We start from the raw sequence: 57,671 nt of genomic DNA on the forward strand, positions 1-57,671 counted from the left end.
TTCAACAACTTAAGAATCCACAAAAATATACTTTGTTTTCATCATTCCCTTCTAAAACCTTTAAAAAGGAGGCGATAGACTTATTTATAGACTCAAGAAGTTTTGATAGTGCTGAGTTGAGAGGAGCAAATATTTTAATTCCTATCGCAAAGCATTTTAATGACGATGACTTTAACCAAATATTTGAAGGGGCTTTAAGTAACACAGGCTCATATGGTCATAATCAGATCCTTTATGCTGGAGATATAGGTTCATTTTTTGCAAACTTATATCAAGAATCAAAAAACTGTGAAGTTGATTATAAAAGTCTTTGGAAAGGGTTTAAAGACAAATTAGAAGCTAAAGGTGTCGATTATCCACCTTTAGATGAATTACTTATTGTCGACCAAATAATTGAAAAAGAGGTAGTACAAGAAGAAGTTACAACACCTGCGCTCTAAATACATAACAAGCGTTTCAACAGGACAAATAACCGTTGCTTTTGCTCCTGCGTCGCTATTATAACCAACTATTATTTGCCCGTTAAACGGGCGTTATATGCCTGAGTAATTAGGTTGTACGTTATATTAATAATTTTTTATTTAAAACAATAAACCTTCAATAAGGAAGTTCAATGAGTCGCTGGATCGAACAGTTTGAAAATCACCCTTTTCAAACCACTTGGAAAGAAATCATTAAAGTAACCGAAAATGTTGATGTTGATGATAGTACTGTTGTTACCAGCGTTGAGGATGTAGCCAGACTTAAAAAGGTGATAACTTATTTAAATGGATTGTTAGATGCGTGCGATCCTGAATTGATACCACAATCAACATGGCAAAACTTTCATACTCAAACCACCCCTTGCTTGCAGCAAATTACTACCTATCAAAGCAATAGAAATATTGCTCATATAACGCAAGCCAATGCTCATTTAGATAACTTATTAACATACCTAAGACCGTATCAGGTTGTTGTAGGGAAAGCTGCTAAATCTGCAAGTGCATCGTTTATTACTTATACAAAAACCATAAATTCTAATCTTACTTCTTTTCAAGACCAAGCTAGATCAATTTTGATAGAAATTGGTGAGTATAAAGATAAAGCTTTAAGTGATGCTGAAGAATCAAGCTTGTCGAGTGTGCGAATTAAAGAATTAGCGGCGGGTTACTTTGATGATACAGAGGAAGAAAGTTTAAGCTCAAAAATTAATAGATTTGAAACGCAACTTGAGGAAAACTATGAAAAGATCAAGAGTTATAAAGTTGAATTGATTGATGGTGACTCTGGTAATGAGTCTATCGCATCAGAAATAAAAAGTGCACTTAAGATTGCCGAAATTGACTCTGAAACCATAAAGAGTCTAATGAATGACGTAAAAACAAAACTTTCTGATTTTAAAGGTTATTATACTGATGTGTTTGGCTTGAAAAATGATGAGGGTGAATTTGAAGGCGGACTTAAAGATGAAATAACTGCTAGAGAAAAACATCTTGAAGAATTTAAAAAGCAACAAGAAATCAAATATAAAACTCTTAATGATGAAATTGAAAGTCTCTTACCCGGTGCGACAAGTGCTGGTTTAGCTTCTGCATACCATGAATTAAAAGAATCATTTGATACACCAATTAAAAATTATTCAAAATTGTTTTATGGATCCATTACAGCCTTGATGCTGGTTTCGTTTATATCCATAACTCAAGAATTAGGATTATTTTTTATTAAGTTTGTGGATGTATCGGATTTTAGTAAATTAACTTCAAATATATTATTTAAGCTACCTATTATTATTCCTATATTATGGCTTACTTTGTTTGTATCAAAAAGGCGTAGTGAAGCATTAAGGCTTCAACAGGAATACGCGCATAAGGAAGCTTTAGCAAAATCATATCAAAGTTTCAAAATACAAATTGAAGCTTTAGAGCAGGCCGACCCTGAATTAATGAAAAAACTATTAAACTCTACCATCGATGCAGTTTCTAAAAATGCTTCTGATACTCTTGATAAAAATCATGGAGATAAAACGCCTGTTCATGAAGGCGTTGATGGTTTAATTAGCTCTATAGAAAAAATTAAAAAAGTATTTCTATAGATCTTAAATAAGTGGCTTGGAGTAACTATAAGGGTTTTCAAGTCGGACAAAAAACAGTTGGCTGTTTCACTCCGTTCACAATTTTAGCCAACTGCAATTTTCGGCTTAAAACGGTGTTATCGATACAAAAGCTAATCCAAATCAACGTTACAGATTAAAAGCTAATGTCCGTTGTGTGGTAAGAGTGATCCTTAGCGTGTGATCAATAACCAACTACAAACAGCTCACCGCTAATGACTTCTTGGTGCGCATTGAAGACATTAGAGTTAAGTTTTTTGCCATATATTTTCTAATGAATTATTGGTGTCTTATTGCTGAGAATTCACAGTAACATCCAAACTCTAACAAAAATAAAATATTTGTAGTTTCTAAATATTTGAAACTATGGGATATTAATGTGAATTAAATAAAGGTTATGGGGCGGACATTACTGGAAAGTCTCCATAATAATTGTTAGAAATTTATTGGAATTGGGAACATGAAGTAAAGTATGCAGAGATCTTTTATTGAAAAATATGCTGATAACCGACGATTAAAAAGAATGCTAAAAGATCTCCCCGAATCATCAACCCTGAAATACAAAAATGTTAAGGATTTCGTTGATACCTATAGGGTACTTTTTACAAGAACTAGCAAAATTTGTCATAAGTTGATTAGTAGTATGGAGCTTAAAGAGTTATATTCGCCTTCAATGCTTATACCTGCAACATTAACCCTACATTATTTATTTGAACGAGTAGTAGTTACACCTTTCCATGTAATAAATACTTTTACTCGAGATCCAATGTATGCGCATTCAGATATAGCTGCACTAAATCGAGGGCTTTTTGAATCAGCTGTAAACGCATGCTTTTTAGTTTCTAAAGATAATGACTTGAGATTTAAGAAATTTTTCGCTACGTCTTTAAAACAAGAGCATCACATTCAAAAGTCTATGGATAAATGGATTGATTCAGAGAACCCTAAGATTAAAATGACTTCTAATAAACAACGTAATATCAAAAACGCTACAAATAATAAAGTCGTTGAAGAGTTAAAGGATCTTATAGGTGATGTTGGCCAATTCCCTAATATTTGGGAACGATGTGAAGCGTTAGGAGAGGATTGGATGTTTGACTATGATAGTAAGTATCGTGGGTTATCAGCTTGGCAACATGGAGATGTCAGTCGTGTTTTTATAACACATAGTATGAAGCAATTAGATTCATCTGAAGCTGAACGGCCTGTATTTGAATCGATGGCGCAATGCTCTTGGGCATGGGATATTATGTTTAAATACGCTTTTACTATACAAAAAGTATGTAATCTTCCGGAAATAAGTGAAGAGCTTGCATATTTAAATCACATAGGTTATCAAGCTATGAAAAAAAATCTGAGTTCAGCGGTTAATAAATTTCAAGGTTCTGTTGAAGAAAGTGCCTAATCGGGTAGCCAGAGGTATCTAGCCTCCAGCCCCACACCACCCTATATGCGGCTCCGCACATGGCGTTATCGATATAAAATCTAATCCAAATCACCGCTACTGATTAAATGCTAATGTCAGCAAAGTGGTACTTACCGCCCTTAGCATCTGATGTTAAAAAATCAGTAAATTTCAAATGAAGTAGCCCTTTTGCTAAGGGTAACTTTGTGCGCATTAGAGACATTAACTAAATGTTATTTGTCATACTTTTTCTAATGTTTAAGTGCTAATAACATGAACGAAGGCAAAAGCCTCTATTTCATGTTTTCATTTAATTAGTCAATAGTCTAATAAGTTGATTCTTTTGTCTTTATCTATATTCTATGTAACCATATTATTATGAAAGAGCGCAAAGCCAATATTTAAACAAGGGTTTTTACCTTACAATATGCGGTTAGGCTTTAATGGAGAGTTCCGTGGACGTTGAGTTAAATTGGAGAGCTATTTCTGCCGTTATCACCACAATTGCAGTGATTGTTGCGTTAATTCCTTTATATCAAAGTGGGCTCAGAAATAAGGCAAAAGCTAAAAACCTTAGAATCAGGATTGCTGCTAAAATATTTTCGTTAAAACCGACCTTAGTTTCTATTTGTGAAGGTAAAGATTACAAATTTAATCCTCTTGTTATTTTCACACCCACTAAATTAGATGAGTTTCTATCTGACTTAACAGGGCTAATGAAAGAAGCTGAGGTTTTAGAGCCAGATGAACAAGATTTACTTTCTAGTTATTATATTAATGTTGAACTAATGATCCCCTTAATTAAAGGAGAGCAGCTTGAAAAAAAAGGTGCCGAAAGTATTCAAATGATAGCGGATAGGCTCACGAATACTATGGAAGATTATGGTCTCTTGCATAGTGAACCGCATCAGCCTTGGAAATAAAGCCTAACAAATAAGAATAGGTGTCAGCGCAATCACTGTAGTTGTATTCCAATAAATTATTTTAGAGGCATAAATGATCGACCCAACAGAGTGGATATGTAATAAAGAAAGCACTTATTCTAATTTAAGCCCAGATGAGAAAAAAGCTATCGGTGAATTTTTCCTAATATGGAGCTACTTTGAATCGGAAGTTTTGAGCTGTAATGGGAATAGAACTAGCTTTACAAGTTTAGCTAGCGCTTTACTAGATTCTGAAAAAATATCAGATATAGGGTTGGATGAACTTGTTGTCTATTTTCAGAACCGATATGTCTCTGGTGGTGTATTCAATGATAAGTATGATGCTTTAGAACTCGAAAAAAGTCGAAACCCACCTGAAGTAGATGAAATGTTATTAAATGGAACTAGCCAGCAGGTAACAAAGTTAATTGGCTGTTTATTCATTGTTTATCGCTTTAGAAATAACCTATTTCATGGTCCTAAATGGCGTTATAAGCTTTCCGAACAAGAAAGTAACATGAGTAAAGCTTGCCAGTTTATGATTAAAATTATAGATAATACATAACAAGTGACTATGGTTAGTTATCGATACAAAATCTAATCCAAATCAACGCTACTTGTTAAAAGCTAATGTCAGCAATGTGGTAAAAGTGACCACAACTTAGATTGCTATATAGTTAATAGGCTTAGTAGTGATTTTATGAGCTAGGCCAAAAACTAATAAGAGAACATTAAATGAATCGCTACATAAAAAACATCATTGCCATAGTAATCTTATCTCTTATTTCAACCGCTACTTATGCCGCAACCAATAAGGTTGTTAGCTTTAGTACAGCTAAGAAAAAGATGTATTCTAAAGTGTTCAATAATACAGGTGATACGCTATATTGTGGTTGTAATTGGTCAGCTAGAAAGACAGATTTAAATAGTTGTGGCCTACAAAGTTTCTTCCCTAAAAAACAAAGAAAACGTGCTCTTAGAACAGAAGCAGAACATATTATCCCTGCATCTTGGATGCTTAAAGTTAACAACAAAACAAGGCAATGTGCCATTGATTCTAAAGCAGTAAAAGACAGTGCGCGTAAATATTGTCAAAAGCATGATTTAGATTATAAACAAGCCCATAACGATTTAGTAAATTTGTACCCTGCTGTGGGTCAAGTCAATGCTGACCGTTCTAATAAGCCATTTGTCGATGTTGCTAAGAACAAAGTTAAGACCTACGGAAAATGTGATATTGAAATAGGTTCAAGAGGAATTGTGCCACCTTCCGATAAGAAAGGTGATATTGCTAGAGTCGCTTTTTATATGACAGAAGCCTACGGAGTTACTTATTCACAAAGGCAGCTTCAGTTGTTCAAGCAATGGGATAGACAAGATCCCATTTCAGCACAAGAAAGGGCACATAACAGGCGTGTTGTTAAAGTTCAGGGCTTTGGATTAAAGCAATAAACTTATACGGGCGAGTAAACGTCCCCCTACCTTCTAAAGATAATAGGATGTAAAACAGAGAATAGAACAACAAGAAAGCTTAGTTTTTGAAATTACATTCTTTGTCCTGACCAAACTACTCGTCCAATAATTTCCATATCTGTTCCATCTAGGTTTGCTTTATTGATTTCCCAAGATTCGTAGATTTTATTGTCTGATTTCACTTTGATAATTCCGTTAGGCAACATTTGTAAGCGTTTAACGAGTAAGTTTTGCTCGTGTCGCATTACATAAATCCCATCACTTAAGCCATTAAAATGCTTATTCACCATTATCATGGCACCGTTCTTTAATGTCGGGTACATACTGTCACCATCTACTAACATCAAAAACACATCATTGGCGTTTACACCAATTTCTTTATTTAACCACTCTGGCTCGAAGCTAATTAAGTTAGCTTGCTCTTCTACTTCTATCAACGCCCCTACTCCTGCCGAAGCTGATATTTCATAAAAAGGAAGGCTAATACGAGTATCAATATTTACGTTTGAATCGGTTTGGATTGAAAGTTCTGCCTTTCGGAATGCACTGGCAGGAATTTTTTTCCGACCTCTCCATGTTCTTATTGTGGTTGGAGAAACCCCTAGCGCTTCAGATAACTCACTAATCCTACTCGTTTTAGTTGTTTTAAATAAATCATCTAATTGTTTATCAAAATCATCCACACTATTTTCCTTTAAAATAAAGTTGCAAAACGCTCCATTATGAAATAGTATCTTTATGGAGCGATACGGAGCGGTTAGAGTCTATTGCAGTCGCTTTGAATTGCTTTAACCCTAAATGATTACATAGGTGATATATGAATACAAATTTCGCACTTCTAGCTCGCTTTGAATCTCCAGTAATAGAACTGAAAGACGTTTGCCAGGAGTTCTTCGGTATTACCGTAAAAACGGCTAAGCAAAAAATTAAAGGCCAAGATTTCCCTGTACCTACTTTCAGCTTAATCAAATCTGAGCGCTCTCCTGTATTTATAAAAGTAGAAGATTTAGCGAATTATATCGACAAACAATATCAAATTGCCTCGAAAGAATGGCAACAAGTGCATACGGCTTAATGTTATGCGCATTGAAATTTACTACGAGAGCGACCCCATCATGGGCGTAAATGTCACTTACGACTTTAACGGAAAACGTCATTATGATTTTTTCAGTTCTCTGTATCTATTCAATGTGTGGGCTTCATCTGAATTTTATAATTCTGAATTAATTGAAATTACTAACAGCAATTATCCGCAGTTAGCGCAGCAAGGGAAACTCTAATGAAAGTTAGCAATAAAAAAGATGTTTATACCCAAACTGCTGAGGCTTTAATGGCTCACGAAAAATCTGATGCTATCAAAATAGATCACTTAGCTTTTGCTTTTCCTATTACTGCACTTCGTCATTGTCGTACAGCCGGGGCTGCTAATTTACAAATGGACTTAGTCACCGGTTATAAGAAATCATTTTTTACTAACAAGGACGTTCCCCAAATAACGCGTATTAAACGCTATGGTATTTACCCAAAGCCACCTGTAATCAAATCTAGTCGGGCTTTAGGTATTGCTGAATATGAAGCGCATAAAGATAAAGTCGCTGAATTAATGACTGACTTTTACGAAAGAACATTAAAAGTTTGGGTAAATAGCGTATTAGGTTTTGAAATGTCACCTATGCGTGGTCGTGGTTTACATGGCTATAAAGACTCAATGACCTTACGTTCTAATGGCGTAGAAGTTGGCTTCATTGGCCTAGGTGGTCAACGCGATACCATTTACTTTCAAATTTCGGGTACTGGCTGTAAGTCATTATTCAGCCATATAACGCCATTCGTTATGCATCACTGGCTATCCAAAGTATTTACCGTCACCAAGTTAAGTCGTGTCGATTTAGCCTTTGATGATTATGACGAAAACTTTGATTGCGACTATGCCGAAAAAGCTTACAAGGACGGTTGGTTTAGAACCTCCAATAGAGGGCAGTCGCCAACCATTAACCCTAATAACAAATACACCTACGATAGCGACTTGAACAAAGTTTTCACGCAAGAAATGGTTTGTGTCGGCTCTCGTACCTCGCTTATTTATTGGCGCATATATAACAAGAAATTAGAGCAAGGCATTAAACAAGATAACTTTTCTTGGTATCGCTCTGAGGCTGAATTAAAGAAATGGTCTGTTGATTGTTTACTTAACTTAGCCGCTACGTTTGCTGGCCTATGCCCTTTCGCTGCCTCTGTTGATTTAGACAAAGGCGTAAGAACTAGGTCAATGAGTAAAGTAAAAGAGGTTTGTCTTGATGTAGCTTCTCGCGTTCGTCACGTTCGCCGCTCTGCTGGTAAAGCCTTGGGCGATATCTTAGAAATATTTCAAGGCGATATTGCACACACAATGGGTTTAATTTTACCCGAAGAAACAGGCGGTAAACTCGGAATACCGCCAACCTATCAACAATTAATCAACAAAGTTATAGAGGTTTAACATGTCGAATAAAATCATTTTATGTGGTCTGCAAATTACCAGTTTTCCTGAAAGTAAAAACCCTGATGCTGAATCAGCATTATTACTAATGCTTTATCCCTTGGAAAACGTAAACGCGCCAAAATTCAAACGTAAAGCGGTAGGCCAATCAACTGAAACGCCCTTTGGTAAACAGTCGTTATGCATTAACGCTAAATACGCTCACCTACTTATTGATACTGGTGCCTTTGTTTCAAACAAAGAGTATGACCTTGTCGTGGGTTTCAACACGGACACTTTTGAAAATGAGATTTCAAAAATCACACCGGTTGACCCTGCTGTTAAAAAGCATTTTGACGAATGTTTGAGTAGTAAATAATTATGTCAGTTTGCGTATTTATACATAGCTCTGGAACTTTAAAAGTATCTGCGGAAACTGACTGTACAGAATTTGTTTTATTGAATCAGGTTGAATTTCAAAATTTACAATCTGGCTCATTACAACAAATGAATGAAACTCTGCACTTACTTTTTGCGTTTGATGCAGAGTTATTTGGAGTCGTTGAGGGGGCTATGATTTTTGCTTTCTTAACATCACATTTCGGTGGACGTGTTGTTCGCTGGTTAGGTAAATCTTAAAGGATAAAAACATGAAAAAATTTTTAAAGCATAATAAAACTCGTTTAGCTGTTGCGGCTACTGCTGCTCTTGGCTCTGTTGCTGCTCAAGCTGCTGACCACACGGCTTTGATTACTACTGCTGCAACTGAAGGTAACGGTAACGTAACTGCGGTAATTTCTGCTGTTATCGGTATTGCGATTCTTAGCTTTGGTATTGGCGCAATGATTTCTTGGTTCAAGAAATAAGTGGTCACAACAATCTTACTCGCTTGTTGCTTTTACTATTGCATGGTTGAGGGCTTTACAAGCGGAATCAGGACTTCTTAGAAGTCCTTTTTTTTCACTAAAATTTGAGTTTTATTATGCTTCGTTTTTTAGTTTTAATTTTTTTGTTTTTTAGTTTTGAATCTTTTTCTGCTTATTATACCGTTACTTCATCAACTGATGGAGAGGTTCCCGTTGGTGTTACTTGTATTGCTTCTAGGCAAAATAATCCTCCTTGCACTGATTTATTGCCGCCTGAATATTTGGGAAAACTTCTTATAAATACGGGGAGAGGTGGCGGTGGCACTACTGTTTCGTTGATAGGCTATTATCTACGCCCTGACTGCGGAAACTGTTCATCTGTTGCTTATTATATATATTTTGATGCAATACTTTCTTGTACTTCTGCCGAACAATGTGAGCCCATAGCTGAAAAGCAATGCACTCAATTATCACAAACAATGATTAATTTTAATTATGTTTCTCCTGATGTTTTTACTTATGAATGTTTAGAAGAGATTACCCAATCCCAAGAGTGTGAGAATACAGTTATTCAACAATGTATTTCTAATGGTGGTTTTGCTTCTTCTGATTTTACTGATGATGGTCAGGGCTTAACTCAATGCTCTGGTATTTGTGGCGATGGTTCAATAGCTGGTGCTGAACCTGAACCTGATTGTTCTGTTTATCCTTTTTGTGATGCTTCTATTCCACCAAGCGATTTAGATTTTGGCTCTGGTGGCTCTGGCTCTAATGTAGCCCCACCGAGTACAACAACTGCCGACACTGAACATGAAATAGATTATGAGGCTGACGGCTCTATGGTTGACCCAACCGCGCCATTTTCAGCAATTCAAGGTGACAAGCTTATTAATGAGGTTGTTAAAAGTCGTAATGATAATACAACTAATTTATTAGCGACTACTCAAGCAACTAATCAAACCATCGTCGAAAAATCTGACGATATTCAACAAACTATTTCTAATTCTGCGAATGGCATTATTGATGCCGTTAATAATATTTTGCCTTTTCATGATGGCAACATTGTTCAGGGAATGGAGCAATTTAGCGTTAAAATTGATAATTTAGCTGATATTTTTGGCAATTTAAAAGAAGATTTTGGAGAGTTAAAAAATGATTTAGATACTGATTTAGGTAGTGATTACGTTCACACCACGTTAAATGCTGATTTTTCTGGTTTTGATGTTTTGTTTAGTGCTGATTCTGGCATTAAATTAGAAGAACTAGTAAAGGACTTACAGCTTGTCATTAAAACTGAAAGCTTTGATTTTCAAGCCTCATTAAACGAGTTGGTTTCTATCGGTTCGCCCTCTGTTGGTGAATATGAACAAAAGTCTCTTGATTTAGGTGGTTGGGGTACTTTTGATATATCCCTTTCACGATTCACAACGCTTTTCGGCGGCTTGGGTAACATCATTTATTTTCTTGCTGCCATGACAGCAATGACCATTGTTTTAGGTGGTATTAGATTATGAGAATTTTAATTTTTTTATTATGTATGAGTGTTTCTTTTAGCGCTTTAGCAGGAGATTCCAGCGCAGGTTTTTTCGGTTTTTTTGGGGCTGTTGAGGTGTTTTTTTCTGATGTTATGGAATTTATAACGGTTGTTATCCCTACCAAAATCACTGAGTTTATTTTCTGGTTTAAGCTTTATATGGCCTACCTTAAATTTTATTTTATTCTTGAAGCTTTACGTTTTTCTCATGAACTGGCTTTGACCTTTGTTCAACAACTTAACATCAGTGAAGTTATCAATGTTGCTATTTCTAACCTCCCTAATGACTTACAAAAAGCCGCTAGTGATATGCGTGTTTTTGATTCTTTAAGCCTAATTGTTGAGGCGCTTATTACTCGCTTTGTTTATTCGGTGGTGACTCACTAATGATTAAATTCTTTTATTTATCTGCTCGCTTATTTGGTTTGATTGTTTTGTCGTTTCTTGTTTTATTTTATATGCAAAGGGGTTAATTGTGGCTACTAAAGTTTTTCATGGTGCTCCAGGCTCTTACAAATCATCAATGGCCATGTGGTTTGAGATTGTTCCGGCGCTCCGTTCTGGTCGTGTCGTTGTCACCAATCTACAAGGTATTAAGAATTTAGAAGATATACAGCGGGAATTGAAAGAGGTTTTTCCGAGTACCGCTAGGCTATTACGAATCAGCATAGGTAATGATAAAGGGTTGGCCTTGATGCGTAACTTTTTTCACTGGTTACCTATTGGCGCTATGATTTTCCTTGATGAAATCCAAGATATTTACCCTAATGATAAATCGTTTAAAGCTGCTGATTATGATTATAAAGGCGAGGGTCTTTTTGATGAACTTTTGCCGCCTGAATTTAAAGAGATTTATCATACTGAGCAAAGAAAGATAAAGTCGAATGTAGATATCGAAGAGTATTTAGATGATATAGGCGAGAGCCTTTTCGATGAACGGGATTATTTAAGATACCCAAGAACATTACGCGAATGCTTTATGAGGCATAGACATTATAACTGGGATATTTTAATCGCTACGCCTGACATTAAGGAAATCGCTGCCTTTATTCGTTCTGTTTGTGAAGTTGCTTATCATCACTCCTCTAAAGATGCGATCCCAATTCCATACTATAAGCGACGGCCGCGCATTTGTGAGCACTCGCCAAAAACTAACGGTACGTCTGTCGGTAAAAACGACATCATTACATTTAAAAAGGTTCCTCTCGATGTTTTCAAACTTTATAAGTCCACAGCAACAGGAAAATCTACTAAGTCGGGCGCTGGTCAGTCGCCTATTACTCCTACTATTGTTGTTGGCTTCGCCTGTATTGTTGCCTATCTGGTGTTTATGGTTTTCTTTTTCTTCGGCGATGAAAGCGCTCAAACTTCTGAATCGTTGGCGAGTGATTTACCTAATGCGATATTACAAGATACGCAAATTAAAGCGCTTTTTAATCAAAATGATAAGGTTCCCGCTAAAGGTTCTCAGCAAGGTTCTCAGCAGATTAATAATTTTAGTTTTCGTAATGCTAGCGTTTCGGTTGTTACTGCGCCTAATAATTTTGTAGCGCTGCCATTTAATGCTCAAAAGATGTATGTGAATGCGGTTAATACCGTTTATCTCAACAAGTTCAAAGTCACTAGGGATTATGTCTTTACTGTTTATATAGATGGTGAAGAGCTTAATGTAGGCTCTGAATCACTTATTGCTATGGGCTATAGGATTTTTTATAAGTCTGATTGTCTGCTTGAATTAAGGTCAAATAAGCATAGTAATTATATTTATTGTGAGCCAAGCAGACCGAATAAAGCTTTTAATGAAAGGGCTAATTCAAGTGCGGTAAAAATGAAGTTGATTTAAGGTTTATTGATTACTCAGGGGGTAAGGTGATTGCGGTTTTGGGTAGGGTTAGGATGGGTTCAGGCATTCTCCCAAAACATCAGGCTCATTGTTAAAGTACATTTCTGCCAAGCACGTTATTCAGATTACGTTTTTTTACGCTTTAGTACCAAAGTCGTTTAACCTGGCGAAACCGGTAGCAACATTTTGGTACCAATTCATTCGCCTGGAACACTTGCCAGGAGAAGTTTTTGGTACTAATCAGTTAAAATATCGAGGGCTTGTTGTAATCCTTTTTGCTGTTGCTTAATATTTTTAATCTCTTCTAGTATATCTTCTAGCCTTTCCAGCTTCTTTTTAGTTTTCCTTAAATCGTTAACGACTGAAACATGATTAACGATAGCTTTCTTTGCTGCTCCAGCTGCGGTTGCTTCACTGTAGTGTTGCTTGAGTTCGTCAACGAACTCGACGAACTCAGGTTCTGATTCATTAATTTTTATTAGCATTAGTTTTCTTCTCCACATGGGCAAGTCCAAGTTTCACTACTGTAGTTAGATACTGGATTATAAAAAGCTTCTACATGATGCAGTGTTTCGCTGTCGCAGCTGTCGCAGTGGCATAGCTCTCTGGTTTCATTAATCATTGGTTAATTCCTTTTATACGACCTGTTTTAATATTTCTAACAATTGATGGTACTAAGTTACGGTTTTCACAGCATATTGTAGCCATAAGTTTTAAATCATCTGCACAATAATCAGGTATCCAAAGAGTGATTTTCTTTAAGCCTTTGTCGCGCATTGTTTGCTCATACATAGCATTTCGTGAAGTCATGTTTTAGCCCTCGTCACTGGTGACGGTGGCGTTAAGAAACTTTTCAGCCACTTCAAAAGTTCCTGTTCTTGTTCCATCACATGGCAGCTCTAGCTCTTGGGTATTCGTATTTAGCTTGAACGTCTTAGCTCCCCAAATATGTTTGATTAGACACAACACTTTGCTGTTCGTTAAGTTGGTTATAGCAAATTCGTTTTTTTCTAAGTTAGACCATGATAGTAAAAGCATTCTGTTAGTTCCTTGATAGCTTCAATTTAATGTGTACCCGTTTCGTAGAAACATAGGGGTGCGCGCTTAATTTGATGCTAATCAAACAGAGTGAGAGAATAATTTTGTCAATGAAAATCAAGGAGTGTCTGAGGTTATTTTCGTCTCTTTGAAAATGTTCTTAGAAACCTTTATTTTACTTTACTAAATTAGGCTTGAAGCTCTTTGGAACCTTCTTTTGAACTTTTGTTTGTTTTTGTTTGTTCGTTTTTTTTATTGGTTTTGGTAGCGAACGACGAGGACGAGGGCGAAGCCTGAGCAACGAGGAAGAGTGGAGAGCGGAAAACCCCCGTCATGTATTACGGGGGTAGATTCCACCAAACAATGCGGCTTTAGCTCAATACCCTTGTTTTTTATCTATATAATACTTATCCCACTCACTAATGTGAGGGATAAGTCTTCAGGGGAACCTATATAACTATTCATTGTCAAAGCTTACAGTGATTTGTATATTAAATTTGTCTTCATGTAGTTAATACACAAAATAGCCGTTTAATATAGGAGCTCATATTTGACCTGAAATTGTTTAAAATTAGGTAAATAACGGTACTAATTAAATACATTATCCATAAGCAACTTTTACTATATATGTTACACTTAATGTTACATTAAATGTTACGCATCTTGTGTAAGGTGTGTTACCTTTTAACTGCTTTAGTTTTGCATTCAAATAACCTACTAGGAATATAATGAAATTTAACAATTCACCACATCTTTTTACCCAAACCAAACTTGTGTTTGATAAAGATTTTGCGACATTGTCAGAAGAGTTATACAACTTGTTGCATGTTGATTTTTCTCAAATAAATTTTGGCCAATTAATTGAAAATGATGAAACCTCACATACAATAAATATAGGTTTATCTGGAGGACATACAACTCAATCTTTAAAACGTGTTGGCTACCGGAATGACAATATAGATTTTATTGTTGTTTTTGGTCGAAATATGATTGAAATAAATACCACAAATTACATTGATAAATCGACATTTAAAAATGATGTAGACCAAATATTAAGTATTTTTCGGAAGCATAAATTTATTGATGCTATGAATCTCACAGAGGTAACAGTGTCAAATGTTAATTTGTTTATGGCATGTTCTGGATTAAAAGTTAAAGATATGTTTGATGAACATGTAGTTCTCCCCTTCTCGCAATTAACTTCAAAAGAAGATGAGTGTGCGAGATATGGCCGACATAATTACGTTCAAGTCATAGACAAAGGAATCGTTAAACTAAATATTGATATAGAGCAGCATAGTGTAGATATACATAATGTTTATAAGAATGGAGGTTCGTGTAAGCTTATTCCTGATTCCTTAGGTGAGAATAATGCAGACTTCACTCTTAATATAGATATCAAGAAATATCTCGAAATTTCAGACAGTGATGATAGTTATGTAATTCTTACTTCTTCTGCTTCTATGATCATGAGTTCACCATTCGGAAGCTTGGAGGGAACGGATTTCACAACAAATGTAGAAAAACTAGGTGGCTATAGTAGAGGCGTATTTGAAGAGTTTAGGTCTATTGAAAAAACCAACCAAGTATGGAAATAAGGAGGTCAAATGAACAGTTATAATTTAGGCAACTTAACTAATGAATTTCCAATTTATTCGCTTGATAATATAGTAAATATTCGGCGCCCTTCAATTGAGGTTCATATTAAGAATATTAACAATCATGTAGTTTACATTCTTAATGAAACAGATAAGTGTTTATCAATAAAAAGTGAACTTAATACTTTTAAAATTCTTGATCTTGTTATCAGAGCAAAGTCAGTATTAGGGATGGGGAAAATAGATGTATCAAAACATTTGAAAATTTCTCGTCAGACGCTTGAACGCCATATATTAGGTAGAACCATTGACGCTAAAATAATTCCAAAGTATGAATTTTTAAATGATATTATCAATACATTAGAATCTCAATTTGGCACTAAAATTTCAGACTATAGTGGTAATATTATAGTTGATGGCACAACCTTTCGTGAATATTTCAAATCAGGTGCAACCGACCTTATTGATAAAGCGAAAAAACTTTTAGCTAAAACTGAAAATGCCAGTGTTGCGCCCTACCAGACTCCAAATAGAAATCGAACAATTGGAGTTGGTAAGCAAGGATGATGAATAGCAAGGAGTTAAGACAAGGCGATATATTAAAATTCATAAGCGCTCCAAATAAGGATGAAATTCAGATAATAAAAGATGGACGACTTGGGGCTTTTAGCCAAAGCCCTTTTGACATCGAAAATTGTCTGCTTGTTTTATCTCAAGATTGCACTATCTCAGGTAATGGAAAGCATGTTGAACTTATTCAAATAAAACCTAAAGATCAGTCACAATATAATATAGAGCAGGGCTTATCCACTGGTAAGGATTATAATAGACTGATTTTTACAGATTCAAACGGTAATATTTGGCTTGGGGAACCGCATCTTATTACAGCTATCAAGCATGATAGATATAATAAAACTTTAATAGATTCTTTAGAAAAGCATTCTAAACTTACCAATAACAGTATGACAACTGTGCTGAACTGGCGTATTGGCTATTATAACAGAGAGCCTTTTCCACATAACTTTAACTCTTGGTTTAGTACTGTACTTGTGGAAGGTGATTTTATATCAAGATTAACCGATCTCCATGAGGTGATTAGAGATATACATATCTGGGTATCCCCCGAAAAAGAAGAATATGCAAAAAAATACCATGTAGCTATTACAGCCGTAACTTATGCTCAAGAGCTTCATGATAGTCCTGCCAGTAAGTTAATGGATGAACTGATAAAAAGCTTAGCAGATAAATATTGTTCTGAATTGGTTATGTTAGCTATAGAACAAGAGGTAATTGATATTGAACTACCTCAAAATGTTACTGTACTTCCTGTCACACCAAGTGATGAATTCACTTTTGCGAATGCTGATGTAATGCGCAGGTTTAATCTTAATTATATTTGCAATAAAGCAATTCTTGAATAGTCATACGTAGAAGTGTTCAAATTAGCTATATCGATAGACAATTATCAAAAGTGCAAAACTTTTTGATTACTCATACTTACTCTAATTATCAATTTCATCTTTATTAAATGATCCCTACAGACTCCCTGATATTACTCTAAGAATCTAATTTAAATTTATCATGCAACTTATGAGGGAATAGCTGAGTATACACTTGCCATAATATATTCAAATTTCTATGGCCTGTCACCTGCGCGACCTCTTCAATGCTATAACCTTTCTCAAAGAGCCTAGATGCGCCCTCTCGTCTTAAGTCATGGTATCTTAGGTCAGTTATACCTAAATCATTCCTAACACGCTGAAAACCTGCTGTGACAGACCTAGAATTATAAGGAAATATTCTATCATCCGTTTCTGACTGCTTTTTCACTAAGTCATATGAACCGGCAAGCAATGGCACGATCATATGGTTACCTTCTTTTTTCCTTGGGTCTTTCCTGTCTCGTACAATTACTGTTTTATGTGCATGGTTTAAGTCTTTCCATTCGATTTTACAAACTTCTCCTATTCTCATGCAGGTAAGTATTGAAAAGTTAAGAATATCAACAAATGGAATATTACTTCCTTGCTTGTTCTGTCTTTCAGTTAATGCGGCTGTTAACTTTTCCAGTTCATCTTCTGTAGGTCTACGTGTTCGTTTTTGGCTTTTACCGACTAACTTCATTTCAATTAGTACAGGTACAGCATCTTCAAAGATTTTCCAGTTGGTCGTTACATCAAAAACAGGCATCGCTATTTTCATTACACTGCGTAAATATGCAATATCATGATAAATAGTTGCTCCTCCAGCCCCTGCTGCTCTTCGCATTTTACAATGAGCTATTAAATCACTGCTTTTAAGCTGGTTGGATAGTACATCTGCTATTGGACAATCTCTTAGCATTTTCACCACGTACTGCTTAGTTCTGCCAGTAGCCGCCCACAAATCAGCATCATTAAAGTACAGATCTAATAGTTCGCCAATTGTAATTATTTTGTCTTGTTTAATTATGCTATTTAGCTCGGCTTTTTCTTTTTGTATTTTGCCCCATGTTTTAGCTAATTCTTTTTTACTGAAAGTTCGTGTTTCTCTATGTATAATTACACCATTCTTTTTTACGCGTACAGTGCAACGAAAACTAGCGTCTCCATTTGCTCTTATGCGTTTATCAATTGTTACTGATGCCATTGTATTATCCTTAATCGTCCTACTAAAAATGGAACACTATTGGAACACCGTATATGGAAACTCAACGAAAGTACAGGCGATACAAGGCTATTCGGAGTATAACTTAATGACCACAAACAAGGCCTCAAAGCCAGTAAACACAAGCTCTACAATCAATCACAGGCTAAGCGTTGCGCCCATGCTAGATTGGACCGATAAACATTGTCGTTACTTTTATCGACTAATGTCACAACACACTGTGCTTTACACAGAAATGATAACTACTGGCGCTATTTTACACGGTAAAGGTAATTATTTAACCTATAACGATGCGGAACACCCTTTAGTATTACAACTTGGTGGCAGTGATGTTAAAGCAATGACTGAATGCGCAAAAATCGCCGAACAATATGGCTATGATGAAATTAATATCAATGTCGGTTGTCCATCAGATAGAGTACAAAACGGTCGCTTCGGTGCATGTTTAATGGCTGAGCCATCTTTAGTTGCCGAGTGTGTTGATCAAATGCAAGCAGCGACTAATATCCCCGTTACCGTAAAATCACGTATAGGTATTGATGATCTAGACTCTTACGAATTTTTGCATACCTTTATCGAGCAGGTGGCACAAGCCGGTTGCCAACATTTCATAATCCATGCAAGGAAAGCTTGGTTAACGGGGTTAAGCCCTAAACAGAACCGTGATGTTCCCCCGCTAGACTATAAACGGGTCTACCAGTTGAAGAGTGATTTTGATGCCTTAGAAATATCCATTAACGGTGGTATCAAGTCTTTCTCTGAGGCTAATGAACATCTTCAACATATTGATGGAGTGATGATAGGCCGTGAGATATATAACAGCCCCTATATGCTAGTCGATGCTGATAGTGATATATACCAATCAAATGAAGGTAAATTATCAAGAACAGAAGTTATTGAGTTAATGGTTCCCTATATCAATAATACGGTTAAGGATGGTGGTAGGGCTTGGCACATATTGCGCCACATGCTTGGCCTTTGTAATGGTTTAACCGGGGCGCGTAAATTTAGGCAGCACTTGAGTGAATGTGCCGGTAAAGATGGGGCAGACGGGCAAGTGCTTCTTGATGCATTTTCTAAGGTGACCTTGTCTGAATAAGGTCCTGATTATCTCAATTTCGGGAATTGATGTCCCGTTATTGAGAGCCTGTGCTTTATAACGTATGTGAATTAAACCATTCTAGAACAAATTTAACTATAAAATAGTAGTTATGACCAAACCATTACCTATCTAAAAAATACATCTTAACCTTATAGCCCTGATTAAAATAAATAATCAATAAATTCATATAGATATAAAATATTAGCGATCATGGCACAACCTTTGTAACACTTATGGCAACTTAGTAATAACTACTAACACTTTCGCACAAAAATTCGTACGAATATTATACGCAAAAGATTACAAGGAATAAAGGAATAACAATGTTAGATTTAAACACTTTATTTATATTAACAATGATCCCTGGCTCTGCCATGCTTCTCACTTCAATGATTGTCGGTGTTTTTGAATCAAAGCACTAAGCCCCTAAATTCAACGTTAGTTTTGACCCGCTAAGTTTTATGTTGCGTTTTTTATGCAAGAAATATGAACTGACTTATGCACTAAGTATTATGGTTGATCACCATGAATATAAAGCTATATCAATGCGAAAATTCACCTGAACCATGACATTAAAATACCTTATTATAATGTCATCGGTGTTTTTCAAGTCAGTTGTCACCTCATGGTTAAGAGACCTCGAAATAAACCCCATAAACATACTAATTCCGGCGAAATTACGCTTAGGTGGTTTATAACTTAAATTTGATTGAATAAAAATGTATCAGTAACACAGCAAATTATTTGAATTGAATTTATGGGTTTATTAGAGTGATATTTTAAATCCGCTAGTGAATTTCATCACAGCATTATTATACTTTCGGTTTTCACCTAAAAGTTGATAGTTTACTTGCAAACACCCCCGTACTCCCCTTTAAAACACCACTAAACAAGTAATTCCTCGTTAAATACGATTAATAGACGCAAAGCCAGAACGCAAGGTAACCTATTGTTTATATTCGCAATTAAAAACCAATCGAAACAAAAGTGAAGCTTAAATGAAGCGTTACTAATTGTTTGCTGGTTTTTTATTGGTTACACCCATAAATCGCTTGGCGGTAAGGGTAATTACGAACAACGGATTGAGTAAAAATAACGGCAAGTTCAGGTATGCTATCCTGCGCCTAAACCGCTAAAATTTATCGAATAAATAGCTTATATACCAGCTGATGAATCTTAGTGCCAAAGGGTGGAAATAATAAAGTGGTAAAGTTTATGCGACCACGTGACAGCACTGATTTTGCATGTGAAAAAGTTTTAAAGCCTTCAATGCCATGATATTGCCCCATACCTGAAGCGCCAATGCCACCAAAGGGCAGATCATCATTAGCGACATGAAAAGCGGCATCATTAATACACACACCGCCAGCATGGGTTTTTAGTAGTATCCGTTGTTGAAAGGCTTTGTTAAAACTACAAATATAAAGTGCTAGTGGTCTAGGTTTGTTGTTGACGTAATCAATGGCGTCATTGATGTCATCATAAGCAACAATAGGCAGTATTGGCCCAAAAATTTCTTCTTGCATCACTAACATATCATCCTTGGTATTAGTCACCAGCGTTAGTGGCATTTTGCGCAGTTCGTTATGCTCACCAAGCTCGACCTTAGCAATAAGCGGAATGATATTAGCGCCCTTGTCTCTGGCATCCTGCAGTAAATTATCTAAGCGTAACTTTTGCCCGTCATTGATAATACTGGTGCAATCTTGATTGTTATTAATACTGGGATACATAGCTTGGTAGCGTGTTTTAAATGCCTGAATAAGTGCCTCAACCTTTGCTTTCGGGCATAAAATATAATCAGGAGCAACACAAGTTTGTCCTGAGTTAAGTGTTTTCCCCAAAATAAGACGACTGACCGCAGTATTAATATCAATACTATTATCAATGATTACTGGTGATTTTCCGCCCAACTCTAACGTCACCGGCACTAAGTTTTCTGCCGCCGCTTTCATCACCAACTTGCCAACAGCTGTGGAGCCAGTGAAAAACAAATGATCAAAAGCTAACTTAGAAAAAGTAGCCGCCATTTTTGCATCTCCACTAACAATCGCCACTTGCTCTTTGGCAAAAACATTGCTTATTAGCTCGGCCAATAAAGCGGTGGTATTAGGGGTGAATTCAGACATTTTTATCATGGCGGTATTACCCGCCGCTAGTGCTGCCGTTAAGGGTCCAAATGATAAAAATACCGGGTAATTCCACGGCGCGATAATACCAATGACGCCTTTAGGCTGATAAATAACGAAGGCTTTGGCTGGCTGAAACAAGAGTCCCACATGTTTCTTTTCTTTTTTCATCCAGCGCTTGAGGCGCTTAATAGTATAATTAATGCCCATGACCGTACTGAGGATATCGCCAAGTTTAGAATCATCAGCGCTGCGATGGCCAAAATCCTTCGATATAGCCTCAATAAAAGCTTGCTGATTATCGATAAGCAAACATTTTAACTTATGCAAATCAGTAATTCTTTGCTGGTAACTTGGATAAGTGTTTTGCAAAAAATAACTTTTTTGGCCACTAAAACATTGCGCTAAGGCGGCACTGCTCGAAATATCATTACTGGACGAATGTGGCAGTTGCGTTGAAAAATCTTCTGTTACTTCGAGTGCTGTAGCGACACCATTCATCATTTTTTATCCTTTAGTAAATATATATATACCCAAACCACCTGAAGATGCAGGTTTTAGCTGGCATTAGAAATGCCTTTAGGCAAGGCTTTGATTGAAGAGAATAGTTATTCTATTGTCGAAATCAATAACGTCGCATAAAGCGTTTCTAAACCAACCCTTCGGGGACGTCTGAGTAAACCATGTTCTTCGTTACCTCCTTTTTTAAGGGAATAACCCTTAATAAAATGAGGCGCCTTGATCATGAATTGCTCAAGCGTGCTGAAACACACACCTTCAAGTGGCTTGGGTATAACTGGAGCAATCGCAATATTAAGTGCACATCAGCCTTAGTGCACTTATCATAGGGAAAATGAGCCTAAAAGTCAGCATTTAGACGAAATCAGCATAGAAACCCCTCTTTTATGAGAGCAAAGAAAACAGTACCTTTCCTATAGCTATCTCACTGATAAAGCGTTAATTTAGTTATCTGGTACGATCAGTAACCTTGTCTAAAGGATTAAATGATGAACAGCACACTGGCTAAATTTGATTATATTATTGTTGGCGCCGGCTCTGCGGGTTGTGTGCTGGCGGCGCGATTGTCTGAGGATCCCAATAACTCGGTCTGTCTTTTAGAAGCGGGTGGCCCTGATAAAAGTATCTTTATTAAAGCACCTATCGGCTTAGCGGCCATGTTACCCACTAAGCTTCATAACTGGGCCTTTGAAACCATCCCACAAGCGGGTTTGAATGGCCGAAAAGGTTATCAGCCAAGAGGCAAAACCTTAGGTGGCAGCTCATCCACTAACGCCATGTTATATGTGCGTGGCAATAAATGGGATTACGATAATTGGGCTGCGCTTGGCAATGAAGGTTGGAGTTATAAAGACATACTGCCTTATTTTAAAAAATCTGAAGGTAATGAAGCCTTTAAAGATGAATATCATAACCAAAATGGCCCATTAAGCGTTTCCAATGCAACGGATGCCAGTGACCTCAATCAAATGTTTATTGAGGCATGTAAACAACAAGGTATCAAACATATTGATTATTGTAATGGCGCAGAGCAAGCAGGCGTATTTTACTATCAACGTACCATAAAAAACGGTGAGCGCTGTAGTGCTGCCAAGGCTTACTTAACCCCAAATACTGCCCGAACAAACTTAACCATTATTACCCACGCGTTAACTGAAAAAATACTATTTTCAGGTAAAACTGCCATTGGTGTACGTTACAAAAAGAATAAAAAGTCCATTGAAATTACCTGTAACAAGGAAGTGAACCTTAGTAGTGGCGCCTTTGGCTCACCGCAAATTTTAATGTTTCCGGTGTTGGCGCCAGTGCACACTTAGCAGATAAAGGCATTGCCAGTATCCATGATTTACCTGGTGTTGGCCAAAACTTACAAGACCATATTGATTATGTGCAAACATTTAAAGTAGCGAGTAAACACGATACTTTTGGCTACTCCGTTAGAGGATGCTTAAAGCAATGTTTGCATGACGGAAGTATCGAAGCGGAAAAGTTACCAGTACGTTCGCTGAATCTGGCGCATTTTTCAGTACCGAAGAAAATTTAGTAGCACCTGATGCCCAGTTGATCTTTGTGCCTGCTATTGCCGATAATCACGCTAGAACGATAAATTTCGGCCATGGCTACAGTTGCCATATTACCTTGCTCCGCCCCGAAAGTATTGGTGAAATAAAGCTCCACAGTAATAACCCAGAAGATTCACTGGCGATTGATCCTACGTTTTTTAGCCATGAAAACGACATGATAATAATCAAACGAGGCGCTCAAAAAATGCAAGCTATCCTTGAGGGTAAACCGTTTACGCCAATTCGAAAAAATATGCTTTATCTTGTCGAAAAGGGTAATGATGAACAACTTGAACAGGATATTCGTAATAGAACGGGTACCAGTACCACCCCTGTGGTACTGGTAAAATGGGGCCAGTAAACGATGCTATGGCTGTGGTCGACTCACAATTAAAAGTACACGGCATGAAAAACTTAAGAGTGGTCGATGCCTCAATAATGCCTAAAATCATCAGTGGCAATACCAATGCCCCCACCATAATGATTGCTGAAAAGCGGCGGATAAGATTTTAGAGAACGGGTAACATTGGTTAATACTGCTAACTAGACTAGACCACTTCATATCGATTAAATATCAAACTACTTTTTCTATCATTTATCTATAATTTCACTTTTTAGATAAATGATAGGACGCTGAGTCACAGTTTCACTTAAATTCCTTCCTGAAAAAGCACACAGCTTTTCAAAAAAATATGGACGATAACGAGAAGGAATACCAATGAAGATTAAAAGCAGTACCCCGTTTTGCACAACATTTGTAATCATATCTGCAGTAATAATGCTAACCAGTTTTAGTTTCCCTTTATTTGCGGGCAGCAATGCCATTGAGCCACCTATGGTAACAATACCAGCAGGTGACTTTTTAATGGGGAGTGATAATGGTAATGCCAATGAATTACCTGTTCACAAAGTTAATATACCTAGTTTCCAAATGGCTAAATATGAAGTGACCGTCAGGGAATATGGTCAATTTATTAAAGCAACAGGTTATGCTCCTGTTGGAGAGTATGCTGATTCATGTATGACATGGGAACGGAAAACAGAAAATAATAGTTATGGTATAACCGGTGCGAAAGGAGGTTGGAATGATACCTTTATTGCGCAAAATGACTTTCATCCCGTACTTTGCGTTAACACTATCGATATCCAAGCCTATATTGATTGGCTATCGACAGAGACCGGGGAAAAATATCGCCTACCGAGTGAATCTGAATGGGAATATGCCGCTCGTGCCGGCACGACTGCTAAATATTTTTTTGGTGACGATGAAGCTGAATTGTGTCGCTATGGCAATGTTTTTGATCAAACGGGCCAAATGGCTTTTAAACAAAAATATTCTTTAGATGGCACCTATGCACAATGTGATGATAAAGCAGAATATACTACAGTTGTTGGCATGTACCAACCTAATCCATATGGCCTCTATGACACTCTTGGCAATGTTGGTGAAATACTCGCAGACTGTGAACATAAAACCTACCAAGGTGCACCAAGTGATGGTTCAGCTTGGACAAGTGAGTGCGACTCATTTGGTCCTAATAGTAAAATGCAGATCCATCGTGGTCGCGCTTATGGTCAATGGTCAGAACCGTCAAGCCTAAGCTCTTCAAGCCGCGGACACATAGGTCTTGATTTGCGCAGTAGTTTAGGTGAAGGCTTTCGCTTAGCCCTAGATGCTGCTGATAACAAACAAGTTAAACAGCCAATATCAACAATAAAGTTTTCTAAATCCTTAGCCATTGCACAAGAACAAGAAGCCTTACGTCGCATAAAATTAACGCCGTTTCCTACGGCACCAATCGGATTAACGCTTAACAATGAAATGAATAATGGCACACATCGCTTATCTTGGCACGCAAACAGCGAACCAGTAGTAACCGGATACAATATTTACCGAAGTGAAACAGTAGGTGGTAAATATTCACTGCTAGCCGCAAACATTAATACCTTGCAATATACCGACACAACACTGCACACCCGCAAACATAGCTATGTTATAGCCGCAACTAATAGTGATAAGACCAGCTTATACAGTCAACCAGTGACAACAGCAGACATGGTAAAAAATATCTCCTTAACTATTCAGGCCGAAGATTTTAATTTTATGCAAGGTATGGCCGTGGGTACTATAGCTGACAAAGAAGATACGGGTGGCGGTTTAAACTTAACTGGAGATGGCGGAATCAACAAAGGCAATTGGACAGATTACTTAATTAATGTTGAGTCGAGCGGTTTTTATAAATTGAATTACCGTATAGCAAGTGCCGATGGTAGCGATGGCTTTGAGCTATTGCTCAATGACAAAGTACGAGCAACGTTCGCAGTTCCTATTACAGGCGGATGGCGAAAATGGCAAACAGCTTCAGGAGAGAAAATGTATATTGAAGCAGGCCAATATAAAGTACGTATCAAAGCGATAGCAAGTGGCTGGAAACTTAATTGGTTTAGTTTTGTTGAGAGTTAAATTGTATTAGTTCAATTGGTATTAGTTCCGACTTGTGGTGGCATTCAGGCTTGAATGTCACCTACCTGTTAATTTATCGATTAAATCAGTAATCAAAGTGGATATAACCCCAGTTTACGTAAACGCGGCTCAGCAAACATTAACCAATACGGCGTAGCATCTTTCTTCAAAAAACGAATATAACTTTCTGTTGCTAAGTTATTATCAACAGCACTTAATTCAATCATAATAAGCGCAGCATCTAAGGACGTCCATAGCTCTCCAGATAAAACCGTTTCGCTATAGGCTTGTTTAGCTAAGGTTATAGCCTCTTGAGGTTTGTGCCAAGATTGGAATACGCCAGCAAGTATAATTTTTTCCTTAGGGGTCAGCGGACCTTCATTTTCAAATAAATTAACAGCGTCAGAAACACGATTATTGCGAGTTAATATACTAGATAAATGGAACTGTGCTCTTTCTTTACTCCACCATTCTTGTTCTGGTGTGAACAACTCAATTACCCACCGATAAAATTTCTCTGCCTCAATGTCATCTCCAGCCAATTCAGCATAATACCCTTGTTGAAAATATATATTCGAATAATGCTCATTTGGAAATTTGTGGATATCGATTATTCGTTTTGCTTCTACTAAGTAATAATCTCGATCGGCAATCTTTTTTAACTTATTGGCATAAACAGCCAGCGAGATGAATTGATTAATTTGTTGAAAATGCGCACTTTCTGCTTTTAGTAAGGTAATAGATTCCAAAAGTGTTTGTTTTAACGCAATATAATTTCCGTCATAAAAGAATAACTGTGCGACTTTGCTCGCTACATTTACAAGCCCTTCGATATCGTTGATAGCAGAAAAATTGGTTGTCGCCTTGTTTAGCTCAATCCTTGCTTCAATATAATTTTCTTGTTGAATAAGCATTATACTATTCAACATATAGGCCTCAGCTAAATACTTTTTATTACCCGCTTTAGTGGTGAATGACTTTAGCTGCTCAGTTAACAATGATGCTTCGTTTAATAAACTTAGATTCAGCGCGCTTTGTATATAATGTTGTAAGACAATTACATTGTTGGGAAACTTATCATGCATCAATTGCAGTTTGGCATGAATACGTTTTAAATTGTCTTTGTGAGTCAGTAAAAATTCAGAACCTATTACTACGTTAATATGTTGAGCTAGCTTAGTCGCGGCATTCTCTAGAGAGTTAGCATTAATAACGCCTTGCCAAAAATTATTTTCTACCAATAAGTTAAATGTTATAAAAAATTCTGACTTATATTTTTTAACTTTGGTCGACAAAATTAAATCAGCATTTTCATTCTTTTTTTCAGTGGGAACTAATAAACTAGGGCTAGCTTGTAATTCGCTAAAACTCTTACCATATTTGCCCAATATTACTGAGAATGTTTCTTTTTCATTCAAAGCTTTGATTAACTCTTGATTATACGACTTCCCACTCACTTCATTAACATGTGCATTTTTTGAGTTATTAACCTCAATGGGCATTAATGCAATAACAGGTTTATCGGTAGCTAATGGTTGATGTTTAAAAAGCGAAACAACAATAGAGATGATTATTGCAAAGCTCGCTAACAAAGCAAAGTATTTAAATCTTTTACTATTTTTTTCTTGTGATACTGCTGCTTTCTGCTCTAGAGGTTGCTCTAATGGTATCTGCCATTGGTAACCTTTTTTTGGGTGAGTCGCAATGGCATCATCACCAAATATACTGCGAAGATTACTAATGTTTTGAAAAATAGACTGCTCAGAAACACTTTTATCCGCCCATACATTTTCGAGAATTTGCTCTTTGCTGAAAACTCTTTGAGGATCACTCAACAATAATGTGAGTAACTTAGCTTCATTAGCACGGAGGTTGACCGTTTGTTCCATTTTGATTAGAACGAGTTGGTCGCTCTTAAATAGAAAACCTCTAAAATAATAATTCATATAATAGTCAGTATAATCTTTACTTAATTGCTGGCATTTTACCTTCCCATCACCAAAAGACAAGCTTGTTCAGATTCTTATATAAAACCATCATGTTGAATCAGTTAATACTCATCCCAATAAGGAGTATCACCAAAGCGCTGAGCAATAAAATCTATCAGTAACCGACAACGTTCGGATAAAAACCGAGTTTGCGGGTAAACCGCGTAGGCATGTATTATTGGCAATTGATATTGGCTCATCAGCGGCACTAACTGCCCTGCTTGTATTGCTTGATAACTAATAAAACTGGGTAGATAACACACGCCTTTACCCTTAATAGCCATGGCTTTTAAAAAGTCGCCATTGTTCGCTGTCATTATGGTATTAAGTGGCACCGTATGTGCTTTACCTTTAGCATCGGTAAGGCTTATTTTCCCTTGCGCATTTTGACTTTGTGCCAGGTGACTGTGGCTTTGACCAATATTACCGTACTGTAAATAATCCAAATTATTAAGCTGTGCCAAAGTTTCAATAGAGCCATGCTTTTTAACAAAATCAGGGCTAGCACATAATACATGGCGAATGGGGGTTAAGCGCCTGGCTTGTAAACTGGAGTCTTTTAACTCCGCGATACGTATGGCTAATTCATAGCCTTCTGCTAATAAATCGATATGACGGTCAACAAAATCAATGTGTAACTTTAACTTAGGATGCAATTGAGAAAACTCATCAATCACTGGTGTTAAATGTAATAAGCCAAATGATAACGGCATAGTGATCTTTAATGTGCCTGACAAGGATGTTTTCACCCCGTGGGTTAGCGCATTTAGCTCAGCAACTTCATCAATAATGGTTATCGCCCGCTGATAATATAGCGAGCCTGCTTCGGTCAGCGCGGATTTACGTGTTGTTCTCGACAGCAGTTGTGTACCGAGTCTATTTTCTAATTCTTTTAAGCGTTTACTCACCGCTGATTTAGCCATATTGAGCTGTTCAGCCGCCTTGCCTATACCGCCCGCATCCACAATACGTACCAGTAACGCCATATCTTCTAACTGTCCCATATTATACTCATGTTAGCTATTGTTCTCTTTTAGAGAACTATCTTTTAAAAATACTACTGTTTATTGAAATTAGTTCAACAACTAAACTGTAGTTACATCTTGAGAAGAATGAAACGAAGCAGACTAATAAAGAGTAAATTCATTAATCATTACTTTGACCACAACTAAATTTGGAGCACACCATGAACAGCCACAGCATAAAAAACATTACCACACTACAACAAATCAGCGCCCCAGTAGGTCGTGTACTATTAGCCACTATTTTCTTTATGTCAGGCTTAACTAAAATAACCGCCTATGTCGGCACGCAAGGCTATATGGAAGCCATGGGTGTACCTGGCATGTTACTACCGCTCGTAATCGCCTTAGAAGTCCTTGGTGGTCTTGCCATTATGCTTGGCTGGCAAACCAGATTAGTGGCCTTTGCTTTAGCGGGTTTTAGTATCCTCTCCGCCATGTTATTTCACGCTGACTTTAGCGATCAAATGCAAATGGCTATGTTTATGAAAAATATTGCCATTGCCGGTGGCTTTTTAATGTTAGTAGCACAAGGTCCTGGCGCTTATGCTCTCGATAACCGCGCTAGCAGTAAATAGACCCGCCCTCTGCCCTGGTAAACCACAAAAAAAAACAACTTGATAAAATGGAGTTACAGATGAAAGCCAGAACACTCATTAAAACTTTTTCCGGCATTGATACCGCTGACGGTGATGGCGTTAAGCTTACCCGCATAATTGGTTCTCCCCAATTGAACATGCTTGATCCGTTTTTATTGCTCGATTGCTTTGAAAGCGACCAAGCAGAAGACTACATCGGTGGTTTTCCTGAACATCCACATCGAGGTTTTGAAACGGTAACCTATTTACTCGATGGTAAAATGCGTCATAAAGACAATGCCGGCCATGAAGGTGTAATTGAACCCGGTGGCGTGCAATGGATGACAGCAGGGCGCGGCATATTGCACTCTGAAATGCCTGAGCAAAAAGATGGCTTACTGCGCGGCTTTCAATTGTGGGTCAACCTACCAAGATCTGCCAAAATGACGGCACCACGTTATCAAGAATTTGCCCCCGAAACCATAGCGGTTGAACAGTTAAAAAATGGTGGCAGAGTTAAAGTGATTGCTGGTAAAACCGACCAAGGCACTATTGGGCCAGTAAAAAATGACTACGTTTTCCCCACCTATATGGATATTATTTTGCCCCTAGGCAGCAGCTTTAACCAAGGCATAACTAAAGGCCATAACGCTTTTATTTACCTGCTTGAGGGCGAGGTCCTTATTAAAGGTGAGAGCAACAGTAACAGCGTTCTAACTAGTAACGGAGCACAAACATTGACGGCTAAAAAGTTAGGCATACTCAGTGATGGCGAGCAAGTTAACATAACAGCTACTAAACAAGGCAGTCGATTTTTATTAATCGCTGGCAAACCATTGAACGAGCCTGTAGCCCGTGGCGGTCCTTTTGTTATGAATAGCCAAGCGGAAATACAGCAAGCTTTTGTTGATTACCAAGCTGGACTTTTTTAATAATATCAATCCGTATAAAATCATTTAAAACTAAACAAGCAGTACATTTTCAATACAGTATTTTTAAAATTTTTTGGAGCAAAAGTATGGGATTATTAGTAGACGGTAAATGGCAAAACCAATGGTACGACACTAAATCATCGGGCGGCCGTTTTGAACGTAAAGCCTCCAGTTTTCGTCATTGGATAACCCGCGACGGCAGTGCTGGCCCGTCTGGCATTGGCGGCTTCAAAGCCGAGGCCAATCGCTATCACCTGTATGTGTCACTGGCATGTCCTTGGGCACATCGCACCATCATTTATCGTAAACTCAAGGGCTTAGAAGAAATGATTTCAATGTCAGTGGTCAATGCTTTTATGGGCGATGAAGGCTGGACTTTTGCACCCGGTGAAGGCGTTATTGCCGACCCTATTTTTAATGCCACTAACGTCCATGAAATTTATACGGCGGCACAAGTAGATTATACTGGTCGTGTCACTGTGCCTATTTTATGGGATAAAAAAACTAATACCATAGTGAGTAACGAGTCAGCAGAAATTATTCGTATGTTTAACTCCGCCTTTGATCAAGCCGGCGCGCTGCCAGGTGATTTTTCTCCGCCAGAATTATTGGCTGAAATTGATGAGCTAAATGACTTTATTTACCCCACCATTAATAACGGTGTTTATCGTGCCGGTTTTGCCACTACGCAAGAAGCTTATGACGAAGCAGTGATCGAAGTATTTGCGGCCCTAGATAACATAGAAACACGCTTAACTAAACGTCGTTACCTAACTGGTAATACTATTACCGAAGCAGACTGGCGCTTATTTACTACCTTAGTTCGTTTTGATGCCGTCTATGTTGGTCACTTTAAATGTAACTTACGCCGCATTGTTGATTACCCCAATATTTGGGCTTATCTGCGCGATTTATATCAAGTACCCGGTATTGCTGACACAGTTGCTATGGACTACATCAAAGCGCATTACTATGGCAGTCACGAAACCATTAACCCAACACGGGTAATTCCTGCTGGACCAGTACTAGATTTTACTAGTAAACATCATAGGGAGAAGCTTAGTTCAGCTAACTTAGCTGCAGAAAATTCAGTTGCGTAAAGTTACTAACAATAATTGAATTAACAGCCTTTATACTTGTTAAGTATAAAGGCTGTTGCATCGCTGATGTGAACGACAAAACTAATTCAACCGGTGCAGTAGCTACCATTACCTGCCATTGATTTATAAATAATTAAACCTTAACAAATCTCACCACTGCTAGTTACACATGTTGAGCGTCATAAACCATGAGTACTACGACAGAATATCGGTTTTAGCTGCTCTGTACAATAAGCATTCATAACACGATACGGTCTTAATTTGTTGTTAAAAAGCATCCAATCGAACGATCACTTTGATAGGTTGGTGTCACTTCGGCAATCATGTCTCCGCGGAAATGGTCACCCGCTACTATGCTCGAGAGTTAGTTCTCATCCATATTGGCGCTGCAGTTTTCCATGGCTTAACTAAAAAAGATGGGGTTTTTCTTGATACTCGCGATCTTATTGAAATAAAATTCGAATGATTTGACAAAAATGATATTACTTGTCTTTATTTTTGCAAAAAATGGACATCACCAGATCACCCAATTTATTGCGGATATCGTTTTTCGTTAAAGTAAAATCTGCACCGATTAAATTTGCAACATGTAAAATAGTAGCGGTATCATTTTTTTTAAAGTACTCCCTGATACAGCGATTATGGGCACATCACTTATTTCTTTAATAAACTCGATAACTTCATAACCGTTGGTATTGGGCATTTCAATATCAGTAATAACTAAATCGGGTTGAAATAAAAGTAATTTATTTTTGGCCTCAACAGCACAAGAAAATTTTCTAATATTTAGCGGAGCATTGACTTCTTTTGATAATATTTCTTCGGTAATTTTGAGCGCTACTTTAGAGTCATCTATGATCATAATGTTAAACATTTGTTATGTCCTTATCTTTACCATGACTTAAAAAACAACTTAAGTGCTTCATTTTAAATCTGATAAACAATGTTTACATGCCTATGGGCAAGTTGCACAACACCACTTTAATGCATCATGATAGTTCATCAATAACATCTCTTCTGATATATCGTGTTTAGCCATGATGGTACAGGGTTCGTATTGGTTGTCTGAGAATTCATAATGCTTTACTATTTCGAGTGCATCATGTAATAGCCCTGTTTTTCTTACTAAGGCCGTTTTTATTTCCTCTGCTAAGGGTAAATCCATAATTATTTTTTCAAAGGGGCTATTGAGAATCGCACCTATGTGGCTCATGATACCGGTAATAAAGGCTAATCCTCTTATTTTAAAAAAGGCTGGAGAAAAAGATATATATTCCATCATTTTACCGCGCACTAATGACTCTCTTAAAAGTTCACTATTACAATCAGAGGATAACTTTGACATAGCGATAATAGCGATAAATTGTTTAATTTTATCGGTTCCCAAAAAAGTAACCGCTTGCTTTATAGAGGTAATTTCTACTCGATTTTTTTCTATTTCCAAATTGACTAATTTTAGCACTCCATTCACTAAACTTACATCCTGAGAAATTATTTCAGCTAAAGTATCAAAGTTCATCTCTAGCTGACACACTTCGGCAAATAGCAGCAGCAAATTTAGCTTAACAGGCTTAATAAAATGACCAACGCTTATTTCTGGTTTGTGAAAAAAATAACCTTGAAAATAATCAATACCTATTTGGATTAGCATATTAAACTGTTCATGAGTTTCAATTCTTTCGACAACAATTTTTATCTTTTTATCAGCGATAAACTGGCTATTTTTTAAGGCTGCTATTTGCTCAAATGGAATGTCTTCTCTATCAACCTTAATAATGGATATATAGGGAAACAACTGTTCCCACTTAGGTGAAAAATCATAATCATCTAATGCTAAGATATAGCCTTTTTTATATAAAGCTGATACTACTTTAATAACATCAGGCGTAACATTAATAGTTTCTAACAGCTCCAAAACTACAGCGTTTCTATCTAACACTAAGGGTACATTGGCTAATAAAGTTTTTTCATCAAAATTGATAAAAGCTTTTTTTTGCGAGCAAAGATTGCTTAAGTCACCATAAAGGTGGTTTTGTAAAATAATTTGCGTGGTGGCTTTTTCTGGCTCTGAACAACTATAAAAATTATCTAAACTATTACGATATAAAAGTTCATAAGCATAGGTATTCTGGTTATGATCAAAAATAGCTTGGCGAGCAACAAATTTATTTTTAATCTCTTCCATGACACGTTTCCCAGTTTTTATTTTTTACTATGAATTTAGTCTAGTCACTATTTAGCTAATAACAAAAAAAGTAGCTAAATAAAACAAATTGAAGAGGCGACATGAATCAAAATAAAAGTTCATCAAGACATTAAAGAGGTCAACTCTAATATGTTTAGAGATACCACGCATTTTTCACGCTACCGAGGTGATATTGCTTACACCGACTTCTTAGTTAACGAGTATGCGAAGGTTTTGTAGCTCCTTAGCTTGAGTTAGCGAAAACTAACTCAACTCTTTGTCAGCTGCAAGTGAGTATGGTGTGCAAAAGCCTATTTATTATCCGAGGGTTTTTTATAATAAATCACACCTTGCTCAACCTGAGCTTGCAAGTCAACTGAACTTTGTAGATAGAATAACTCAGGGTTTTCAATGTTCTTTTCAAATAAACTAACCCAAGTATTTCTACCATTATTTTTCGCTTCATAGAGCGCAATATCAGCTAAGTTCATGGTTTGTTGCCAAGTATAGGCATCTATCTGTTTTCTAATAAATGGAAAACTGGTCAAACCCATTGAACAGGTCATGTTAATTTTGTGCCCATTTTCAAGGTCAAACTCAAAATTCTCAATATTTTTTCTAATTCTTTCCGCTAACAGCTGTAATTCTACTTGTTTGTTAAAGCGAGTGACAATAACAAACTCCTCTCCACCCCAGCGAATCACCCAGTCAAGGGCTCTACAGGAGCTTTTTAATAGTTCAACGAGTCTAATAAGTACAATATCTCCTGCCTCATGGCCAAAGTTATCATTTACAGACTTAAAATGATCTGCATCAATCATAATAAAACCGAGGTTAGTGTATTTATGGTCAAAATGCTCTCGCTGCAATTGCGCAATCTCTTGGTCAATAAACTGACTCATAAATCGCCTATTATGCGCATTGGTGAGTTGATCGGTTAACGTTATTTCTTCTAAGCGCATTAATGCTTGATTAAGGCTTTCATTCTTCTCGTTAAGTTCTTTGGTGCGCGCTAAGACCTTGCGTTCCAACTTGACGTTACTAACACGTACCAGCATTATTTTTTGCAACTGAAGACGAACGCCCCCCCCGACAATAGCAAGAACAATCAATACATAAAGACTATAAGCCCACCAAGTTCGCCACGGCGCAGGTTCAATAATGATGTCAATAGATCGCCCTTGATGATTCCAAACACCTTGGCCATTTCTCGCTTTAACTTGAAAAGTATATTTACCCGCAGGTAAGTTGGTGTAGGTTGCTGTTCTGTGATCTGAGTCAGTTTCAATCCAGCTTTCATTAAAACCTTCTAAATGGTATTGGAACAAACTCTCACTACTATTCAAAAAATCCAAAACAGAAAACTTAAATGAAAACACATTATCTTTATGGCTTAAAGTAATGGCTTTGGTGTGATTAATTGCTTTTGTTAATATGCCTTGTTCAGTAATCTTAACGCTTTGATTAAGCATTAAAAAATCAGTAAAAAAAACAGTAGGCGGCGTGCTATCCAATACGATATTTTCAGGATAAAAAGCACAGTAATTTTCTATGCCAAAAAATATTTTTCCGTCATCTGATTGATGATAAGCGCCCTGAGAAGCTCCAGCACAGCCCGCGCTTGCACCAACAAAATTACTAAATTTTTCGCTCACAGGATCAAATAAAGAAATCCCTAATTCTCCCAACCAAACTTTATCATTTCTATCCACCATTACCGCGAGTATCCTATCGGTTATCAAACCATCTTTTTCTCGATAGTGGGTAAATTTTTCACTAATAATATCAAATTTATTTAAACCACTCTCAGTACCAATCCACAATATGTCTTTAGAGTCTAGCGCTAAAGAATAAACAATATTATTGCTTAAAGAGTTAACATCATCAGCACTATTTTGGTAACGAGAAAACTGTTGACTGTTATGGTTAAACTTATTAAGTCCGCCCCCCGAAGTACCGATCCAAAGCGAGCCATCGTGACTGTTCATAAGAGTATTTATACTATTATGACTGATACTATTTACATCATCTAAATCATGTAAAAAACGGCTAAACTTATTAGAATTATCAGCCTTTCGATTAAGACCATGTTGAGTGCCTACCCAAAGTAAACCTTTACTGTCTTCATGAATGGTTACAATAAAACTATCACTTAAACTGCTGCTATCTTCTGCGTGGTGATAAAATCGAGTAAAACTATTATCCTTCTTATTTAACAGATTTAAGCCGTTACTGGTACCTATCCAGAGGTTGCCACGAGAATCTTCAAAAATAGCTTTGATATAGTTATTACTGAGACTCATTGGATTATCAGGGTCATGAGTAAAAAGAATAAATTGCTTGGTTATAGAATCTAAACTATATAAGCCTGATTGCATGCCGATCCAAGTTGTGCCCGACTTATCTACAAACAAAGCGCGCAGATAACCTTTAGCTAAACCTGCTGGGTTATTTTTATCATAGCTAACCCGACCAAATTTTTTAATATCAGGGGAGAATTGAGTTATGCCTTCACCAAAAGTACCTAACCATATGAAGCCATTTTTATCTTGAATAATGGACCAAATATTATTACTTGAAATACTATTGTCATCTTCATAATTATGAAGATAATGCTCAAAATGTTTTTTTTTCGGGTCGAATAAGTTAAGCCCTCCTTTATGAGTACCAACCCAGAGTGAGCCTAACTTATCTTCAAAAATAGCAAAGATTTCATCACTACTTATACTAGTATTTTGCTCTTTATTATGACGAAAGTGTTCAAATGTTTGAGAATCGCGATTAAATTTATTTAATCCTCCGCCTCGAGTGCCAACCCAAAGGGTTTCATTTGAATCCTCGAAAATCGTATAAACTTTATTATTACTTAGGCTATTAGGGTTATCCTCGTTATGTTGATAATGTTTGAAATTACCCGTTTCTTTATCAAACTGATTAAGTCCACCATTTCTAGTGCCGACCCAGATAACACCACTATTATCTTCGATGACAGTGTAGACAAGATCATCTGATAAACTATTAGGGTCTTGAGGAATATTTTTAAAGTGGTTGAATTGCGCTGTTTTTGGGTTGAAACTGTTTAGACCCCCTCCCCAAGTACCTAACCATAAGACTCCATCTTGCGCTTCAATAATAGACATCACCACATCACGGCTTAAACTATTTATGTCATGTGGGTTATGAGCATAAGTATGAAAAGCTTCTTTTTCCTCATCATAACGTGACAAACCGCCATCGGTACCCACCCACATCCCCCCAGATTTATCAAAGAATATAGCATTAACATAGTTGTTTGGTAAGGTGGTATTGTCTAAGGGAAGATGAACAAACTCTTTATATTGATGACCATCAAAGCGATATAAACCGTTTTGAGTGGCAGTCCAAATATATCCGTGCTTATCTTGTAAAACTTTGAGAACAAAAGTGTTTGGTATTGCTAATTCATTTACATAGTTATTGAAATGGAGGTGGCCTCTTTGTGCTAAAGTTGTGGTGGAGACTGACAGTAAGATAAACACTGTTAGTAAGTTAGTCCAAATGAATTTCAATAGAGCAAAAGAGTTTAGCCAATTAATAAAAGGCTTATTACTGAGCGTTAATGCATTGCTGAAGGCATTACTCATGATAACTATTCAGTTTAAATATCAATTGAATAATAATAATAACCACCTTAAAAATCAGTTTGTGCTACTGAACTTTATTGTAGGCAATTAAAGCTAACTTGCCATTTTATACTGAGAACTAATCAGTAAAGCTTTAATGATTTTTCTGGATATTTATCTCAACAAAGCAAGGGTTTGCTTGCATCATTATTTAATCTCACATATGAGCCAGCATCAACAATCACTAACTCCATATGATAGACACCATTGCCTAAGGTGATACCTTGTACTTCATCGACAATTTTAATTTGCTGCGTACCAGTGAAGTCGCGAAAATTTACCGTAATGGTATCAACTAAATTGCCATTTTTATCCGTAAAGTTCTCTATAATAATTTATTACTTGCCATTATAATCATGGCTGGTGCATAGGCTATGTCACGTATATTGATATAGATATAAACAAGTATAGCTAGTGTGGTTAAGCTTAGGTCAATATTGAAAGAGGAGTTTTTAACTTAAGGTTTGCAGCCAATTCATCGCATCTTTTTCATTATCAAAACTTCGTGTTTGTTGCGATGCTCTTGAGGGAGACAACTTGTTAATAACATCTAAGGTGGTATTTGAGGTGATAACCATGGCTTTGGCGATGAGCTTTTGTTGATTCAACCAAACATTATAGTGTTCCAATTCTTGATAAGCTTCAGGGGTACCACCCAAAAATTCAAGGTTATTAATCAATATAGAAAAGCTGGTATCTTGTAAGTCATTAACAATAGCCTCTATACCACTAGTATACTGCTGTGCGCCGTATTCATTAAAAGCACCGACATTGCGGACAACGATAATATTTCCCTTTAGGCTAATAGAGACTTCACCATGTTCAATACCCATACATTACCTCTAGCCCAAGAATTGCATGTAAGTTATAGCACAATTACTTCAAAACTGTATAAGAAAGTACTCACTTAGTTCGAGTCTTAAGGCAGATAAGGACACAAAAAAAGCGTAATAATCAACCTATTACGCTTTGTTATTTTCACTAAAAATCGTGCTAAAAAGTTTTACTAACAAGCTTTATTAAATAGCTTTACTAAGAGTATTGCCGCTGGTTAGCTAGCATACTTTGCTCTTATATTTTTTTAATACGGACACTGCCACCACTGGTTTTTAATACCAACTCAGGTCCACCGCCATTGATGGTGCCTTCAATTGAACGTTTAGTGGTTTTGCCATTGACGGTAAACTCACTTGAGACACGACCACCGCTAGTTTTAGCCGAAAGGTTTACCGCAACATCTTTAGCTAAATAAGCGGTAATTGAACCACCCGATGTTTTCACCTTAGTGTCTTTCGTTGGATTGCTAGGAAATTTCAGTTTAATGCTGCCACCTGAGGTTTTAGCATTAATTTGTCCAATGATATTATCCAGGTCTAAACTGCCACCCGAGGTTTTAATATCAACATCACCTTGTAGATCTTCTAAAGAAATTGAGCCGCCAGAAGTGTAGGCATCAACTTTACCGGTGAGGTTTTCAATTTCAATAGAGCCACCACTGGTATTAAGATCGACATTATAGTTTTGTGGCAAAGTTACTTTATAAGTAACTTTTATATGGTTACTGCCAAAGCTGAAGCCACTACGCTCAAAATCCCCTTTAATGCTGACATTATCACCACTTTTTATGAAGCTAACCTCCATATCATCTTCATTTTTTCCGCTAATTTCTACTGTAATCAATACAATTTCTTTCGCATGAGTGTCAATATCAATGGCACCAACATCCGTTTCAATTTTTAATAAGCCGCCACTGGCAACAGTAAACTCTTTATTAATGGTTTTAGCTTGTATACCAACAGTCACTAACAGCAGAGCAATTGGGGCATATTTAAAAGTATTTTTAACGCTGAACATAGGGTATCTCCATATATTTTTTTATTAGTTTGATTCGTTAATGTTTAGTGAGATGACGCAATAACAAAAAAGGTTTAAATTTAATTTATAATTTATGGATATTTAATTTATATCGGTAATGAAAACTAAATATTTGTCTCGGTTGCCCATGAGATTAAGCCTTTAGACTAGCCATGAGTTTAAGAAAAAACCACCACAAATTAACATAATAAACAGTATCAAGGCCAAGATAAGCGGCTTAGGCCCGGCCTTTTTAATGCTGGCCCACTGGGTTTGCGCACCGAGTGCCGCCATCGCCATGGCTAAAGAAAACTGACTGGCGAAACTCAATACGGCTTTCAGTGACTCGGGTAAAATAACCACACTATTAATCATCGCAGTTGCCATAAAACCAAAAACAAACCATGGGATAGTAATAACACTTTTTTCACGCTGAGCTTTATTGTCACTGGTACCGCCATTAGCAGTGCTAGCGATACGGCTATCGTTTCGATTGCTAAGATGACACAGTACTGAGCTAAGCATTAAAATAAATGGCGCTAACATCATCACACGAATAAGTTTAACAACCACTGCCGTTTGCATGGTTTCATCATTAATACTTTGTCCAGCAGCAACCGCCTGCGCTACTTCATGGGCGGTACTGCCGATATAAATACCAAAAGATTGCTCTCTCATATCCACCCATTGATAAATAAATGGGTAACTAAACATGGCTAAGGTACCAAAAAGTACCACTGTCGCTATGGCAATAGTTACCTGTTCTTGTTTTGGTTTAAGCACAGATTCGGTCGCCAGAATAGCCGCTGCTCCACAAATAGCGCTGCCGGCAGCGATTAAGATAGCAACGTCACGATGCAGTTTTAATACCTTGATACCCACAAAAGTACCGACAGAAAATACGGTACAAATAACGACTAAATCAACAACAACGGCTTGCCAACCTACCGCCAATATTTGCTGAAGACTCAGACTAAAACCAAATAAAACAATACCCGCCCTCAGTAATTTTTGTTTACAAAAGGTCGAAAATTGTTGCTCTCTTTTGTCCTCAACTCTTAGTGAAATGTGACCATAAAGCATGCCAAAAACAATCGCTAACGGCAGGGCACTCAAACCAAAAGCGGATACTTGCTCTATTTTTGCTAAGGCTATTGCCAACAAGGTAATAACGGGCAGAACTATATAGGTAGGCATAAGGCAGCTCTTTTCTGAAAAATAACGAATAAATAGCTAATAAATAGCTGGCAACGAGTTATCACTCTATGGAATATAATATAAGGCAAAGTTTACAATAAGAATAATGGATATATTTAATGTATAGTATTCAAAAAACCGAACTGTTCTTTTATTTAAATAACAGTTCGCTACGATCAACTAAGGCCAACTATTGCTAAGGCCTAATATTGCTGCAGGAAACTTAGTCATGAGTATTTCGATAAAGAAGCTACAACTATTTGAAGCCACAGCACGCTTAGGTAAACTCAGCAAAGCCGCCAATGAGCTGGCGTTAAGCCAATCTGCCGCCAGTCAAGCATTGAAAGAATTAGAGCAAAGTTTAGGTTATCCGCTATTTGAACGGGTTGGTCGAGATTTAGTGATCACAGAAAATGGCCTTAAATCCCTACCTAAAGTCCGCCAGATAGCGGATTTACTTGAAAGTTTGCAGCTTGCCAATTTAAATACCATGAGCGGTATCTTGCGCATTGTCGCCAGCGCCACCATAGCCACTTATTTACTGCCTAAATTAATTGCTAAATTTGTAAAAAATTACCCTGAAGTAGTACCTGAAATACATATAGGTAATACCCAAATGGTGATAGATCATTTAGACAAGGGCAAAGCCTCTATTGGTTTGATAGAAGGGCCAGCAGTGCATAGGCATTTACAAATTACCTCTTGGCAAGAAGATAAATTACAGATTTTTTGTCCGCCAAGTCATCCGTTAGCAAAAAAAGCGCGGATCAATCTAGAACAACTGCAACAGCAAGCTTGGGTATTGCGTGAGTTTGGCTCAGGTACACGAGCTATTTTTGATGCTGCCACTGAGCAAAGAGGCGTACAAATTAATTTAGCCATGGAGCTAAGCAGACAAAGTGCCATTAAAGAATCAGTTAAGGCCGGTTTAGGGCTAGGTTGCCTGTCACAACTCAGTATTACTGAAGAGCTAAAAAATGGCGGTTTAGTGGCTTTGGCATCACCACTGAACTTATCAAGACGTTTTTCCTTGGTGACTCATAAAGACAGTCACCATAACTTACTTACGCAGAAATTCATTGATTACTTGATAACAGCAAGTCCTAGTAAATAATACCAATTAAATTTATTAAGGTCACAAAAGCCAATGATAATAACCGTTATAAGTGAAATATGTTATTGAGTGTTAGCAGACTACTATGATTGAAATCAATAACGTTATTAAATATTTAGGCCCTTTAATAATGATCACTTACTGAGTGTAATTTGTGTAACTCTCCACAGAAATGACTAGCGGTAAATAGCACCACCATGGATGAATAATAAGATTATATCACTGTAGTAAACAGTGATTAACTTGATAAGTAAGAAGTAATAGAACTACACTCTAGCAAGCAAACCATGTGAAAACATGGGACGCAAAGCCACCGGTCTAAGGATTTTCTATGACAGCGGGGTTGCCAATGTAAGGATTAAAACATTGTCAAATAACCACTGAATATTCTACTTCTGGGACAGGTATTATTGTAATTGTATTTTAAATAGGCTCTGTTGTAGTTTGGTGTTGTTGAGTAAACGAGCGAGACGCATAAACCCCTCCATGGGGCTCCACACAAGCATCCATGCTTGTGAAGCTCGCTCTTATCACATCAGCAACACCTTCTTTTAAATCAATGTGTTACATTATAGGCAACAGTATTCTACAACAGAGCCTTTAAATAGGATTTATTATGCATAGCCAACTAAGCCTTTTACTAAAACAAAGCAAATTACTAAAAAAAAGAACATCTAGCTTACCACTCAACCAAATATTGTGGTTTGTGATTCTTTCTTGCTTTGCGGTAAGTATCTCTAGCTCAGCCCAATCATTTAAAACTAGCTTAACTGCCGCAAATAATGAAGGTTTTTATCAACCCAACTACCCGCTAATCTTTGTCAGCGCGCCCATTATAGAAACAGCAAACAAATATGGTGGTGTGAGTGGCACCTATAAATTTGGCACTGATGTATTATCAGCTAATAACCCCAGCGGTGGTAATAAGTTATGGATATTACTGCCTAATGGCCAAACTAAGCTATTATTCCCTCTTGATATTCATCTACAACAAAATTTAATCGATACGCCAGCAGATATGCTAAATACTGGTTCTGTGGTTGAACCTAATTTATCTGAAGATGGAAAAACGGTCTACTTTAGTTACTTTCATAATGCTGACGATAAATTATCTCAAAGTGGCTTACCTAAATTAGGTGCTGATCTCTATAGCATCAATATTTCTGCGTTGTTAGCTGATTATTCACTAGCCCCTGAATCATTAATTACCAAACGGCTGACCATTGCTAATGTCACTACAAACGGTAAGTTAGGCACAGCAGAGCTCTATAAAAATGCACTAAACCCCAAGTTAAAGAGTAACGGCTCTCATGCCTGGGGCAGTGTTTACATGCACCCAGAAGAAATGCGTACAAAAAATGGTTTAAAGCTGATTTATGTCAGTGACAAAAGACGTATCAGTAATTCAAATAGAGGGATGGGTTATGCTAACCATAACTTTAATTTATTTAGTGCCGATATTAACGATGATGGTAGTTTAAGTAATCATCAGCAATTCCAATATTACACAACTACATCAGCACTAAGTCCAAATAGATTGCGAGACGGTATCGCCTTTTCATATCAGGCTACCACCGAAGATGCTCGTCATTGGCAGGTTCAAGGCATAAGTTCATCTGGACAATGGTATCCACTATTTGGTTACGGAAATTCTCCGGAGGCAGCTCACCTAAGCACTTTTTGTGTTAAAGAAAAAGGTCAAAACCCCGGAGACTATCTTATTACCACCAGCTATTACAATTTAAACAATAATGGTTTTGGTGCATTACATAGCCTAAAATTATCCATGGCTGGCATGAATGCTTATGACCTACCCCAAGGCAACGTTATAGTGCCGCGCCAATTAGGAGCAAAATTACTTACCAAAGGGGTAACTATTGGTGATTTACCCTCTAGAATGCATAATGGTAAATCATTAGGTAAATTCACCACGCCTCGATGTGGTATGGCTGATGAGTTGTTTTTTGCCCACACCACAACGAGTGCAAATAGCAGAGGACTTGATAGTGATAATAGTAAAGGCATTTATCGATCGTATATCGGTTTTAGAAATAATTTAGAGCCCTTTGATGCAACAGCCGAAGTAAATATTGATACTGGTGAGGGTATTGCAAAAGTAATTGCCGATGATACCGGTACAGTAAATCTGCTGTGGCCATTGCCCGTGCTAACCTGGCAACAACGTAGCGGAGATGTTGAACAAACGTATTCGGCACCAGCAGTAGCCTCTAGCACAAGTATCCAAGCAGGTGATCCCTATGCTCAAGTGGGTACTTCTGCCTTATGGAATACCGACCGTAGACCTTTTGATTGTTGGCTTGGCGCACGTGGCCAAGTACCTTATAGCCCCAATCAAGCACTCAACAACATTAACGCTGAAATGCAAGAACTGGTTAATCAATCTGCGGGATTAAATCGAGTTCAAAACCAAGCCGATTATTGCGAATATCTGCTACCTGAAAATGTTTTAGGTATCGCCATAAACCTGACCTCAAATAAACTTAAAGGCTCCTATGGTAATTATCAATCGATAGGACAAGCCGTGAGGGAAACCTCTCGCCTGCTTGGTGTATATTCGGTTAAGGATCAGCAAGATCAATCATTCAAAGCGATAATACCAGCGAACGTACCCTTTGATTTTCATTTACTGGATAGAAAAACGGGTCTTAAGTTAACGGATACACGCAGCTGGCATTCATTAAAACCAGAAGAGTCACGCACTAATTGTGGTGGTTGCCATCAACATGAAAAAGCTAAAGCGATCCCCTTTGAAACTACCTTTGCCGCCCAAAACGACCCCATGGATATGGTTAATAAAACAACATTCGTTGATTACGATGCCATGTGTCAGCCTGAAATTAAAACAAGTCCTTTACCATCAATAGAAACACTTGAATGGACTGCTGATATCTGGCCAGGTTTTGATAGAAACTGTAGCAGTTGTCATAATAGTGATAACAGTGTAAATGAACAGGCATTAATAGCCCTGTCTTATAACAATGAAGAAACCGCTTATAATATGTTAACTAAGCGAAACTTCGTTAACCATACATTAGGCGCCATAGGAAGCCCTGCATGGTGGGCGGCAAGAGGAGAAAGGACCGATGGCCGCAATAATGATCTGGCAAAATATCAAGCTGACTATGCTAACCATAAGTGGGGATTTAAACATAGTAGCCTTCATCAAGTAAAAAATGACCTGTGTGATGGCAACTCACCCGATGAAGCAAAATGGGTCTATAAATTTGGCCATTGGATAGATAATTTTCAACATAGAGATGTCGGCAGCGGAATTTTTAATACTAAATTAGATAGATACCATCCTACGGTAAGTAGCTCAATTGTTGGTGCTTGCACCAGTGGCGATTTACACATAGGCTGGTGGGATGACTCTGGTCAGGTAAAACACATTTCGGTTAGTGTAAATGGTGAGTCTTACCTTGAACTAGTTGATCAAAGCAACGGTTCAAAACAAATTTCTTTAGGAAATTTAGTGCTAACAGATAGCATTAAAATCTCCGTTGAAGATCCAACCGGTAATACTCAACATTACCAAAAGTCATTTAAGGAATTGTCAGCAGAATGTACTGTGCGGATGCAAGGGGCAGCTACCGAAGTAACAGCAAAGCCTTATAATCACGATCATGATTATACTGATACACAAACTGACATTGGTACCGTATTAGCCGATAGAGCATTAGATTCAGCACCACCGCCTGCTGAGCCACCAGAGGTACCAAACGATAATAATGATATAGAGAGTACCTTAGTCTTAGCCGCAGATATTGATGAACCGATTGATGCCAGTATCAATTACCGCACTATAGAGCTACCTGTCATTGCCGATACCTATATTAGCCAATACAATGGCCAAGAGAAAAAGATGAACTTTGGTGGCGCACAAGTATTAAGATTTTACACTGGTTCTGCTCGCCGTGTGCTCATCAAAGCGGATTTATCTAACGCACCTCAAAATAAAAAATTAATAAAGGCTAGCCTTAAGGTTTTTGTCCAGAAAGTTTCATATCCATCTGCACCAAAGTTACTCGTTTTTAAAGTAACGAAACCTTGGATTGAAGGCACGAAAAGTTGGGGTGTATGGCCAGATGGTGTTACTTGGCTAGAAAATGATTACTTCGATCATGAGCAAAGTACTAAAAACAATTGGCTTACTCCTGGTGGCGATTTAGATCTGCTAAGTGATTATGGTTATGGTGCTAACGGTTTAATTAAGCGAGCTCCGGTCGTTGAAGGTGAGTGGCTTTCATTAGATATTACCGAGGTGGTGCAATCATGGCTAACCTCTCCTGATACTAATCATGGCTTATTATTACGAGGTCTATTAAGAGCTGGAAATAGCATCAGTATCGCTTCAAGGGAAAATGAAGATGTAACGCTGGCGCCAAAAATTGAATACCACTACTTAGAAACACCAGAGCCGCCAAAAGAGGCTATTAACATTGAGAGTACATTAACCTTAGCAGCAGATATTGATGCACCGATTGATGCTAGTATCAATTACAGTACTATGGAGCTACCTGTCATTGCCGATACCTATATTAGCCAATACAATGGCCAAGAGAAAAAGATGAACTTTGGTGGCGCACAAGTATTAAGATTTTACACTGGTTCTGCTCGCCGTGTGCTCATCAAAGCGGATTTATCTAACGCACCTCAAAATAAAAAATTAATAAAGGCTAGCCTTAAGGTTTTTGTCCAGAAAGTTTCATATCCATCTGCACCAAAGTTACTCGTTTTTAAAGTAACGAAACCTTGGATTGAAGGCACGAAAAGTTGGGGTGTATGGCCAGATGGTGTTACTTGGCTAGAAAATGATTACTTCGATCATGAGCAAAGTACTAAAAACAATTGGCTTACTCCTGGTGGCGATTTAGATCTGCTAAGTGATTATGGTTATGGTGCTAACGGTTTAATTAAGCGAGCTCCGGTCGTTGAAGGTGAGTGGCTTTCATTAGATATTACCGAGGTGGTGCAATCATGGCTAACCTCTCCTGATACTAATCATGGCTTATTATTACGAGGTCTATTAAGAGCTGGAAATAGCATCAGTATCGCTTCAAGGGAAAATGAAGATGTAACGCTGGCACCAAAAATTGAATACCACTACTTAGGTGATCCCATATAAAAGTAGATCTGTTAATCAATTTAACAGAAAAACTGACTTGAATAATTAGTTCAAGTCAGTTACAAAACATCAGCCTTCAAGCTTACATAACCTCAATTTGTATTAAGGCTATGTAAGCTAATTATTCATATCAAAATACTTTGATTGAATTTTTTTCTCTCGACTTCCGCGGCATTAGCGCCAACAGTACTCCAAGTTATCATCAGTGATAACAAACCTATACCTAAACAGATTAGTACTAGCCAAATAGCATCGATGCGATAAGGAAACGCTTCAAACGAGTTAGCATCAGATATGCGGCAATGAGCCAAGCAATAAGGTTTGCCAGTACAACAGGTGTAGGAAATTGCCAGATAACAGGGTAATTTCAGTAGCTATCTTATTTGACCACGTAACCACCTTAGCTAGGCAGAATTGGCAAAAAAGTGATATTGAATTAACCTGCTGTATTGTTCCTCAAGCCTTAGATATTAATGTCGATACCGATATGATCGAGCAAATATTACTTAACTTACTGCAAAACGCCGAACACGCTTTAGCTCATCTAAGCAAGCCGATAGCGGGGCAAGTAAGTAAGCAGGGAGGCACGCAAGTTGCCACAGCAAAGATCAGCCTAAAGGCTTTTTTAAATGTTCGTGGACATGTCGTTATTGAAGTAGCTGATAATGGCAAAGGCTTTGAAGATGAAAACATCGCGCAAATTTTTGTACCCTTTTTTACCACTAAAAAAGAAGGTTAAGGTGTCGGGTTAGCGCTGACTAGGCAAGTGATGCTGGCTCATAATGGTAAAGTTTCGGTACCTAATAATAGCCAAGGCGGCGCGACTTTTAGTCTCACTTTTTAGCGATTTAATTTTTTATCCAGGGTATAATTCATTCACGATCATCAGTAACTTGTTCAACCATTTGCTGCATTAAGCTATAAGAAAGTTGACTATAGGGCGGCACAAATAAATCCGCATTAAACAGGTTTGGGTAGTGATCTAATAGTCCCCTACTGTCTAAGTTAACCGAGGCAGGTAACATAGAAAGTTCATCAACAATCCTCTGCTGAACTTTTTTACCAATAAAATAATTAGCAACGACTTCTGCTGCTGCTAGCTTTTTGCCTTTTAGCTCACGCACAAAATTAATGGTATCAAGCCAAGCCAAATGGCCTTCTTTAAAATTAATTAACTGCCATTTTCCTCCATGCTCATTTTGTCTCTTTATCTCAGGCCCCCAACTAGATACGATTTCAAGATTTTCATTAAACTTTGTTGAGCTTTGCCAAAACCCTCCGGCATTATTATAGAGCTGCTTAAATTTATTGAGCACAACGCCCTGCTTGGCAAGTAACTTTTTTAAAGCACTGCGATCATTTTTTTGTGCTAATTGCTCTAAGTAAAAAGGATGAAAGTCTAACGCTTGCAGTGTTAAGCCGACGTTATACCAAAACTGTCCTTGATTTAATGAGAACTTATTACGCCATTTAGCAGCCCATAAATCCTTGACTGAGGTCGGTATATCTTCTTTCTTAACCTTATTAGTATCGACAAAAAAACCATAAACACCTCCTCCCCAGGGGATATAGAGTGGTTTACCTAGCTGCATGCCCATTGCTATTTGAGTGAGTTTTGGATCTAGGTTTTTATAGTTGCTTAATCTAGGCGAGTTTATATCTATTGGCTGTAACAGTCTGGAAATCTGTTCACCGTGCATTTTAATAAAAAAAAGTGTCAGGAAAGTAATATCACATTGCTTATTTCGGATCACGGCAAACATTTGATCGGCATCTTCAGCTTTCGTAGTGATGACTTCAACTTGATAGTTATAACCCTTACTTATCAATATTTCATTTACTTGCGTTATATTTTCAGCGGTCACATAGCCTGCCCAAGTAAAAATCCTTAGTTTTTCCATTGCAAATAATTGCCAAGGCAAAAGTAAAAGAATACTAAATAATACTAGTTTTCTCACCACAGCGAGCCTCTTCATTGAATACTGATTACTGATTACTGATTAATTCAGTATAGAATGATCTCTAAGTTAAGCTTAGATATTTAGTGGACACAGCCATTTTCAGCTTAAGTTATTTATCATTACTTTTTATTGTTAACACTGGGCAACTGCCAATGCTCAAATAGGCCATCGCTGTTGGTGGTAACCGCTATATTTCGACCTGAATAAGCAACGCTAAGTATCGATGAACGCCCCCGTGTCATTGTCGATTGCCACTGTGCAACTAAGGCACCATCAGCTACTCGCCAAAGTTTAATCACCTGCTTAGGGGAGCCGGTTAACAGTAGTGAGTTATCACTCGAGAATATTGAGTCATTAAACTCGAAAAAACGTAAATGGGTATCTAATTCAGCGATAACTTTTCCCGTCGATAAATCCCAAAAAGTGCGATCTTTGATCGCATCTAGGGTGAAAGCAACTTTAGCATCGCTACTAATACTGACATGATTCACTCTCGAACCATGGCTAAATTCATGAACAGTTTCCCCTGAGGCTGTTTGCCATAAACGTGCTTTTTTATCACTTGAACCCGTAAGCGCCATTTCGCCATCATCTGACAAGCTAACCGAATTAATATCTAATCTATGTATCGCAAAAGTAGTTACCTTGTTCCGCTTAACATCAATGATACTGGCTTTACCGTTGCGAAAACCTAATAATATTTTGTCGCCATTGGCAGAAATATCCATATCATTGATGATGTGGCCTTCGAGTTGCCACTCACCCATTTGTCGGTTGCCCAGCACCGAATATAAACGTACTGACATTTGATTAGACACTAAGTAAAATTGATTATCTTCACTAATATCAATCAGTTCAATAAACTTTGCGGCATTACCCGTTAGACAATGCAAGGGCGATTTCACTTGTTTATTTTTCCATAAACAAACTGTTTTACCATCAGCGACTAAATTTAATTGACCGTCTTTAGACAATGCTGAAGCGGTAATGATGTTATCACTATGGCTTAACGCTAAGGCTGATTTTCCGGTATGAACGTCTTGCTGGCTACAACCGAAAAGAGTTAATGCGCTTAGCGCACTGATTAGCGTGATAACTTTTACCATAGAGTATTCCTTAATAAATTTGCGCTGACACGGGCAATTAGCCATTACTATAGCCAGCCACTTGCAGCTGCTAGCTTAGCAGCGTTTTATACTACGTTATTGATTTCTCCAAGGGAATAGCCATTCTCCTCAATCAATAGCTGACCGACTAGGGCTATATGCTTGAAATTGAGTATTTATCAGGCCGACTTAAAAAATTAAATTGAACATATTAACGACATTATTGTCCTAAATAATCAATCATTTAAGAGCAGCACCATTGATGCTAGCCTAGCGAACAGCTAAATAAATACCGATAGCTAATGCTAAAAATGGCATTAACCTTTCAACAACAAGGAATGTGACCCGATGAAAATATGTACAACACTGTTAATTATAATTTTTATGCTCTCTGGCTGTGCGGTAAATATTACCGCAGACTCTTTTATTTACCAAGATGACAAGGTAGAGCCTTCGCTAGATTTAATACAAATAAATAATAAAATCACTCACCATGCCACGTTAATTGATATATCTAAAATATCCCTGACTACACCAGAAGGTTTATTGCTTAATGGCGTAAAATTATTACACAAAAATGCACAGGTAAATGTCATATTCTTTGGTGGCAACGGTATGAAAATAAGCCAGTCTGCTAGCATTCTAGATCAGTTTGCCCTATTACCTGCCAATGTGATTTGGTTTGATTATCGAGGCACAGGGGTTAGTGAGAAAAGAAGTAATTTAAGTGTCAAAGATTTACAAAATGATGCACTGAACATTTTTGATTTCTCAAAGGAAAACTTACCCGACAATCTGCCAACCGCCGTTCATGGTTTATCCATGGGCTCATTATTAGCTAGTTATATAGCAAGCGAACGAGCAATCGATGGTTTAATTCTTGATGGTGCGATTAGTACTGTTCCCGAATTAATTGATAATTTAGTACCCGCTTGGTCCACAGTATTTTCAACGGTAACGGTATCACCTGAACTAGCGGCAATAGACAATATTAAACTTATTAGAAAATACACTAACCCTTTATTGTTTCTTATTGGTAAAAATGATTCAACCACCCCTGTTGAATTTTCTCAAGCCTTATATGATGCATCCAATAGTAAAGACAAAACCTTAACAATCATCGCAGATACCGAGCATAGTCAAACGATGAAAAGAGAGCAAGCCATTAAAGCTTATGCTACTTTTATTAAAGGCTTAACTTGTTGTGAAGATGGCTAACAGCTTAGGCTGAGTAGCTTTACTGTCAATGGTACCGCTGGCAAAGATTATGTCAGCGTCAAGGTTGTATCTAGGAGTAAAAATGTATAAAAAAATCACTTGCACTATCATCTTAACGACGCTATTAACGGCTTGTATTATACCAATTAGCTCAAGCTGTAGTAGAGACCGAACTTTTGATAATGACAATAATGGTTTCCCCCCTAAAGGACAAGATTGTAGTACCGCCGATGCTGCCATTTATCTGGCCAGTGCACTTTATAACGAAGTACAAAATCAACCAGAAAAAGAAGCTGCAACCAGTAATCCTCCCCAAAAAAATGCTAAGTGCTCACACTTGATAGGAAAGTCTCAAAAAGAATGTATCCGTTTAAAGGACGATGCATACGATCCTTTAGATGAGTTGTAAATCATCATAAGCAAAGCAAATAAGCATAACTTTCATGAGTAAAATAATGCAATCATTGACGCCATTAATGGCTCAGCTAATTCCTCAAGGAGTGAATCGAGAGGCCTTGCGCTCGCAGCCACTCGACAGAGAAAAGGCTAAAAATCGCATCGTGCTAACCGCGAATGTTCGAGGTAAGCTAAAGTAAATCCGCAAGAGCATGTTCAAGGTTACTGTGATTAAAATCAAAACCATGATTGAGCAATTTTTGCGGATAAATATTTTGGCTAGTCAGTAATAACTCAGCCCCTTGGCCCATTAAACTTTTGAGCATAAAGGCCGGTACACTAAACCAAGTCGGTCGATTAAATTGCTGACCTAAGGCTTTAGTGAAGGCAGCATTGGTTAATGGCTTTGGTGAGGTACAATTAATAGCGCCCTCAATACTGGTTGTTTGTAAGCTAAAATGAATAATGTGCACCATATCATCGATATGAATCCAAGACATATACTGCTGCCCATGGCCAAGCTTACCCCCTAATCCTAGCGTAAAGGGTAAACGCATTTTCGCCAATGCGCCGCCATCACTCGCTAAAATCACACCGGTACGTAACAGCACTACCCGACAATGTTCACGCGCTTTTAGGGCAATACTTTCCCACTTTTCACATAACGAATGAGCAAAATCTGCCTGGCTGACTTGGGCATCTTCATGAGTGGAAACATTGCCAGTTTCACCATAGTAACCTATGGCTGAGCCACTGATTAAACAAGTCGGCTTAACTCTAGCGCGCTCAATCATGGCAATAATTTGTTCGGTTATTTGCCAGCGACTTTGGCAAATCTTTTCTTTTTGCTTAACGGTCCAGCGTTTATCAATAATAGGCTCACCGGCAAGGTTGATTATCACCTCAAAACAATTCTGCTCGGGCAGTTGCTCAATAAACTCAATCCCTTGAGGTAAACCTTGCTTAGCTTTTTCGCTATTACGGGTTAACACGGTGAATTGATACGGCTGCTGAAATGATTTGATAAAGTGCCGACCAATTAAGCCAGTACCGCCAGTTATTAAGATTTTCATCTTTGCTCACCATGATAGATAACACATTAATTCTTTAATAATAGTAGTTATAGTTAACATAAGGCAGTTTTATCCAGCCAAGGTTAGTAATGATAAAGGCAATAACGTCAGTAAAGGATAAGGTGATTGATTAGCACCTACTAATCAAAAAAGATAAAAAAACCGCAGCACTTAGTTAAGTGCTGCGGTTTTTTATTGACTATTAAACTAGCTATTATTGAAATAGTTACTGTTCTATGACTTAAACTGAGACTAGTAAGTTATTTTTTAACCCATTGGCCAGCAGCATTTTTAATTAAATGCCCTGCTTGGGTTTTCGAGATAGATTTTTCACCCGCTAATTTAGTAACTTGCTGCATAGTAATTTTGTTTTTACGCGCTAAGTTCAAGTAAATATCTTTGCGTTTTTTATTCACCATAGTAACTAGGCTGCTTACTTCATCGCTGGCAACTACCACACCTAAATAGCCATTAGCCAATTCACCAACAAGGCCTTGCTGTTTTGCTTGGTCAATAGATATTGCCCACGCCGAAAATGCCATGGTTGAGGCAACAAGTACTAGGCATACTTTCCTAATGAAGAGCTTAATTGAATGCTTGATTGAATGCTTTATTACGTTGTTCATACTTGCTCCTAAAAGATATCGCTATCGTCACTGAAAATATCATCAAGTTCTTTATCGACTTTTATCCGAATCTCATGATCAATTTTGAGATTTAAATTAATGGTGATTGGCTCTTTAGCACTCACTTCAATTTTATGAGTACAAGCCGTAAATAAAAAAACAGCTAGCAGAGGTGCCAGTATTTTATCCATAAATGTTCCTTAATGACGAGGGTCTGTTGACCTTTCAGGGTTGAAATTTATTCAATTTAAAACGGGCTTAATCGCGGCGCGAGCTTTGTATCATAGTTATTCTATTAAAAAAAGCGAGCAACAATGAATAAGTTCGTTTTAAATGAACCCAAAGGGCAGCACTTGTTTGAAATTTATACTACGTTATCGTATGTTCATGTAGCTAGCTACATTTCACATACTCTGCCTTGCCTAAATATCAAACATGTTGCTGTAAAAGTAATCTCGAAAGTTCAACAGACCCTAATGTAAGCCTTTGATTAATTTGTTCTCAAAGTACTCGGTGATATTGAATGACTCTAACAAACCTAATAAGTCATAGCTAAGGTTTAAATTTAAATTTACTTCATTATCTAAATCAGGATTTCTGCCCTTGATTTCGGTCACGAGCAACATATAACCGTCATCCGTCATTGATACGGCAGAAGTTAAATGATGATAGTGTAAGTTTTCCAAGGCAGCAAATGCCAAACTAAACTCTGTGCTACTGGCTTTTAGCTCTGCGACCGCAGAGTTATTATAAACTTGGATAAGGCCATCACCAACATTGTGTAAATGCCCGGCTTTAATAAGAAAATGTTCGCCATCATAATATAAAGGCAATTGCCCTGAAACCTTGCCAGTAACGACTATACCTTGCTTTTTATCTAACTCGAGTAGTTTTTCCAAGTCTATTTTAGTTAATTTAACCTCTACGGCCAACGTTTTACTAAAAGGCCATTGTGCGTGAGCAATAGCAAAAGACCCGCCAAACAAATTACCCTGGGTATTTCTGGCAACAACGTTTAGCTCACCTTGGACAAAATCAATAGCGGTTTGCGTCGAAAATTGAGTAATTACCGTGGCGGTTTCGATCTTGGCAATGGTCAGATTATTGACCGCATTAACCTTACCTTTAACTTCTGCAGCTATGGATGTTAGCCGATCATGTTGTAGGATAAATTGCTGTTGCCAGTTAAGTTCTTGCAGCCAAGTACCATCTATTTCACCGCTAACATCCTTTACCGACAAAGCTAATAACATCGGATTAGCCATGAAATTTTCATTATTTTTAATTTGCCCTGATAAGTGGTAACTGAGTGTGCCATCAATAAGTTCCATTTCAATGGGCAGCTTTATTTTTAAGGCGAATAAGTCGGTAATTAGTAGCTCTTTTGCGAAGATCTCTATGCTGGGTTGACGTATATCACCGGTTAATTTCACCCTAGCGATGGCTAAGTTGTCGGCAATCACTTCGGCATGTATGACTATTTTATCAACACTACCACTAACCTTAGTATTTAACTCAAGCCTGTTAATATGGATAATATTAGGTAGATGTAGTTGGCTTATCTGGTTGTTAATTTCCAGTTCAAAAGTCACACCCGCAATATTATTTTTCTGACTTTTCAGGTCCTTTTTGGCAATAGCGACACTGCCTTGCCAGTGGCTAATAAACGATGTCACTGTTGGTTTGTTTTTTATTTTTTCTTGCTGGCCCAGAGTTACTGGCAGGCTTAGCTGAGTTATTTCAATGGCAGTGTCTTCACCAAGTGTTACTTGCCAAAAGTCATTATACTGTACCAGTTCACCGATAATATTTAGTCTTACCAGCTGTTTACTAAAAGGCTGTAATTGGCCAATATTTACTTGTCCTGTCAGTAAAAATTGCGCTTTTTGTAAGTTAACCGTTATTGCTGCCTTATCATGATAACTGAGTGCTAAATTATTGAGTGATAGTATTAGCGGTTCATTGATATTGCTAGTACTGATATTAAAGCCATCGCTTATAATGCGCTGCTTGGCGAAATCTATCTTTACCAAGCCCCTTGGGCTAACACTTACCTCGTTGATAACATTATCGTTAAGGAAATTGATCACTTGCGGAGCAATTCCTTGCGCAGAGAGTGCCTTAAGCAGCTGTGGTTGTTCAATAATTAGCTGTATTTTATTGTGCTGATAACTTGCTTGATTCTTATCATGAGTAAAATCCAAGGTTAAATTACCAACCGTGAATACTGATTGCCAAGCCAATGTTGCTTCGATCTCAATAGGCCCTGATTGGGCAAAACCTTGCTCTGCCCGAAAAGAAAAATGACTAAGTGTATTTGTCATAGTCAAGACTTGCTGATGCCAGTCAATTTGGCTGTTAAACTGCCCCATAACAGACCAAGCTTCATTTTCTGCATTCACTAACTGTGCGACTAATGCTGGCGGTAAAGCCGATTGATGCACAGTCAAAAAACTTCTCAACCTGGCTAAATCAGTGTTTATGTTAGCGCTAAATCCTTGCTGTTTTCGCACGAGGTCAAGGGCAAAAACATACTCTTGTTTAGCGTTAGCTAGGGAAAAATGAAACTGCTCTGCTGTCGCTGATAATCCTCCTTGATAAATCAACTTTTGCTGAGTTTGTTGATTTTGTTGATTAGTGAAGACCTGATAACTAAATGCTTGGATATCAAGTTCAACAGGCACAGTAAACTGGACAATATCATTGAGTAACTGGCTAAGTTGAATAGGAAACTCGTTATATTTTTGGGGAGTTGAACTGACGGGTAAAGAAATATCAGCTTTAGCGCGCACATTAGCTGAGGCAATGTGTATCGCTGAAATGGACTCCGCTATTTTAGCCGCTGTTAAATAAGCAGGTTCAAACTGCCACTTTATTCTGGTATTAATTAACTCTAGGTCAGCATAAGGCGTGTCAATACATAAGCGGTTAATCAACAAATCAAAGTCAGTATTAAGAGTGAATTCAATACAAGTTATCGCACTATTATGCTGTACTAAATAATTATTTACGATTGAAGTAACCACTGAACTACGGCTATACCACACCGTAGCAAATACCATAGTGACTACTAATAAGGCAGCTAGAATAAATTTTAAAAAGCGCAATGACATAGAGGTATGACTAGATAATATTGATGGTTATCAGTATACCAGAAACTCTACTATAACTAATATTTCCACGCTCTAGGTATTCCTTATTAAACATCTTGGCGAATAAGATAATCGAAAGCTCCTAGGGCGGCAGTGGCGCCACTGCCCATAGCAATAATGATTTGCTTATATGGACTATCGGTAACATCCCCAGCGGCAAAGACACCCGCTATTGACGTTTCACCACGACTGCCGGCGATAATTTCACCGCGATTAGTTAGCTCTATATCACCTTGTAAAAACTCACTATTTGGCATCAAGCCTATTTGTACAAAAATACCAGCTAATGCTAGCTCATGATTTTCACCCGTGCTGCGATCAGTGTAACTCAAGCTAGTGACTCGCTTACCATCACCTAACACTTCAGTCGTTTGCGCATGAGTAATAATCGTTATATTGCTTAATGAGTTCGCTTTTCTCACTAATACGTCATCAGCGCGTAAGCGGTCAGCAAATTCTAATACCGTCACATGTTCAACAAGACCGGCTAAATCAATGGCCGCTTCAATGCCTGAATTACCGCCACCAATAACCGCTACTCGCTTGCCTTTAAATAATGGCCCGTCACAATGCGGACAATAGGCCACACCTTTACCACGATATTCATGTTCACCCGGCACATCCATTTCACGCCAGCGCGCTCCCGTCGCTAAGACTACCGTTTTACTACTCAATACCGCGCCATTTGCTAAGCTAACGTCAATTAAACCGGTCTCTTCATTACGCTTCACTTGGCTGGCTTTATTCCCGTTCATGATATCAACATCATAATCTCGAACATGCTCTTCTAAACTGGCAACCAGTTTTGGCCCTTGGGTGGCTTTTACCGAAATAAAGTTTTCAATCGCTAGGGTATCGCTAACTTGCCCACCAAACTGGTCGGCGACCAAGCCAGTATTAATGCCTTTTCGTGCGGCATAAATTGCCGCTGCCGCACCTGATGGACCACCACCCACCACTAAAAAGTCATATACTGCTTTATTCTCCAGCGCTTTGGCTTGACGAGCACCGGCATTTTTATCGACCTTGTTTAAAATATCCGTTAAGGATATTCGTCCTTGGCTAAATGACTCGCCATTTAAATAAACACTGGGTACCGCCATGATATCGCGATCAAATACTTCGGTTTGAAATAGCGCACCATCAATCATGGTATGTTTTATGTGCGGATTTATCGCCGCCATCATATTTAATGCTTGCACTACATCGGGACAGTTTTGGCAACTTAGTGAGATATAAGTTTCAAATTCAAACTCACCGTCAAGGTTACGAACTTGTTCAATTTGCTCAACATCAAGTTTTAACGGATGTGAGCCACTGTGCAATAACGCCATTACTAGTGAGGTAAACTCATGCCCCATAGGTAAGCCGGCAAAACGTATTTCACTCTTGCTAGCAACAGAACGTACCAACATAGAAGGCATACGTTCATTGCTCGCTTGCTCAGTACCGTTACCATCAATTGCAGTGATGAGTAGAGATAACTCAGCAATTTGATTTACTAATTGGCTAAGTTCTTTTGCCTTAGGACTTTCATCAGTAAAGGTGATTAGCTCGACTGGTGTTTTTAAATTGTCTAAATAACTTTTTAATTGTGCTTGTAGATTTGCGTCTAACATAATGACCTCTGCTGATATTCAATGGAAATAGGGAAAGTGATAAGGAAATAGAACTCGATTTGAAGCGGCTAAACTTCCTTGTTTAGCTTTTAT

General features: G+C 37.6%; 50 protein-coding genes, 1 pseudogene and 1 riboswitch (1 of these 52 cut by a window edge). Of the genes and pseudogenes, 29 read left to right on the forward strand and 22 right to left on the reverse strand.

Features of this window, described 5'->3' with window-relative positions; genetic code table 11:
• From ASU03_RS16245 to ASU03_RS16270, 6 genes are all read left to right on the forward strand, one after another.
• Positions 1–440, forward strand: partial view of a hypothetical protein gene (locus ASU03_RS16245; RefSeq protein WP_057832811.1) — the end only. 955 nt of this gene lie to the left of the window's left edge; 440 of the gene's 1,395 nt are visible here — the last part of the coding sequence; its start codon lies beyond the left edge, outside the window; it ends in the stop codon at positions 438–440.
• Positions 441–613: 173 nt separating this feature from the next.
• On the forward strand, positions 614–2,071 hold the full coding sequence (locus ASU03_RS16250; RefSeq protein ID WP_057832812.1) for a hypothetical protein: 1,458 nt from the start codon (positions 614–616) through the stop codon (positions 2,069–2,071).
• Between the two features lie 490 nt (positions 2,072–2,561).
• Positions 2,562–3,494 (forward strand): DUF5677 domain-containing protein, encoded by a 933-nt coding sequence (locus ASU03_RS16255; protein WP_057832813.1) that lies wholly within the window; start codon positions 2,562–2,564, stop codon positions 3,492–3,494.
• A gap of 455 nt (positions 3,495–3,949) precedes the next feature.
• Positions 3,950–4,417: a hypothetical protein gene (locus tag ASU03_RS16260; RefSeq protein ID WP_057832814.1), complete on the forward strand. Its 468-nt coding sequence runs from the start codon at positions 3,950–3,952 to the stop codon at positions 4,415–4,417.
• 73 nt (positions 4,418–4,490) lie between these two features.
• Positions 4,491–4,982, forward strand: coding sequence for a hypothetical protein (locus ASU03_RS16265; RefSeq protein WP_057832815.1), 492 nt, complete (start codon positions 4,491–4,493; stop codon positions 4,980–4,982).
• Between the two features lie 170 nt (positions 4,983–5,152).
• Positions 5,153–5,869, forward strand: a complete 717-nt coding sequence (locus ASU03_RS16270; RefSeq protein WP_057832816.1) for an endonuclease — start codon at positions 5,153–5,155, stop codon at positions 5,867–5,869.
• 92 nt (positions 5,870–5,961) lie between these two features.
• On the opposite strand, the gene ASU03_RS16275 is transcribed toward ASU03_RS16270, so the two are convergent.
• Complete coding sequence (locus ASU03_RS16275; protein WP_057832817.1) at positions 5,962–6,573, reverse strand: helix-turn-helix domain-containing protein; 612 nt, start codon at positions 6,571–6,573, stop codon at positions 5,962–5,964.
• A gap of 134 nt (positions 6,574–6,707) precedes the next feature.
• On the opposite strand from ASU03_RS16275, the gene ASU03_RS16280 reads away from it, so the two are divergent.
• The 8 genes from ASU03_RS16280 to ASU03_RS16320 all read left to right on the forward strand — a co-directional run bounded on the left by ASU03_RS16280 (position 6,708) and on the right by ASU03_RS16320 (position 12,591).
• The gene (locus tag ASU03_RS16280) at positions 6,708–6,965 is read left to right on the forward strand and encodes a pyocin activator PrtN family protein (protein WP_057832818.1); all 258 of its coding nucleotides are present in this window, start codon (positions 6,708–6,710) and stop codon (positions 6,963–6,965) included.
• A 204-nt stretch (positions 6,966–7,169) separates the two neighbouring features.
• On the forward strand, positions 7,170–8,369 hold the full coding sequence (locus ASU03_RS16290; protein ID WP_057832820.1) for a replication initiation factor domain-containing protein: 1,200 nt from the start codon (positions 7,170–7,172) through the stop codon (positions 8,367–8,369).
• A gap of 1 nt (position 8,370) precedes the next feature.
• Positions 8,371–8,727: a DUF1293 family protein gene (locus ASU03_RS16295; RefSeq protein ID WP_057832821.1), complete on the forward strand. Its 357-nt coding sequence runs from the start codon at positions 8,371–8,373 to the stop codon at positions 8,725–8,727.
• Positions 8,728–8,729: 2 nt separating this feature from the next.
• Positions 8,730–8,987 (forward strand): hypothetical protein, encoded by a 258-nt coding sequence (locus ASU03_RS16300; protein WP_057832822.1) that lies wholly within the window; start codon positions 8,730–8,732, stop codon positions 8,985–8,987.
• Between the two features lie 11 nt (positions 8,988–8,998).
• Positions 8,999–9,214: a hypothetical protein gene (locus tag ASU03_RS16305; protein ID WP_057832823.1), complete on the forward strand. Its 216-nt coding sequence runs from the start codon at positions 8,999–9,001 to the stop codon at positions 9,212–9,214.
• 116 nt (positions 9,215–9,330) lie between these two features.
• The gene (locus tag ASU03_RS16310; protein ID WP_057832824.1) at positions 9,331–10,728 is read left to right on the forward strand and encodes a hypothetical protein; all 1,398 of its coding nucleotides are present in this window, start codon (positions 9,331–9,333) and stop codon (positions 10,726–10,728) included.
• A complete protein-coding gene (locus ASU03_RS16315; RefSeq protein WP_057832825.1) occupies positions 10,725–11,135 on the forward strand; it encodes a hypothetical protein in 411 nt (136 codons plus the stop codon). The genes ASU03_RS16310 and ASU03_RS16315 overlap by 4 nt, the downstream gene beginning before the upstream one ends.
• Positions 11,136–11,223: 88 nt before the next feature.
• Positions 11,224–12,591 carry a zonular occludens toxin family protein gene (locus tag ASU03_RS16320; RefSeq protein WP_057832826.1) on the forward strand — a complete coding sequence of 456 codons (1,368 nt, stop codon included), beginning with the start codon at positions 11,224–11,226 and terminating at the stop codon, positions 12,589–12,591.
• A 236-nt stretch (positions 12,592–12,827) separates the two neighbouring features.
• Here ASU03_RS16320 and ASU03_RS16325 read toward each other — a convergent pair whose 3' ends face one another.
• From ASU03_RS16325 to ASU03_RS16335, 3 genes are all read right to left on the reverse strand, one after another.
• On the reverse strand, positions 12,828–13,094 hold the full coding sequence (locus ASU03_RS16325) for a hypothetical protein (protein ID WP_057832827.1): 267 nt from the start codon (positions 13,092–13,094) through the stop codon (positions 12,828–12,830).
• Positions 13,095–13,209: 115 nt separating this feature from the next.
• Positions 13,210–13,401, reverse strand: coding sequence for a hypothetical protein (locus ASU03_RS16330; RefSeq protein ID WP_057832828.1), 192 nt, complete (start codon positions 13,399–13,401; stop codon positions 13,210–13,212).
• 3 nt (positions 13,402–13,404) lie between these two features.
• Positions 13,405–13,629 carry a hypothetical protein gene (locus tag ASU03_RS16335; protein ID WP_057832829.1) on the reverse strand — a complete coding sequence of 75 codons (225 nt, stop codon included), beginning with the start codon at positions 13,627–13,629 and terminating at the stop codon, positions 13,405–13,407.
• A 728-nt stretch (positions 13,630–14,357) separates the two neighbouring features.
• On the opposite strand from ASU03_RS16335, the gene ASU03_RS16340 reads away from it, so the two are divergent.
• Genes ASU03_RS16340 through ASU03_RS16350 form a run of 3 tightly spaced genes read left to right on the forward strand, consistent with a single transcriptional unit; the run spans position 14,358 to position 16,648 of the window.
• The gene (locus ASU03_RS16340) at positions 14,358–15,227 is read left to right on the forward strand and encodes a hypothetical protein (RefSeq protein WP_057832830.1); all 870 of its coding nucleotides are present in this window, start codon (positions 14,358–14,360) and stop codon (positions 15,225–15,227) included.
• Positions 15,228–15,236: 9 nt separating this feature from the next.
• Positions 15,237–15,794, forward strand: coding sequence for a hypothetical protein (locus ASU03_RS16345; RefSeq protein WP_057832831.1), 558 nt, complete (start codon positions 15,237–15,239; stop codon positions 15,792–15,794).
• Positions 15,791–16,648, forward strand: a complete 858-nt coding sequence (locus tag ASU03_RS16350) for a hypothetical protein (RefSeq protein WP_157465938.1) — start codon at positions 15,791–15,793, stop codon at positions 16,646–16,648. The genes ASU03_RS16345 and ASU03_RS16350 overlap by 4 nt, the downstream gene beginning before the upstream one ends.
• Positions 16,649–16,784: 136 nt before the next feature.
• On the opposite strand, the gene ASU03_RS16355 is transcribed toward ASU03_RS16350, so the two are convergent.
• Entirely contained in the window at positions 16,785–17,855 is a 1,071-nt protein-coding gene (locus ASU03_RS16355) for a site-specific integrase (RefSeq protein ID WP_057832833.1), read from the reverse strand.
• A gap of 106 nt (positions 17,856–17,961) precedes the next feature.
• On the opposite strand from ASU03_RS16355, the gene dusA reads away from it, so the two are divergent.
• Positions 17,962–18,972: a tRNA dihydrouridine(20/20a) synthase DusA gene (dusA, locus tag ASU03_RS16360; RefSeq protein ID WP_057832834.1), complete on the forward strand. Its 1,011-nt coding sequence runs from the start codon at positions 17,962–17,964 to the stop codon at positions 18,970–18,972.
• Positions 18,973–20,114: 1,142 nt separating this feature from the next.
• Here the strand turns inward: dusA and ASU03_RS16365 are convergent.
• Positions 20,115–21,608: a coniferyl aldehyde dehydrogenase gene (locus ASU03_RS16365; RefSeq protein ID WP_442855146.1), complete on the reverse strand. Its 1,494-nt coding sequence runs from the start codon at positions 21,606–21,608 to the stop codon at positions 20,115–20,117.
• 503 nt (positions 21,609–22,111) lie between these two features.
• On the opposite strand from ASU03_RS16365, the pseudogene ASU03_RS22130 reads away from it, so the two are divergent.
• Positions 22,112–23,698, forward strand: a pseudogene (locus ASU03_RS22130) (GMC family oxidoreductase).
• Between the two features lie 78 nt (positions 23,699–23,776).
• Here the strand turns inward: ASU03_RS22130 and ASU03_RS21150 are convergent.
• Positions 23,777–24,076 (reverse strand): hypothetical protein, encoded by a 300-nt coding sequence (locus ASU03_RS21150; protein WP_197411265.1) that lies wholly within the window; start codon positions 24,074–24,076, stop codon positions 23,777–23,779.
• On the opposite strand from ASU03_RS21150, the gene ASU03_RS16375 reads away from it, so the two are divergent.
• A complete protein-coding gene (locus ASU03_RS16375) occupies positions 24,051–25,649 on the forward strand; it encodes an SUMF1/EgtB/PvdO family nonheme iron enzyme (RefSeq protein ID WP_197411266.1) in 1,599 nt (532 codons plus the stop codon). The two genes, ASU03_RS21150 and ASU03_RS16375, sit on opposite strands and share 26 nt — an antisense overlap.
• A 92-nt stretch (positions 25,650–25,741) precedes the next feature.
• Here ASU03_RS16375 and ASU03_RS16380 read toward each other — a convergent pair whose 3' ends face one another.
• Together ASU03_RS16380 and ASU03_RS16385 are read right to left on the reverse strand one after the other, a co-directional pair.
• A complete protein-coding gene (locus tag ASU03_RS16380; protein ID WP_082627312.1) occupies positions 25,742–27,658 on the reverse strand; it encodes a transcriptional regulator in 1,917 nt (638 codons plus the stop codon).
• A 41-nt stretch (positions 27,659–27,699) separates the two neighbouring features.
• Complete coding sequence (locus ASU03_RS16385) at positions 27,700–28,641, reverse strand: LysR family transcriptional regulator (RefSeq protein WP_057832837.1); 942 nt, start codon at positions 28,639–28,641, stop codon at positions 27,700–27,702.
• 182 nt (positions 28,642–28,823) lie between these two features.
• Between ASU03_RS16385 and ASU03_RS16390 the strand changes: the two genes are divergently transcribed.
• From ASU03_RS16390 to ASU03_RS16400, 3 genes are all read left to right on the forward strand, one after another.
• Positions 28,824–29,237 (forward strand): DoxX family protein, encoded by a 414-nt coding sequence (locus ASU03_RS16390; protein ID WP_057832838.1) that lies wholly within the window; start codon positions 28,824–28,826, stop codon positions 29,235–29,237.
• Between the two features lie 59 nt (positions 29,238–29,296).
• Entirely contained in the window at positions 29,297–30,169 is an 873-nt protein-coding gene (locus tag ASU03_RS16395) for a pirin family protein (RefSeq protein WP_231731614.1), read from the forward strand.
• A gap of 86 nt (positions 30,170–30,255) precedes the next feature.
• The gene (locus tag ASU03_RS16400) at positions 30,256–31,269 is read left to right on the forward strand and encodes a glutathione S-transferase family protein (protein ID WP_057832840.1); all 1,014 of its coding nucleotides are present in this window, start codon (positions 30,256–30,258) and stop codon (positions 31,267–31,269) included.
• Positions 31,270–31,843: 574 nt separating this feature from the next.
• Here the strand turns inward: ASU03_RS16400 and ASU03_RS16405 are convergent.
• From ASU03_RS16405 to ASU03_RS16430, 6 genes are all read right to left on the reverse strand, one after another.
• Positions 31,844–32,143, reverse strand: a complete 300-nt coding sequence (locus ASU03_RS16405; protein ID WP_057832841.1) for a response regulator — start codon at positions 32,141–32,143, stop codon at positions 31,844–31,846.
• An 81-nt stretch (positions 32,144–32,224) separates the two neighbouring features.
• On the reverse strand, positions 32,225–33,454 hold the full coding sequence (locus tag ASU03_RS16410; RefSeq protein WP_057832842.1) for an EAL and HDOD domain-containing protein: 1,230 nt from the start codon (positions 33,452–33,454) through the stop codon (positions 32,225–32,227).
• Between the two features lie 311 nt (positions 33,455–33,765).
• The gene (locus ASU03_RS16415) at positions 33,766–37,077 is read right to left on the reverse strand and encodes a ligand-binding sensor domain-containing protein (protein WP_057832843.1); all 3,312 of its coding nucleotides are present in this window, start codon (positions 37,075–37,077) and stop codon (positions 33,766–33,768) included.
• Positions 37,078–37,568: 491 nt separating this feature from the next.
• On the reverse strand, positions 37,569–37,949 hold the full coding sequence (locus tag ASU03_RS16420) for a hypothetical protein (RefSeq protein ID WP_057832844.1): 381 nt from the start codon (positions 37,947–37,949) through the stop codon (positions 37,569–37,571).
• A 238-nt stretch (positions 37,950–38,187) separates the two neighbouring features.
• Positions 38,188–38,970 carry a DUF4097 family beta strand repeat-containing protein gene (locus ASU03_RS16425; protein ID WP_057832845.1) on the reverse strand — a complete coding sequence of 261 codons (783 nt, stop codon included), beginning with the start codon at positions 38,968–38,970 and terminating at the stop codon, positions 38,188–38,190.
• 162 nt (positions 38,971–39,132) lie between these two features.
• Complete coding sequence (locus ASU03_RS16430) at positions 39,133–40,167, reverse strand: YeiH family protein (protein ID WP_057832846.1); 1,035 nt, start codon at positions 40,165–40,167, stop codon at positions 39,133–39,135.
• A 229-nt stretch (positions 40,168–40,396) separates the two neighbouring features.
• Between ASU03_RS16430 and ASU03_RS16435 the strand changes: the two genes are divergently transcribed.
• The 3 genes from ASU03_RS16435 to ASU03_RS16445 all read left to right on the forward strand — a co-directional run bounded on the left by ASU03_RS16435 (position 40,397) and on the right by ASU03_RS16445 (position 47,166).
• Entirely contained in the window at positions 40,397–41,281 is an 885-nt protein-coding gene (locus ASU03_RS16435) for a LysR family transcriptional regulator (RefSeq protein ID WP_057832847.1), read from the forward strand.
• A 269-nt stretch (positions 41,282–41,550) separates the two neighbouring features.
• Positions 41,551–41,632: riboswitch (cyclic di-GMP riboswitch) on the forward strand.
• 265 nt (positions 41,633–41,897) lie between these two features.
• On the forward strand, positions 41,898–46,427 hold the full coding sequence (locus ASU03_RS16440; RefSeq protein WP_057832848.1) for a DNRLRE domain-containing protein: 4,530 nt from the start codon (positions 41,898–41,900) through the stop codon (positions 46,425–46,427).
• Between the two features lie 346 nt (positions 46,428–46,773).
• Positions 46,774–47,166: an ATP-binding protein gene (locus ASU03_RS16445; RefSeq protein WP_057832849.1), complete on the forward strand. Its 393-nt coding sequence runs from the start codon at positions 46,774–46,776 to the stop codon at positions 47,164–47,166.
• Between the two features lie 133 nt (positions 47,167–47,299).
• On the opposite strand, the gene ASU03_RS16450 is transcribed toward ASU03_RS16445, so the two are convergent.
• Positions 47,300–48,388, reverse strand: a complete 1,089-nt coding sequence (locus ASU03_RS16450; protein WP_082627313.1) for an extracellular solute-binding protein — start codon at positions 48,386–48,388, stop codon at positions 47,300–47,302.
• 119 nt (positions 48,389–48,507) lie between these two features.
• Positions 48,508–49,494: a WD40 repeat domain-containing protein gene (locus ASU03_RS16455; RefSeq protein ID WP_057832851.1), complete on the reverse strand. Its 987-nt coding sequence runs from the start codon at positions 49,492–49,494 to the stop codon at positions 48,508–48,510.
• A 348-nt stretch (positions 49,495–49,842) separates the two neighbouring features.
• Here ASU03_RS16455 and ASU03_RS16460 point away from each other — a divergent pair, with 348 nt between their 5' ends.
• The 3 genes from ASU03_RS16460 (at position 49,843) to ASU03_RS20880 (ending at position 51,308) form a co-directional block, all read left to right on the forward strand.
• Positions 49,843–50,712 (forward strand): alpha/beta hydrolase, encoded by an 870-nt coding sequence (locus tag ASU03_RS16460; RefSeq protein WP_157465939.1) that lies wholly within the window; start codon positions 49,843–49,845, stop codon positions 50,710–50,712.
• A gap of 82 nt (positions 50,713–50,794) precedes the next feature.
• Complete coding sequence (locus ASU03_RS16465; protein WP_057832852.1) at positions 50,795–51,121, forward strand: hypothetical protein; 327 nt, start codon at positions 50,795–50,797, stop codon at positions 51,119–51,121.
• A gap of 34 nt (positions 51,122–51,155) precedes the next feature.
• A complete protein-coding gene (locus ASU03_RS20880) occupies positions 51,156–51,308 on the forward strand; it encodes a hypothetical protein (protein ID WP_157465940.1) in 153 nt (50 codons plus the stop codon).
• Here the strand turns inward: ASU03_RS20880 and ASU03_RS16470 are convergent.
• The 5 genes from ASU03_RS16470 to ahpF form a co-directional block, all read right to left on the reverse strand.
• Entirely contained in the window at positions 51,300–52,181 is an 882-nt protein-coding gene (locus ASU03_RS16470) for a TIGR01777 family oxidoreductase (RefSeq protein ID WP_057182867.1), read from the reverse strand. The genes ASU03_RS20880 and ASU03_RS16470 overlap by 9 nt on opposite strands.
• Positions 52,182–52,441: 260 nt before the next feature.
• Positions 52,442–52,807 (reverse strand): YdbL family protein, encoded by a 366-nt coding sequence (locus ASU03_RS16475; protein WP_082627314.1) that lies wholly within the window; start codon positions 52,805–52,807, stop codon positions 52,442–52,444.
• A gap of 8 nt (positions 52,808–52,815) precedes the next feature.
• Positions 52,816–52,998: a YnbE family lipoprotein gene (locus ASU03_RS16480; RefSeq protein ID WP_057182871.1), complete on the reverse strand. Its 183-nt coding sequence runs from the start codon at positions 52,996–52,998 to the stop codon at positions 52,816–52,818.
• Positions 52,999–53,280: 282 nt separating this feature from the next.
• The gene (locus ASU03_RS16485) at positions 53,281–55,869 is read right to left on the reverse strand and encodes an intermembrane phospholipid transport protein YdbH family protein (RefSeq protein WP_231731615.1); all 2,589 of its coding nucleotides are present in this window, start codon (positions 55,867–55,869) and stop codon (positions 53,281–53,283) included.
• A gap of 137 nt (positions 55,870–56,006) precedes the next feature.
• Positions 56,007–57,578, reverse strand: a complete 1,572-nt coding sequence (ahpF, locus tag ASU03_RS16490; RefSeq protein ID WP_057832854.1) for an alkyl hydroperoxide reductase subunit F — start codon at positions 57,576–57,578, stop codon at positions 56,007–56,009.
• Between the last annotated feature and the right edge of the window lie 93 nt (positions 57,579–57,671).

It is taken from the genome of Colwellia sp. TT2012 (genome assembly GCF_001440345.1).
Taxonomy (GTDB): domain Bacteria; phylum Pseudomonadota; class Gammaproteobacteria; order Enterobacterales; family Alteromonadaceae; genus Colwellia.

Excerpts from the sequence above, each read along its gene's own strand:
- ASU03_RS16410 (WP_057832842.1), bottom strand. The coding sequence starts at position 33,454 with ATGGAAGAGATTAAAAATAAATTTGTTGCTCGCCAAGCTATTTTTGAT.
- ASU03_RS16280 (WP_057832818.1), top strand. The coding sequence starts at position 6,708 with ATGAATACAAATTTCGCACTTCTAGCTCGCTTTGAATCTCCAGTAATA.
- ASU03_RS16315 (WP_057832825.1), top strand. The coding sequence starts at position 10,725 with ATGAGAATTTTAATTTTTTTATTATGTATGAGTGTTTCTTTTAGCGCT.
- ASU03_RS16475 (WP_082627314.1), bottom strand. The coding sequence starts at position 52,807 with ATGAACAACGTAATAAAGCATTCAATCAAGCATTCAATTAAGCTCTTC.
- ASU03_RS16405 (WP_057832841.1), bottom strand. The coding sequence starts at position 32,143 with ATGTTTAACATTATGATCATAGATGACTCTAAAGTAGCGCTCAAAATT.
- ASU03_RS16430 (WP_057832846.1), bottom strand. The coding sequence starts at position 40,167 with ATGCCTACCTATATAGTTCTGCCCGTTATTACCTTGTTGGCAATAGCC.
- ASU03_RS16300 (WP_057832822.1), top strand. The coding sequence starts at position 8,730 with ATGTCAGTTTGCGTATTTATACATAGCTCTGGAACTTTAAAAGTATCT.
- ASU03_RS16400 (WP_057832840.1), top strand. The coding sequence starts at position 30,256 with ATGGGATTATTAGTAGACGGTAAATGGCAAAACCAATGGTACGACACT.
- ASU03_RS16480 (WP_057182871.1), bottom strand. The coding sequence starts at position 52,998 with ATGGATAAAATACTGGCACCTCTGCTAGCTGTTTTTTTATTTACGGCT.
- ASU03_RS16290 (WP_057832820.1), top strand. The coding sequence starts at position 7,170 with ATGAAAGTTAGCAATAAAAAAGATGTTTATACCCAAACTGCTGAGGCT.
- ASU03_RS16345 (WP_057832831.1), top strand. The coding sequence starts at position 15,237 with ATGAACAGTTATAATTTAGGCAACTTAACTAATGAATTTCCAATTTAT.
- ASU03_RS16335 (WP_057832829.1), bottom strand. The coding sequence starts at position 13,629 with ATGCTTTTACTATCATGGTCTAACTTAGAAAAAAACGAATTTGCTATA.
- ASU03_RS16255 (WP_057832813.1), top strand. The coding sequence starts at position 2,562 with ATGCAGAGATCTTTTATTGAAAAATATGCTGATAACCGACGATTAAAA.
- ASU03_RS16395 (WP_231731614.1), top strand. The coding sequence starts at position 29,297 with ATGAAAGCCAGAACACTCATTAAAACTTTTTCCGGCATTGATACCGCT.
- ASU03_RS16385 (WP_057832837.1), bottom strand. The coding sequence starts at position 28,641 with ATGGGACAGTTAGAAGATATGGCGTTACTGGTACGTATTGTGGATGCG.
- ahpF (WP_057832854.1), bottom strand. The coding sequence starts at position 57,578 with ATGTTAGACGCAAATCTACAAGCACAATTAAAAAGTTATTTAGACAAT.
- ASU03_RS16485 (WP_231731615.1), bottom strand. The coding sequence starts at position 55,869 with ATGGTATTTGCTACGGTGTGGTATAGCCGTAGTTCAGTGGTTACTTCA.
- ASU03_RS16415 (WP_057832843.1), bottom strand. The coding sequence starts at position 37,077 with ATGAGTAATGCCTTCAGCAATGCATTAACGCTCAGTAATAAGCCTTTT.
- ASU03_RS16305 (WP_057832823.1), top strand. The coding sequence starts at position 8,999 with ATGAAAAAATTTTTAAAGCATAATAAAACTCGTTTAGCTGTTGCGGCT.
- ASU03_RS16470 (WP_057182867.1), bottom strand. The coding sequence starts at position 52,181 with ATGAAAATCTTAATAACTGGCGGTACTGGCTTAATTGGTCGGCACTTT.
- ASU03_RS16375 (WP_197411266.1), top strand. The coding sequence starts at position 24,051 with ATGGGGAGTGATAATGGTAATGCCAATGAATTACCTGTTCACAAAGTT.
- ASU03_RS16310 (WP_057832824.1), top strand. The coding sequence starts at position 9,331 with ATGCTTCGTTTTTTAGTTTTAATTTTTTTGTTTTTTAGTTTTGAATCT.
- dusA (WP_057832834.1), top strand. The coding sequence starts at position 17,962 with ATGACCACAAACAAGGCCTCAAAGCCAGTAAACACAAGCTCTACAATC.
- ASU03_RS16365 (WP_442855146.1), bottom strand. The coding sequence starts at position 21,608 with ATGATGAATGGTGTCGCTACAGCACTCGAAGTAACAGAAGATTTTTCA.
- ASU03_RS16460 (WP_157465939.1), top strand. The coding sequence starts at position 49,843 with ATGAAAATATGTACAACACTGTTAATTATAATTTTTATGCTCTCTGGC.
- ASU03_RS16250 (WP_057832812.1), top strand. The coding sequence starts at position 614 with ATGAGTCGCTGGATCGAACAGTTTGAAAATCACCCTTTTCAAACCACT.
- ASU03_RS16420 (WP_057832844.1), bottom strand. The coding sequence starts at position 37,949 with ATGGGTATTGAACATGGTGAAGTCTCTATTAGCCTAAAGGGAAATATT.
- ASU03_RS16295 (WP_057832821.1), top strand. The coding sequence starts at position 8,371 with ATGTCGAATAAAATCATTTTATGTGGTCTGCAAATTACCAGTTTTCCT.
- ASU03_RS16440 (WP_057832848.1), top strand. The coding sequence starts at position 41,898 with ATGCATAGCCAACTAAGCCTTTTACTAAAACAAAGCAAATTACTAAAA.
- ASU03_RS16455 (WP_057832851.1), bottom strand. The coding sequence starts at position 49,494 with ATGGTAAAAGTTATCACGCTAATCAGTGCGCTAAGCGCATTAACTCTT.
- ASU03_RS16435 (WP_057832847.1), top strand. The coding sequence starts at position 40,397 with ATGAGTATTTCGATAAAGAAGCTACAACTATTTGAAGCCACAGCACGC.
- ASU03_RS16340 (WP_057832830.1), top strand. The coding sequence starts at position 14,358 with ATGAAATTTAACAATTCACCACATCTTTTTACCCAAACCAAACTTGTG.
- ASU03_RS16425 (WP_057832845.1), bottom strand. The coding sequence starts at position 38,970 with ATGTTCAGCGTTAAAAATACTTTTAAATATGCCCCAATTGCTCTGCTG.
- ASU03_RS16465 (WP_057832852.1), top strand. The coding sequence starts at position 50,795 with ATGTATAAAAAAATCACTTGCACTATCATCTTAACGACGCTATTAACG.
- ASU03_RS16265 (WP_057832815.1), top strand. The coding sequence starts at position 4,491 with ATGATCGACCCAACAGAGTGGATATGTAATAAAGAAAGCACTTATTCT.
- ASU03_RS16270 (WP_057832816.1), top strand. The coding sequence starts at position 5,153 with ATGAATCGCTACATAAAAAACATCATTGCCATAGTAATCTTATCTCTT.
- ASU03_RS16350 (WP_157465938.1), top strand. The coding sequence starts at position 15,791 with ATGATGAATAGCAAGGAGTTAAGACAAGGCGATATATTAAAATTCATA.
- ASU03_RS16390 (WP_057832838.1), top strand. The coding sequence starts at position 28,824 with ATGAACAGCCACAGCATAAAAAACATTACCACACTACAACAAATCAGC.
- ASU03_RS20880 (WP_157465940.1), top strand. The coding sequence starts at position 51,156 with ATGAGTAAAATAATGCAATCATTGACGCCATTAATGGCTCAGCTAATT.
- ASU03_RS16325 (WP_057832827.1), bottom strand. The coding sequence starts at position 13,094 with ATGTGGAGAAGAAAACTAATGCTAATAAAAATTAATGAATCAGAACCT.
- ASU03_RS16355 (WP_057832833.1), bottom strand. The coding sequence starts at position 17,855 with ATGGCATCAGTAACAATTGATAAACGCATAAGAGCAAATGGAGACGCT.
- ASU03_RS16330 (WP_057832828.1), bottom strand. The coding sequence starts at position 13,401 with ATGACTTCACGAAATGCTATGTATGAGCAAACAATGCGCGACAAAGGC.